The organism is Curtobacterium sp. MCLR17_034, from assembly GCF_003234485.1.
Lineage (GTDB): Bacteria > Actinomycetota > Actinomycetes > Actinomycetales > Microbacteriaceae > Curtobacterium > Curtobacterium flaccumfaciens.
The window spans coordinates 115343-163384 of record NZ_QKTH01000008.1; the positions used below are offsets into that span (position 1 = coordinate 115343).

At 71.9% G+C, this 48042-nt stretch carries 44 protein-coding genes (1 of these 44 running past the window's edge); 20 read left to right on the plus strand and 24 right to left on the minus strand.

Annotated features, from left to right (window positions below; translation table 11 throughout):
- Positions 1–627, minus strand: the 5' end (the start) of a protein-coding gene (locus DEI98_RS10330; RefSeq protein ID WP_110864002.1) for a LuxR family transcriptional regulator. The gene continues 2073 nt to the left of window position 1, outside the view; the window shows 627 of its 2700 coding nt (coding positions 1–627); it begins with the start codon at positions 625–627; the stop codon falls past the left edge of the window.
- A gap of 526 nt (positions 628–1153) precedes the next feature.
- Between DEI98_RS10330 and DEI98_RS10335 the strand changes: the two genes are divergently transcribed.
- The gene (locus DEI98_RS10335; protein WP_258370628.1) at positions 1154–2737 is read left to right on the plus strand and encodes an MFS transporter; all 1584 of its coding nucleotides are present in this window, start codon (positions 1154–1156) and stop codon (positions 2735–2737) included.
- Between the two features lie 18 nt (positions 2738–2755).
- Here the strand turns inward: DEI98_RS10335 and DEI98_RS10340 are convergent, their stop codons facing one another.
- The 4 genes from DEI98_RS10340 to aroA all read right to left on the minus strand — a co-directional run bounded on the left by DEI98_RS10340 (position 2756) and on the right by aroA (position 7527).
- Positions 2756–3544, minus strand: coding sequence for an inositol monophosphatase family protein (locus DEI98_RS10340; RefSeq protein ID WP_084741405.1), 789 nt, complete (start codon positions 3542–3544; stop codon positions 2756–2758).
- Between the two features lie 19 nt (positions 3545–3563).
- Positions 3564–4736: a hypothetical protein gene (locus DEI98_RS10345; RefSeq protein WP_146243490.1), complete on the minus strand. Its 1173-nt coding sequence runs from the start codon at positions 4734–4736 to the stop codon at positions 3564–3566.
- A gap of 355 nt (positions 4737–5091) precedes the next feature.
- A complete protein-coding gene (rsgA, locus tag DEI98_RS10350) occupies positions 5092–6138 on the minus strand; it encodes a ribosome small subunit-dependent GTPase A (RefSeq protein WP_111033366.1) in 1047 nt (348 codons plus the stop codon).
- A 3-nt stretch (positions 6139–6141) separates the two neighbouring features.
- Positions 6142–7527, minus strand: coding sequence for a 3-phosphoshikimate 1-carboxyvinyltransferase (gene aroA / locus DEI98_RS10355; RefSeq protein WP_111100684.1), 1386 nt, complete (start codon positions 7525–7527; stop codon positions 6142–6144).
- Positions 7528–7608: 81 nt separating this feature from the next.
- On the opposite strand from aroA, the gene DEI98_RS10360 reads away from it, so the two are divergent.
- Together DEI98_RS10360 and DEI98_RS10365 are read left to right on the plus strand one after the other, a co-directional pair.
- Complete coding sequence (locus DEI98_RS10360; protein ID WP_111024012.1) at positions 7609–8460, plus strand: sigma-70 family RNA polymerase sigma factor; 852 nt, start codon at positions 7609–7611, stop codon at positions 8458–8460.
- Complete coding sequence (locus DEI98_RS10365; protein WP_027465838.1) at positions 8457–8699, plus strand: zf-HC2 domain-containing protein; 243 nt, start codon at positions 8457–8459, stop codon at positions 8697–8699. The genes DEI98_RS10360 and DEI98_RS10365 overlap by 4 nt, the downstream gene beginning before the upstream one ends.
- 23 nt (positions 8700–8722) lie before the next feature.
- Here DEI98_RS10365 and DEI98_RS10370 read toward each other — a convergent pair whose 3' ends face one another.
- Positions 8723–10171: a LamG-like jellyroll fold domain-containing protein gene (locus DEI98_RS10370; protein WP_111100685.1), complete on the minus strand. Its 1449-nt coding sequence runs from the start codon at positions 10169–10171 to the stop codon at positions 8723–8725.
- Positions 10172–10213: 42 nt separating this feature from the next.
- Positions 10214–10795 (minus strand): hypothetical protein, encoded by a 582-nt coding sequence (locus DEI98_RS10375; protein ID WP_111100686.1) that lies wholly within the window; start codon positions 10793–10795, stop codon positions 10214–10216.
- A gap of 115 nt (positions 10796–10910) precedes the next feature.
- Here DEI98_RS10375 and DEI98_RS10380 point away from each other — a divergent pair, with 115 nt between their 5' ends.
- Positions 10911–11351 carry a GNAT family N-acetyltransferase gene (locus tag DEI98_RS10380; RefSeq protein ID WP_111100687.1) on the plus strand — a complete coding sequence of 147 codons (441 nt, stop codon included), beginning with the start codon at positions 10911–10913 and terminating at the stop codon, positions 11349–11351.
- A 79-nt stretch (positions 11352–11430) separates the two neighbouring features.
- Here the strand turns inward: DEI98_RS10380 and DEI98_RS10385 are convergent, their stop codons facing one another.
- Positions 11431–15189, minus strand: a complete 3759-nt coding sequence (locus DEI98_RS10385; RefSeq protein ID WP_181438010.1) for a multifunctional oxoglutarate decarboxylase/oxoglutarate dehydrogenase thiamine pyrophosphate-binding subunit/dihydrolipoyllysine-residue succinyltransferase subunit — start codon at positions 15187–15189, stop codon at positions 11431–11433.
- A 177-nt stretch (positions 15190–15366) separates the two neighbouring features.
- On the opposite strand from DEI98_RS10385, the gene DEI98_RS10390 reads away from it, so the two are divergent.
- Positions 15367–16806, plus strand: coding sequence for a GuaB1 family IMP dehydrogenase-related protein (locus DEI98_RS10390; protein ID WP_111100688.1), 1440 nt, complete (start codon positions 15367–15369; stop codon positions 16804–16806).
- 96 nt (positions 16807–16902) lie between these two features.
- Here DEI98_RS10390 and DEI98_RS10395 read toward each other — a convergent pair whose 3' ends face one another.
- The 4 genes from DEI98_RS10395 to DEI98_RS10410 all read right to left on the minus strand — a co-directional run bounded on the left by DEI98_RS10395 (position 16903) and on the right by DEI98_RS10410 (position 21277).
- Entirely contained in the window at positions 16903–17940 is a 1038-nt protein-coding gene (locus DEI98_RS10395; protein ID WP_027465832.1) for a hemolysin family protein, read from the minus strand.
- 55 nt (positions 17941–17995) lie between these two features.
- Positions 17996–19396, minus strand: coding sequence for a hemolysin family protein (locus DEI98_RS10400; protein WP_111087819.1), 1401 nt, complete (start codon positions 19394–19396; stop codon positions 17996–17998).
- Positions 19397–19552: 156 nt separating this feature from the next.
- The gene (locus DEI98_RS10405; RefSeq protein WP_027465830.1) at positions 19553–20635 is read right to left on the minus strand and encodes an NADH:flavin oxidoreductase/NADH oxidase; all 1083 of its coding nucleotides are present in this window, start codon (positions 20633–20635) and stop codon (positions 19553–19555) included.
- A 9-nt stretch (positions 20636–20644) separates the two neighbouring features.
- Positions 20645–21277 (minus strand): HAD family phosphatase, encoded by a 633-nt coding sequence (locus tag DEI98_RS10410; protein ID WP_146243491.1) that lies wholly within the window; start codon positions 21275–21277, stop codon positions 20645–20647.
- A gap of 24 nt (positions 21278–21301) precedes the next feature.
- Here DEI98_RS10410 and DEI98_RS10415 point away from each other — a divergent pair, with 24 nt between their 5' ends.
- The gene (locus DEI98_RS10415) at positions 21302–22162 is read left to right on the plus strand and encodes an ADP/ATP-dependent (S)-NAD(P)H-hydrate dehydratase (protein ID WP_111094602.1); all 861 of its coding nucleotides are present in this window, start codon (positions 21302–21304) and stop codon (positions 22160–22162) included.
- Positions 22163–22372: 210 nt separating this feature from the next.
- Here DEI98_RS10415 and DEI98_RS10420 read toward each other — a convergent pair whose 3' ends face one another.
- Entirely contained in the window at positions 22373–23083 is a 711-nt protein-coding gene (locus tag DEI98_RS10420; protein WP_111100690.1) for a YceI family protein, read from the minus strand.
- Positions 23084–23166: 83 nt separating this feature from the next.
- Between DEI98_RS10420 and DEI98_RS10425 the strand changes: the two genes are divergently transcribed.
- Positions 23167–24480 (plus strand): glycosyltransferase 87 family protein, encoded by a 1314-nt coding sequence (locus DEI98_RS10425; RefSeq protein ID WP_111100691.1) that lies wholly within the window; start codon positions 23167–23169, stop codon positions 24478–24480.
- Positions 24477–24785, plus strand: a complete 309-nt coding sequence (locus tag DEI98_RS10430) for a thiamine-binding protein (protein ID WP_111100692.1) — start codon at positions 24477–24479, stop codon at positions 24783–24785. Before DEI98_RS10425 ends, DEI98_RS10430 begins: the two co-directional genes overlap by 4 nt.
- 3 nt (positions 24786–24788) lie before the next feature.
- Here DEI98_RS10430 and DEI98_RS10435 read toward each other — a convergent pair whose 3' ends face one another.
- Entirely contained in the window at positions 24789–24977 is a 189-nt protein-coding gene (locus DEI98_RS10435; RefSeq protein WP_146243492.1) for a hypothetical protein, read from the minus strand.
- 128 nt (positions 24978–25105) lie between these two features.
- Between DEI98_RS10435 and DEI98_RS10440 the strand changes: the two genes are divergently transcribed.
- On the plus strand, positions 25106–25285 hold the full coding sequence (locus tag DEI98_RS10440; RefSeq protein WP_071404570.1) for a hypothetical protein: 180 nt from the start codon (positions 25106–25108) through the stop codon (positions 25283–25285).
- Positions 25286–25451: 166 nt separating this feature from the next.
- On the plus strand, positions 25452–26717 hold the full coding sequence (locus tag DEI98_RS10445; protein WP_111100694.1) for an MFS transporter: 1266 nt from the start codon (positions 25452–25454) through the stop codon (positions 26715–26717).
- 182 nt (positions 26718–26899) lie between these two features.
- Here DEI98_RS10445 and DEI98_RS10450 read toward each other — a convergent pair whose 3' ends face one another.
- The 6 genes from DEI98_RS10450 to DEI98_RS10475 form a co-directional block, all read right to left on the minus strand.
- On the minus strand, positions 26900–27571 hold the full coding sequence (locus DEI98_RS10450) for a response regulator transcription factor (protein WP_111100695.1): 672 nt from the start codon (positions 27569–27571) through the stop codon (positions 26900–26902).
- Positions 27572–27658: 87 nt separating this feature from the next.
- Complete coding sequence (locus DEI98_RS10455; RefSeq protein WP_111100696.1) at positions 27659–28981, minus strand: hypothetical protein; 1323 nt, start codon at positions 28979–28981, stop codon at positions 27659–27661.
- Positions 28978–30135, minus strand: coding sequence for a sensor histidine kinase (locus tag DEI98_RS10460; protein WP_111094605.1), 1158 nt, complete (start codon positions 30133–30135; stop codon positions 28978–28980). The genes DEI98_RS10455 and DEI98_RS10460 overlap by 4 nt, the downstream gene beginning before the upstream one ends.
- Positions 30136–30267: 132 nt before the next feature.
- On the minus strand, positions 30268–31470 hold the full coding sequence (locus DEI98_RS10465) for a homoserine O-acetyltransferase (protein ID WP_111100697.1): 1203 nt from the start codon (positions 31468–31470) through the stop codon (positions 30268–30270).
- Positions 31471–31724: 254 nt separating this feature from the next.
- Positions 31725–33056 (minus strand): bifunctional o-acetylhomoserine/o-acetylserine sulfhydrylase, encoded by a 1332-nt coding sequence (locus tag DEI98_RS10470; RefSeq protein WP_071404574.1) that lies wholly within the window; start codon positions 33054–33056, stop codon positions 31725–31727.
- A 301-nt stretch (positions 33057–33357) separates the two neighbouring features.
- Positions 33358–34449 (minus strand): acyltransferase family protein, encoded by a 1092-nt coding sequence (locus DEI98_RS10475; protein ID WP_111100698.1) that lies wholly within the window; start codon positions 34447–34449, stop codon positions 33358–33360.
- A gap of 123 nt (positions 34450–34572) precedes the next feature.
- On the opposite strand from DEI98_RS10475, the gene DEI98_RS10480 reads away from it, so the two are divergent.
- The 5 genes from DEI98_RS10480 (at position 34573) to DEI98_RS10500 (ending at position 37976) form a co-directional block, all read left to right on the plus strand.
- The gene (locus DEI98_RS10480) at positions 34573–35346 is read left to right on the plus strand and encodes an SDR family oxidoreductase (RefSeq protein WP_111100699.1); all 774 of its coding nucleotides are present in this window, start codon (positions 34573–34575) and stop codon (positions 35344–35346) included.
- Positions 35347–35428: 82 nt separating this feature from the next.
- Positions 35429–35956, plus strand: coding sequence for a phosphoribosyltransferase (locus tag DEI98_RS10485; RefSeq protein ID WP_051596753.1), 528 nt, complete (start codon positions 35429–35431; stop codon positions 35954–35956).
- The gene (locus DEI98_RS10490; protein WP_111087831.1) at positions 35953–36672 is read left to right on the plus strand and encodes a Type 1 glutamine amidotransferase-like domain-containing protein; all 720 of its coding nucleotides are present in this window, start codon (positions 35953–35955) and stop codon (positions 36670–36672) included. The genes DEI98_RS10485 and DEI98_RS10490 overlap by 4 nt, the downstream gene beginning before the upstream one ends.
- Before the next feature lie 5 nt (positions 36673–36677).
- The gene (locus DEI98_RS10495; RefSeq protein WP_111094607.1) at positions 36678–37361 is read left to right on the plus strand and encodes a uracil-DNA glycosylase; all 684 of its coding nucleotides are present in this window, start codon (positions 36678–36680) and stop codon (positions 37359–37361) included.
- Positions 37362–37370: 9 nt separating this feature from the next.
- Positions 37371–37976, plus strand: coding sequence for a GNAT family N-acetyltransferase (locus DEI98_RS10500; protein WP_027465815.1), 606 nt, complete (start codon positions 37371–37373; stop codon positions 37974–37976).
- A gap of 106 nt (positions 37977–38082) precedes the next feature.
- Here the strand turns inward: DEI98_RS10500 and DEI98_RS10505 are convergent, their stop codons facing one another.
- Positions 38083–38781: a FadR/GntR family transcriptional regulator gene (locus DEI98_RS10505; RefSeq protein WP_181438011.1), complete on the minus strand. Its 699-nt coding sequence runs from the start codon at positions 38779–38781 to the stop codon at positions 38083–38085.
- A 207-nt stretch (positions 38782–38988) separates the two neighbouring features.
- On the opposite strand from DEI98_RS10505, the gene DEI98_RS10510 reads away from it, so the two are divergent.
- Genes DEI98_RS10510 through DEI98_RS10520 form a run of 3 tightly spaced genes read left to right on the plus strand, consistent with a single transcriptional unit; the run spans position 38989 to position 42503 of the window.
- Positions 38989–40545: a GntP family permease gene (locus DEI98_RS10510; protein ID WP_071244816.1), complete on the plus strand. Its 1557-nt coding sequence runs from the start codon at positions 38989–38991 to the stop codon at positions 40543–40545.
- Positions 40542–41105, plus strand: a complete 564-nt coding sequence (locus DEI98_RS10515) for a gluconokinase (protein ID WP_110864025.1) — start codon at positions 40542–40544, stop codon at positions 41103–41105. Before DEI98_RS10510 ends, DEI98_RS10515 begins: the two co-directional genes overlap by 4 nt.
- A 27-nt stretch (positions 41106–41132) precedes the next feature.
- The gene (locus tag DEI98_RS10520; protein WP_111100700.1) at positions 41133–42503 is read left to right on the plus strand and encodes a cytochrome P450; all 1371 of its coding nucleotides are present in this window, start codon (positions 41133–41135) and stop codon (positions 42501–42503) included.
- A 22-nt stretch (positions 42504–42525) separates the two neighbouring features.
- On the opposite strand, the gene DEI98_RS10525 is transcribed toward DEI98_RS10520, so the two are convergent.
- Both DEI98_RS10525 and DEI98_RS10530 read right to left on the minus strand, forming a co-directional pair.
- Positions 42526–43443: a L,D-transpeptidase gene (locus DEI98_RS10525; RefSeq protein ID WP_111100701.1), complete on the minus strand. Its 918-nt coding sequence runs from the start codon at positions 43441–43443 to the stop codon at positions 42526–42528.
- 24 nt (positions 43444–43467) lie between these two features.
- Complete coding sequence (locus tag DEI98_RS10530; RefSeq protein WP_111100702.1) at positions 43468–45141, minus strand: ABC-F family ATP-binding cassette domain-containing protein; 1674 nt, start codon at positions 45139–45141, stop codon at positions 43468–43470.
- 52 nt (positions 45142–45193) lie between these two features.
- Between DEI98_RS10530 and DEI98_RS10535 the strand changes: the two genes are divergently transcribed.
- Positions 45194–45610 (plus strand): HIT family protein, encoded by a 417-nt coding sequence (locus DEI98_RS10535; protein WP_110864029.1) that lies wholly within the window; start codon positions 45194–45196, stop codon positions 45608–45610.
- Between the two features lie 36 nt (positions 45611–45646).
- Here the strand turns inward: DEI98_RS10535 and DEI98_RS10540 are convergent, their stop codons facing one another.
- The gene (locus DEI98_RS10540; RefSeq protein ID WP_110864030.1) at positions 45647–45946 is read right to left on the minus strand and encodes a hypothetical protein; all 300 of its coding nucleotides are present in this window, start codon (positions 45944–45946) and stop codon (positions 45647–45649) included.
- Positions 45947–45986: 40 nt separating this feature from the next.
- On the opposite strand from DEI98_RS10540, the gene DEI98_RS10545 reads away from it, so the two are divergent.
- On the plus strand, positions 45987–47432 hold the full coding sequence (locus DEI98_RS10545; protein ID WP_111100703.1) for an amidase: 1446 nt from the start codon (positions 45987–45989) through the stop codon (positions 47430–47432).
- Positions 47433–48042 lie beyond the last annotated feature (610 nt).

Genomic DNA, 48042 nt, shown 5'->3' on the forward strand with positions numbered 1-48042 from the left:
CGCGCCGGGGTTGCCACCGGTCTCCTCGGCGAGGACGGCGAGGACGCCGTCGTTCGCCTCGGCGGGTGCCATGGCCCGGGCGAGGACCAGGGCCTCGTCCGAGGGCAGTGGTTCGATGCGCAGGGTCGGCAGGGCCGCGAGCGGCCCGTCCGACGGCACCGAGCGGACCGTCGCCACGACACGCAGGGCGGTGCCCGCGAGTCGTCCGGCGAGGAACGCGATGAGTTCCTGGCTCTCCGAGTCCATCCGGTCGAGGTCGTCGATCAGGACGAGCGTCGGCGGGAGGGTCAGGGCGTGCACGGCGTCGAGGAAGTCGTGCGCCGCCGCCAGCCCGGCCGTCACGGCGGCCGCAGTCCCGCCTGCCTGCAGCAGGTGGGCGATGTGTGCGGTCGCTCGAGGGTCGTCGAGCGCGGTGAACAGGGAGGTCACCCCGGCCAGCGGCCAGCGGGATTCACTCCCGTTGACACCGACCCGGACGACGGGGAGGGAAACGCGGTTCGAGACCGCGTCGAGGACGCTGCTGCGTCCGGAACCAGGGTCGCCGACCACGACCATCGCGGACTCCCGTGGGAGCACTGCGAGGGTCGCGATCCGGTCGACCTCGAGACGTCGACCGGTGAGTGCCATGACTCACCGGCCTCCGGGTCCGGAGGCGGATGCTGCGAGGAGGGCGTCGGCGAACACGGGGGTCGCTGCGACGGGGCGCACGGAGGCGGACCGGACTGCTGCACGGCGGGTGACCGTGGCGGAGTGCGGACGAGCGGCGGCGACTGAGCGCGCGCCGGAACTGTCGTGGATTGGATGCGGTCGACGAGTGTGGGTGCACTCGGTTCCGCTCGGGAACGATGATGTCATCGTCTGTATCACCCCTCGGGTTAGGGTCTTCGGACGAACACGACCGGTCTGTTCCGCCGTCCGGATCTAGGGAATCCGAGAGCGTCACGTGACCTGCCGTCTGGAGCACGATAACTCAGGTACCGGCCCGCCGAGCGGACTCCGGCTCGCAGATGTCCAGAACGGTGCCCCCAGTACGGGGGGCCACGAGGGGGGGTGTGGCACCCGCCCTCTGCACCCCGATCCGGGTCCGTCTGACGGAACCGGGGTACAGCTCTGTCCGGACCTCGTTCGTCGTCGCAGGTGTAGCCAGGACGGGATGTCCAACGCTGAACCGACCGACGCCCGCCTCGATGACCGCACCCGGTGGCGCGCCTTCGCCGTGTGCGTCGCGGTGGCGGCCCTGACGATCCTCGACCTGTCCAAGGTGAACGTCGGGCTGCCCTCGATCGAGCAGTCCCTCGGAGCCACCAGCTCGTCGCTCCAGCTCATCGTGGCGGGGTACGCGCTGGCGTTCGGCCTCGCCCTGGTGCCCGCGGGTCGGCTCGGGGACCTGAAGAGCCGGCGCGTCATGTTCATCGTGGGGCTCAGTGCGTTCACCGGATCGAGCCTGCTGTGCGCCGTCGCACCGAACATCGAGGTCCTGATCGTCACGCGGATCCTGCAGGGCTTCGCCGCCGGGATCCAGATGCCCCAGGTCATCGGACTGGTGCAGCAGCTGTTCCGCGGACCGGAGCGGGGTCGCGCGTTCGGGCTGTTCGGGGCGATGATCGGCATCTCCACCGCCCTCGGGCCGACCATCGGCGGTGGCCTCATCGCGATCGGCGGCGAGGAGTCCGGCTGGCGGCTGCTGTTCTGGATGAACGTGCCCCTCGGGATCGCCGCACTGCTCTTCGCCGTCCGCCTGCTGCCGAAGGGTGCCCAGGGGAAAGCGCAGGACCGTGAACTGGACGTCGTCGGCATCCTGCTGCTCGGTGCGGCGATCATCACCCTGATGCTGCCGTTCGTGCTGACCAGCGGCGGCGGTGGTTCCGCCACCCGCTGGTTCTGGCTCGTCGGCTTCGCGGTGTTCCTCGTGCTGTTCGTGCTCTGGGAGCAGCGGTTCAAGCGGCAGGGCAAGTCGCCCGTGGTGCACTTCGAGCTCTTCCGGCTGTCGTCGTACCGCAACGGTCTGTCGATCGTGGCGGTCTACTTCGCGGCGCTGCCGGCGTCGTTCCTCATGGTGACGCTGTACCTGCAGGAGGGCCTCGGGCTCTCGCCCCTGTTCGCGGGCATGGTGAGCATCCCCTTCGCCGCGACGAGTGCCGTCGGCTCGTACATCGGCGGACGGATCGTCGACCGGGTCGGGCGGGCGCTGGTCGTCGCCGGGCTCGGGATGGTCGTCGTCGGCTTCCTGCTGCTCATGGTCGCCGCCGTCGCCACCCCGCCGGAGGTCACCCCGTGGGCGATGGCGGGCGCGTTCCTGGTGGGCGGACTCGGTGGCGGGTTCGTGGTGTCGCCGAACCAGACCCTGACCCTGGCCGAGATCCCCGTCGAGCAGTCCGGGGTGGCGGGGTCGATGCAGCAGCTCGGGCAGCGTGTCGGTACCGCGATCGGCACCGCGGTCGCGACGAGCATCTTCTACGGGATCGTGCGGAGCGAGGCGGCGGGGTCGGGATCTGGCGGGTCCGGAAGCCGTCTTGATGCGTACCACGACGCGTTCCGCAGCGGCACGACGTTCACGGTGTCGCTGATGGCGCTGGCGCTCGTGCTGGCCGGTGCGGACCTGGTGACGCGTCGGCGGGCGGCGCGGCGGTCGGACGGGGACTCCGAGCACGCTGGCGCGGCCGCGGGGTCCGAGCGCACCGGGGCGAACGGATCCGCCGAGCGGACCGAGGCGCCGGGGTCCACCGAGCGGGGCTGACCTGCCCGCCGACCGTGCCTAGGAGTCGCGGCGGATGACCTCGACCACGGCGTCGTGCACCAGGCCATTCGAGGCGAGCGCGCTGCCGTGCCACGGCCCGGGATCGCCGTCGAGCGAGGTGAAGCGGCCGCCGGCCTCTTCGACGATCGGGACGAGGGCCGCGATGTCCCACGGCTTCAGGTCCGGTTCGCCGGCGACGTCGAGGACGCCCTCGGCCACCATCATGTACGACCACATGTCGCCGTAGGCCCGGGTGCGCCAGACCCGGCGCGACAGGTCGACGAGCGGCTCGAGGCGGTCGTCGTCGTCCCACTGCTGGATGCTGTTGTAGCTCAGGCTCACATCGGCGAGCTCGGACACCCCGGAGACCCGGAGCGGTCCGTCCAGCGAGAACGCGCCGGAACCCTCGGCCGCCCACCAGCGCTTGCCGAGGGCGGGAGCGCTGACGACGCCGAGCACCGGGCGGCCGTCGACCGCGAGCGCGATGAGGGTCGCCCACACCGGCACGCCGCGCAGGTAGTTGGCGGTGCCGTCGATCGGGTCGACCACCCACTGGCGGTGTCCTTCGCTGACGGCCTCGGCCCCGGTGTCCGCCGTCGTCTCCTCACCGAGGAACGCGTCGTCCGGTCGCTCGGCGGCGAGTCGCTCGCGCAGGGCCCGTTCGACGGCCTGGTCCGCGTCGGTGACGTGCGTGCTGTCGGCCTTCTTCGTCACGTGCAGGTCGGCGGCACGGAAGCGCTCGAGGCTGATCGCGTCGGCGGTGTCGGCGAGGGAGCGGGCGAAGTCCAGGTCGGCGCTGAGGTCCACGTCGCCCAACCTACCGTCGCTACGCGGCGACGACCTCCTCTTCCTCGAGCCGGGTGACCTCGCGCTCCCGGGCGATGCGGGTCCGGCGGGCGACGAGCCCGTGCACGACGACGCAGAGCAGGAGCGCGGCGGCCAGCCAGAGGGCGAGCACGAGCGACGACCGGCCGAGCGACGCGTCCGGGAAGTACTGCAGGTCCTGAGCGGCCTGCAGCCACGCGGCACCGCTCCAGAAGGTGTGCAGGGCGGCGAAGAAGCCGGGCTGGAACGCCGGCTGGAAGATCCCGCCGGACGACGTGAAGTTCAGCATCACGAAGAGCATCGTGAGGATCGGGGTGGTCCACCGTCCGAGCACGGGGTGCAGCCCGACGCCGAGTGCGACGATGATCGAGTCGTAGAGCCAGGCGAACAGGAACACCTGCCAGTGGTGGGTGGTGATGACGCCGTAGATCGGTCCGGCGACGATCACGCCGATGCCGGCGACGACCCCCGCGGTGGCGAGCCCGATGACCGCGGTCCACACGGCACGGAGCTTCGTCGCGACCGAGGCCACGGCGATCGCGGACGCGTACCCGCCGACGCTCAGGGCCACGAGCAGGAAGAACAGCCCCTGGCCGGTGGTGTCCTGGTCGCCCGTGGGCACGACGTCGACGACCCGGAACGGCACGTGCTGGTCGTAGGCGATCGGCAGGAACACCTTCTGCGCGGCGCTCGCGGTGGTCTCCGACGCGGCGGTCGAGACGTAGAGCGTGGCACCCGTCGCCGTCGGCGCGTACACGGCGGCGAGGTCGCGGTCGCGCACCTGCTGCTCGGCCGCCTTCGTCGAGGCGACGACATGGGCCACGAGGGCGCCGTCGGACTGGTCGGTCACGGTCTGGGCGAACACCTGGGTGGCCGCGCCCTGGCCGACGATGCCGACGGGCAGTTCCTGCGGGGCCGGGGCGTGGAAGGCGCCGAGGTAGGCCAGGCCCATGCCGGCGGCCAGGAACAGCGGCACGAGGATGTGCGAGGCGAATGTCCGCAGCACGCGACCGAGGCCGGCGGGGCGCAGGACGCTGTCGGACCGCTGCGGCTTCGGGGCTCGTGGGGACTTGTGGGTGGGGGAGTGGTGCGCGTGCGACGTCGTCGTCGTGCTCGGGGACGGGGCGTCGACAGCGGGGGTCGGCGCAAAGTTGTACTTTGCAACTTCAGACACGTCCGCAACTGTACAACCCCGATGCGCGCTTGTCGATGCCGGCCCGGTGTCGAGGCGTCGTCCGGTGCGAGGTTGCCCACTCCGTGCGAGGCGAGCGAGCCCGCACGGAGTGCGCAACCTCGCACCGTTCGTGCGCCCCTCGCACGGTGCGAGGGGCGCACGAACGGTGCGAGGCCGGCACGGTGCGGAGGGGGCGCGGGAACCGGAGTGGTCACGACTCACCGCGCGCCGGCGCTCGAGTGGTCACGAACTGTCGGGTGCCGCGTCGCCAGTCGACAGTTCGTGACCGCTCGGCGCACACACCGCGGGGTGTTGTGACCAGCCGCCGACCCGCCGACCGGCACCGCCCGGCGCGTTACTCGGAACCGGGGTCGGACGCGCCCATGCCGGTCAGCAGCGCCCGGAACGAGTCGAGCCGCTCGACGCCGGTCGGCCCGAGCTCCCCGTCCTGCACCCGGTCGACGATCTCCCAGTCGTGCGCCTGCGCCAGCGGGATGCCGTCCCGCGCGGGCCGCACCGGCACGGCGTGCGAGGCGAACGCCCGGAAGACGTTCGCGGGGTCGACGTGCCCCAGGCCGAACGACCGCACACCCGGCGTGTCGATGATCCACCCGCCGTCACGGACCTGCAGCGCGATCGACGACGACGACGTGTGCCGCCCCCGACCGGTCACGGAGTTCACGACCCCGATCGCCCGCGTCGAGCCGGTCAGGGCGTTCACCAGCGTCGACTTGCCGACGCCGGAGTGCCCGACGGTCACGGTCACCTTGTCGTCGAGCAGCTCGTGCAGCGCCTCGAACGGGACGTCGTCCGATCGGCTCGTCACGATCCGCAGATCCAGGCACGCGAAGTGCGCCAGGAACGCAGCCGGGTCGGCGAGGTCGGTCTTCGTGATGCAGAGGATCGGGTCGAGGCCGGCGTCGAACGCGGCCACCAGGTACCGGTCGATCAGGCGGGTGCGCGGCTCGGGGTCGGCCGCGGCCACCACGATGAGCATCTGGTCGGCGTTCGCCACGATGACGCGCTCGACCTCGTCGGAGTCGTCGGCACTCCGTCGCAGCAGTGTGGTGCGCTCGGCGACCTTCACGATGCGCGCGAGCGAGCCGGGGTCGCCCGAGACGTCCCCGACGAGTGACACGTGGTCGCCCGTGACGACGGACTTCTTGCCGAGCTCGCGGGCCTTCGTCGCGGTGATGACGTGGTCGTCGATCAGCACGCCGAACCGCCCGCGGTCGACGTTCGTCACCCACCCGACGGGGGCGTCGTCGTACGTCGGACGGGTCTTCGTGCGCGGTCGGTTGCCCTTCGGGTTCGGGCGCACCCGGACGCTCGACTCGTCGTACTGCCCGTACGGCTCGTCCGCGTCGGAGTCGTCACCGTCGGCGTCGTCCCACCAGCTCATGCGTCAGTCCCCACTCACCGGTGCAGCGGTCACCGAGGACGCCACGAGCGCGGCCCACAGCTCCGGGAACTGCGGCAGCGTCTTCGCGGTCGACCCGATGTCGTCGACGGCGACGCCGTCGACGACGAGGCCCACGATCGCCCCCGCGGTCGCCATCCGGTGGTCGTCGTACGCGCCCCAGGCGCTGCCGTGGAGCGGCGCCGGCTCGATCCGCAGGCCGTCGTCGAGTTCGTGCACCGCGCCTCCAGACCGGTTGAGGTCCGCCGCCAGCGCGGCCAGGCGGTCCGTCTCGTGCCCCCGCAGGTGACCGATGCCGGTGATCTCGCTCGGGCCGTCCGCCAGCGCGGCCAGCGCGACGAGCGCCGGGGCGAGTTCGCCGCCGCGGCTCAGGTCGAGTTCGAGACCCGGCAAGGAGGCCCCACCCCGGATCCCGACGCCGCCGTCGACGACCAGGTCGTCACCGTCACGGGCCACGCGCGCCCCCCACAGGGGCAGGAGCGTCTCGAGGTCGGCGCCGACCTGCGTCGTCTCGGTCGGCCAGGTGCGGATGCGCACCGTGCCGCCGGCGACGAGCGCGGCGACCGCGAACGGCGCCGCGTTCGACAGGTCGGGCTCGATCACGACGTCACGCGCGCCGATCGGGCCGGGGTGCACGACCCACTCGCCGACCGAGGGCTCCTCGACCCGCACGCCGCGGGCACGGAGCGCTGCGACGGTCATCTCGATGTGCGGCATGCTCGGCAGTCGTTCTCCGACGTGGGTGAGGTGCAGGCCCTCGTCGAAGCGGGGCGCCGACAGCAGCAGCCCGGAGACGAACTGCGAGGACGCCGACGCGTCGATCGTCAGGGCCCCACCGCGGACCGAGCCGGTGCCGGTGAACGAGAACGGCATCGACCCGCCGCCGTCGTCCGTGACGTCGACACCGAGGTCCACGAGTCCCTGCACGATGGCGTGCATCGGCCGCTTGCGGGCGTAGGGGTCGCCGTCGACCGTGACGGGCCCGACGGCCAGGGCGGCGAGCGGCGGCAGGAAGCGCATCACGGTGCCGGCCAGCCCGCAGTCCAGGCGGACGTCGCCGTGCATCGGGGCGGGCGTGATCCGGAGGTCCGGACCGTAGGGGTTCGGGGCGGTGCCGGCCGCCGGCTCGAGCTCCTCGATGCCGACGCCGAGCGCACGGAGCCCCGCGATCATCAGCGCCGAGTCACGGGAGTGCAGCGGGAGCCGGATCGTCGAGGGGCCGTCCGCGAGGGCCGCGAGCACGAGCTCCCGGTTCGTCAGCGACTTCGACCCGGGCAGCGCGACGTCACCGCGAAGCGGACCCCCTGCGACCGGGGCGATCCAGGGGTCGGCGGGCTGGGCCCCGCTGTGGGAATGCGTCGTGTCTGCCATCGGTTCACCAGGGTACTGAACGCACCGGGAGGATCAGTGGCGACAGCAACACTCGCACGAGAGCGGACCGGCACGGCAACCGTGCTGACCGCGGTGCCGACGACGCTCGGCACGCTCGGCCTAGACTTGGCGGCGATGACGACCGACGAACCGCAGGCAGCTCCGCACCACCTGGTCGACGAGACCGAGGTGCAGCTCGACGCCGTCGAAGAGGAGCACGAAGCCCTCGACGACGCCGCAGACGAGCCGGTGGACGCGAAGACCGTCTCCGAGGCGGAGCTGCGGTCCCTGTTCGAGGACCAGGCCCTGCCCTTCATGGACCAGCTCTACGGTGCGGCCATGCGGATGACCCGCAACCCGGCCGACGCGTCGGACCTGGTGCAGGAGACGTTCGTCAAGGCCTTCGCCGCGTTCCGCCAGTTCAAGCAGGGCACGAACCTGAAGGCCTGGCTGTACCGGATCCTCACGAACACGTTCATCAACACGTACCGCAAGAACCAGCGGAACCCGTACCAGGGCACCATCGACGAGCTCGAGGACTGGCAGCTCGGCGGCGCGGAGAGCGTCACCCAGTCGATCTCCGCCCGGTCCGCCGAGGCCGACGCGATCGACCACCTGCCGTCCTCCGCCGTGAAGGACGCACTGCAGGCCATCCCGGAGGACTTCCGGATGGCCGTGTACTTCGCCGATGTCGAAGGCTTCTCGTACCAGGAGATCGCCGACATCATGAAGACCCCCGTGGGGACGGTCATGAGCCGCCTCCACCGTGGCCGCCGGCTCCTCCGTGGGCTCCTGGCGGACCACGCCCGTGAGACCGGCATCGTCCCGGACGCAGCGTCGACGGCGACGATGCGTGGACGGGGACGAGGCGCGGCACAGACGACGAAGGCAACCGCGGCCACGGGTCGCACCGGACGGAAGGACGCACGATGAGCGGCTGCGACTGCTCGAAGGCGAAGGCCGAGCTCGAGGAGTTCCTGCACGACGAGCTCCGCCACGAGGACGCCGCGGACATCCGCGAGCACATGGACGGCTGCGAGGACTGCCAGACCGAGCACCGCGTCGGCGTCGTGCTCATGGAGACGGTCCGCCGTGCCTGCAAGGAGACTGCTCCCGACCAGCTGCGCAGCGAGATCCTCGCGCGCATCCGGGTTGAGCAGGCCACGCACTGACCCAGGCCACGCACTGACCGGTGTCACCGGCCGGCGGCGAACCGGGTTGCGACGGTCTCGGCGTCGAGGACACGGTCGTAGACGGTTGCCGAGTCGATGTCGCCCGTGAACCCGAAGTTCCCCGAGTCCGGCCAGCCGACCAGGGTTCCGCGGCCGGTGCGCCAGTGTCCGTCGTACTGCCGAGCGGCGACGGCATCGGTTCGTCGCTCCTTGCGCTGGCCGTCGACGTAGAGGGTCATCGATCGTGACTCGAACGTCGCCACGGCGTGGTGCCACTCGCCGTCCGCGACGTCACCGCCGCCGACCGTGAAGTTGAAGAGGTTGCCGGCGCCCTGCACGCCGAAGCGCAGGCCGCCGCCGGAGTCGATGTACAGGTGCCGGTCGCGGTAGGTCGATGCGGGGGCGGTGTCGGACGTGAAGCCGAACACGCGGCCGCCCGCGGGGTCGGCGGACCGGAACCACACCTCGAGTGAGAAGACCTGCGGTCCGGTGGTGGGCCGGTCGGTGACGGCGTAGTCGTCGGTGCCCGCGCCCGGGTAGGTGCTCCACGGGTTCGCCGCGCAGCTTCCGTCGACACGTGACGCGTCGCCGACGAAGCGTCCGTCCGCGCCGTGTCCGCTGCTGTCCCGCACGATGTCGCCCTGTTTCTCGGCGAAGTCCCACGCCAGCTGGCTGCCGGCGGGAGCGGGTTCGTGGAAGCACGGGAACGTACCGGTGCCGAGGGTCGTGGCGGTCGCCGTGGTGCCGCTGAACCCCGCCCCTGCAGAGCCGGCGGCGAGTGCGATGGTCAGGACGGTGACCGCGGCGACGACGGACAGCGAAAGGCTCGCCGCGACGTCCGGAGCGCCGGTACCCCCTGCTCCGGACACGGGTGCTCCGGTGCCGGGCGTCAGGGCTGCCGTGCCGAGGTCCCAACGCGGCGTCCCACACCGTCGACAGGGTCGGCCGGCGGTGATGTCGCGATCGGCCCGTGCCGCCCGCACGAGCGCGAGCGCCGCCACGACGGCGATGCCGATCGGCACCCAGGACTGCTGCCGTGCCCACACGGTCGGGAGCCCGATGCCGGGGAAGCGCAGCACGCCGACGCCGAGGACGGCCTCGGGCATGACCGCCGTCCGGTCCGCGGTCGGGTTCGCGTCACCCCGGAGCCGCAGGCGGCCGTCCTGCTCGATGCGCTCCAGCCGGTGGAGCCGGAGCCGCTCGGCGTGATCGGGGTCGTCGACGAGCAGCACGCGACCGGGATTGACGGCATCGGGACCGGCGGGCATGGCGGCGACGACGTCACCGGTCCGGATGCCCGGGGCCATCGAATCCGAGACCACCGTCGTGACGTGCCAGCCGAGGGTTGCCGGCAGGGCGGCCCAGACGGCGAGCAGCAGCACGGACCACAGGACCGTGCGCGACGCGACCGCGAGGAGCAGCCGTGGTACGTCGCCGGTGCACCGGACGTGTCGGTGGGTGGCGGTGGACATCGGCTGCTCCTCGGTTCGGTCGGGTCGGTCGGGTGGACGAGGTCAGTCGCTCTGCGCTTCCCACACGAAGGTGGTGCCCGACTCGGAGGACTGCACGGTGTTCGGCGCGTCCGCGTCGAGGTCGTAGCTGAAGCGGTAGGTCGTGCTCGTCGTCCCCGTGGTGGGCTGCCACGCATCGACCCCGGTGCCGAACGACTCGAGTTCCATCAGGCCGGCGAGGGTGCCGTCGTGCACGGTCGTCCCCGTGGTGAAGGTGCTGCAGTCTCCGGCGGTGGCGAGGCTGCCACGTTCGACGGTCAGCCCGACGTGTTCGGCGAGTGCGTCGTCGTCGGCCTGGTCGGCGGTGAAGAGCTTCACGGTCGAGGCGTTCGTGGTGTTCGCCGTGACGGTGATGCAGTTGGAGCCGACGGACCCGGGCACCAGGTCGTCGACGTCGAACATCGCGACGCCCTGGTCGTCGTCGGTGAGCGAGACGGCACCGGTGCGCCAGCTGTTCGCGGCGTTGTCGGTGCTGCTCGAGAAGGCGGCGTACGAGGCCGTGGCGATGAGTGCGCCGCTGGCGACGACGGCGAGCGGGAACGCGATCCAGGCTGCGGTGCGGCCGTGGCGGGAGGTGATGTGCATGGCTGTCCTGTCGGTCGGGATCACCCGGCGGGTGATATGCAAACAGGGTATATGAATATCAGTTGCAACGGAACCCCGTCGCAACACGACCGAACGCACGGGTAGGTTGGCCGACATGACCCTCTCCGTCGAGTCGACCTCCACCTGGTCCGACACGGACGTCGCCGACGTCGCCGCCCTCGTCCGTCTGCTCGGTCACGACGTCGACGATGCGTCGATGCGTGCGCGCCTCGCTCGACTCACACCCGAAGCCGGCCACCGGACCTGGGTGGTGCGGGGTGACGACGGTCGCGTGGTCGCCGTCGCCGGTGCCCAGGTCACCTGGGCGTACGCGAGCGATGAGCCGACGGCCCAGCTGCTGCTGCTGGTCGTCGACGACGCGGCCAGGAGGCTCGGCACCGGTTCCGCGCTCATCGGCACGTTCGAGGCATGGGCGGTCGAGCAGGGCGCGCGTCGCCTCAGCGCCGTCAGCGCGGCGGCGACGGACAGCGCGCACCGGTTCTACCAGAAGCGCGGGTACCACGACGCCGGGGTCCGCTACACGAAGATCGCGTAGCGCCGCCGCTTCCCTCGCGAACGTCGAAGCGCCCCGTGCGGGAGTCCCTCGGACTCCTGCACGGGGCGCTTCCTCGTGGCTAGGCCGACGCGCTCAACGCCGTGTTGATGACGTCGGCGGCCTCTTGCGCGGAGCGCTTCGAGGAACCCGTGGCCGGTGCGGCACTCGCTGCTCGGGCCGCCACGGACAACGGGCGACCGCCCAGGTGCGGCGACAGGTTCATGCAGACGAACGGCCAGGCGCCCTGGTTCTCCGGCTCCTCCTGCGCCCACACGACGTCGGCGTCCGGGTAGCCCGCCAGGACCTCGAGGATGCGGTCGAGGGGGAGCGGGGCGAGCTGCTCGAGGCGGACGAGTGCGACGTCGGTGATGCCGCGCTTGTCGACCTCGGCACGCAGGTCGTGGTGCACCTTGCCGGAGTGCAGCACGACGCGGCGCACGGCGCTCTTGTCGGTGATCCGCGCATCGTCCAGCACGGGCTCGAACGTTCCGGTCGTGAAGTCCTCGACCGCGCTCGTCGCCTGGCGGAGCCGGAGCATCGCCTTCGGCGAGAACACGACGAGCGGCTTCTGCGGACGGGCCCAGGCCTGTCGGCGGAGCAGGTGGAAGTACGACGCCGGGGTCGACGGGCGCGCGACGATCATGTTGTCCTCGGCGCACAGCTGCAGGTAGCGCTCGATGCGTGCCGACGAGTGGTCCGGCCCCTGGCCCTCGTACCCGTGCGGCAGCAGCAGGACGAGGCCGGAGCGCTGTCCCCACTTCTGCTCGGCGGACGAGATGAACTCGTCGATGACGATCTGGGCGCCGTTCGCGAAGTCGCCGAACTGTGCCTCCCAGAGCACGAGGGACTCGGGGCGCTCCACCGAGTAGCCGTACTCGAACGCCATCGCCGCGTACTCGCTCAGCAGCGAGTCGTACACGTAGAACCGGGCCTGGTCCTCGGTGAGGTTCGACAGCGGCAGCCATTCCTGGCCGTTCACCCGGTCGTGGAACACCGACTGGCGCTGGACGAACGTGCCGCGTCGGGCGTCCTGTCCGGCGAGGCGGACGGGCTTGCCCTCGACCAGGATCGACCCGATCGCCATGAGCTCGGCCATCGCCCAGTCGATGCCGCCGTTGCGCGTCATCTCGGTGCGCTTGGTGAGCAGCTGCTGCAGCTTCGGGTGGATGGAGAACCCGGCGGGCGGGTTGCTGTGCGCGTCACCGATCGCCCGGACGAGCTCTTCCGACACGGCGGTCTCGTGCACCTCGACTTCGGAGTCGTCGCGCTGCGCGGCCGGGCGTTCGAGCCCCTGCACCGCACCGTCGTCGTCGACCTCGATGACCGGGATGGTGCCGGTCTGTGCCTCGTGCGTCTCGGCGAAGGCGCGTTCCAGGCGGTCCTGGAAGTCGCGGTGCGCCTCGTCGTACTCCTCTTGCGTGATGTCACCGCGGCCGACGAGGGCCTCGGTGTACAGCGTGCGGACGGAGCGCTTCGCCTCGATGAGGTTGTACATCAGCGGCTGCGTCATCGAGGGGTCGTCGCCCTCGTTGTGCCCACGACGGCGGTAGCAGATCAGGTCGATCACGACGTCGCGGTGGAACTCCTCGCGGTAGGCGAAGGCGAGTTCGGCGACGCGGGCGACGGCCTCGGGGTCGTCGCCGTTCACGTGGAAGATCGGTGCCTGGATCGTCTTCGCGACGTCGGTGGAGTACACCGAGCTGCGCGCCGACTCGGGCGGGGTGGTGAACCCGACCTGGTTGTTGATGACGAGGTGGACCGTGCCGCCGGTGCGGTAGCCGCGGAGCTGCGACATCTGCAGCGTCTCGACGACCACACCCTGACCGGCCATCGCTGCGTCGCCGTGCACGAGCACGGGGAGCACGCCGAAGCTGCCGGGTGCCTCGCGGTCCTGCTTGGCGCGGACGATGCCCTCGAGTACGCCGTCGACGGCTTCGAGGTGGGACGGGTTCGCGGCGATCGTCACCGGGATGCTCGAGCCGTCGGACGTGCGGAACACGCCCTCGGTGCCGACGTGGTACTTCACGTCGCCGGAGCCCTGACCGGACACCGTGCCCGGCAGCGAGGACCCCTCGAACTCACGGAAGATCTGCCCGTAGGTCTTGCCGGCGATGTTCGTCAGCACGTTCAGGCGGCCGCGGTGGGCCATGCCGATCGCGACCTCGGCCAGCCCGGCTCCGGCGGCGTGCTGGATCAGGGTGTCGAGGAAGGCGATGGTGGACTCGCCGCCCTCGAGTGAGAAGCGCTTCTGGCCGACGTACTTGGTCTGCAGGAAGGTCTCGAACGCCTCGGCCTCGTTGAGCTTGCCGAGGACGCGGAGCTGTTCTTCCTTCGAGGGCTTCGAGTACGGCACCTCGATGCGTTCCTGCACCCAGCGACGCTGTTCCGGGTCCTGGATGTGCATGTACTCGATGCCGACCGTGCGGCAGTAGGCGTCGCGCAGGATCCCGAGGACGTCGCGCAGCGGTGCCGAGGTGGTGCCGGCGAGCCCGCCGGTGACGAACTCGCGGTCGAGGTCCCAGAAGGTCAGCCCGTGGCTCTCGATCTCGAGGTCGGGGTGCGTGCGCTGGCGGTACTCGAGCGGGTCGATGTCGGCCATCAGGTGCCCACGGACGCGGAAGCTGTTGATGAGCTCCTGCACGCGCGCGGTCTTGTTCACCCGGTGCGCCAGGTCGACGTTGATGTCGTTCGCCCACTGGATCGGCTTGTAGGGGATCCGGAGCGCGGCGAAGATGCCGTCGTAGAAGCCGTGCTCGCCGATGAGGCGCTCGTGCACGTGCTTGAGGTACTCACCCGAACCGGCGCCCTGGATGACGCGGTGGTCGTAGGTGCTCGTCAGGGTGATGGTCTTGCCGATGCCGAGCTCGACCAGGGTCTTCGACGCCGAGCCCTGGAACTGCGCCGGGTACTCGAGGGCGCCGGCGCCGATGATCGAGCCCTGCCCCTTCGTCAGACGGGGGACCGAGTGCACGGTGCCGATGCCACCCGGGTTGGTGAGCGAGATCGTCGTGCCCTGGAAGTCCGCCGGGGTGAGCTTGTTGTCACGAGCACGCTTGACGAGGTCCTCGTAGGCGGAGAGGAACTGGCCGAACGTGAGGGTCTCCGCGCGCTTGATGCTCGGCACCAGGAGCGAGCGGGTGCCGTCCTTCTTCGGGACGTCGATCGCGATGCCGAGGTTCACGTGCGCCGGGGCGACGACGAACGGCTTGCCGTCGCGCTCCTCGTAGTAGACGTTCTGGCTCGGGAAGTCCTTGAGCGCCTGCACCATCGCCCACCCGATCAGGTGCGTGAAGGAGATCTTGCCGCCGCGGGCACGTCGCAGGTGGTTGTTGATGACGATCCGGTTGTCGATCATCAGCTTCGCCGGGATCGTCCGGACGCTCGTGGCGGTCGGGACGGTCAGCGAGGCGTCCATGTTCGACGCCAGCGTCTTCGCCATGCCCCGGAGCGGGGTCGCCACGTCCTCGTGGGTCTCCTCGTGGTCGTCGGCGGCGTCGTTCGCCTCGGCCGGGATCGGCTGCGGTGCCGGCTGACGCGAGGTGGTCTTCGCCTGGATCGGGCCCGACTTCGCCTCGCCCGGGGTGTCGCCGGTGGCGGGCTGCTGCGTTGACGACTGCTGCTGCTGGGTCGGGACCTGCTGGGCGGGGGACCCCGTCGGAGTTGCGGGAGCCGGCGCGTCACCGACCTGCGTGCGGTGGTAGCTCTCGAGGACCGGCCACCAGGACTTGTCGACCGACTCCTTGTTCGCGACGAACTGCTCGTAGAGCTCGTCGACGAGCCACTCGTTCGCCCCGAATTCGCCCGCGGTCTCGTCCGTTCCGGTCAGATGGCTCGACACAGCCGATCGCCCACTCTCCGTCGATAGATGCTCGTGTGTGTCGTGCGGAGCAACCCTGCGCCGCACAGGTGCCAAGCCTAGCCGCTCCGACATGTCCGTTCCGTGTCAGCCGCGGCGCGAGTCGGCAGCCCCCGAGCGCCCGGTCGGGGCCCTGACGGGAGCCGTACAGTGGAGCGCATGAGGTTCTACGAGACGCGGCCGACGCACGACCTGACCTACTCCGACGTCTTCCTCGTCCCGAGCCGTTCCGGCGTGACGAGCCGCTTCGACGTCGACCTCGCGGCGAACGACGGCAGCGGTGCCACGATCCCGATCGTCAGCGCCAACATGAACTCCGTCACCGGCCCCCGGCTCGCCGCCACCCTGGCCCGCCGCGGTGGTCTGGGCGTGCTGCCGCAGGACATGCACCTGCAGGACCTCGACGCCGCGATCCGCTGGGTGAAGGACCAGCCGGTCGACTTCGACACCGCCTACGACATGGGTGCGCAGACCACCGTCGCCGAGGCCCTCGAGCAGCTCCTGCCGGTGGCCGGCCGTGGTGTGGTCGTCCGCGACGCCGACGGCGAGTACCTCGGCTGCGTGCCCGCGACCCGCCTCGGCACCGCCGGCCCCGACGCCGTCGTCGGTGACCTGCTGCACGGCGCCTCGACCGCGATCGACGCCGAGGACGCCGGCACACCCCGCCACGTGTACGACGTGCTCTCGGCCGCCGAGGTCGACTTCGCGCCGGTGATGCGGCACGGCCGGGTCGTCGGGACCACGAGCCAGACGAGCGCGATCCGCTCCGACATCTACACGCCCGCCGTCGACGGTTCCGGCCGGCTCCGGGTCGCCGCCGCACTCGGCATCAACGGCGACGTCGCCGCCAAGGCCAAGGCGCTGGCCGCCGCGGGCGTGGACGTCCTGGTCCTCGACACCGCGCACGGCCACCAGGACGGCATGCTCCGCGCACTCCGCACGGTCGCGTCGCTGCAGCTCGGCATCCCGCTCGTGGCCGGCAACGTCGTCACCGCCGACGCCGTCGCGCACCTGGTCGGGGCCGGAGCGGACATCATCAAGGTCGGCGTCGGACCGGGCGCCATGTGCACCACCCGCATGATGACGGCCGTCGGTCGCCCGCAGTTCTCCGCCGTGCTCGAGACCGCCGCGGCGGCCCGCTCGCTCGGTGCGCACGTCTGGGCGGACGGCGGGGTGCGCTACCCGCGCGACGTCGCCCTCGCGCTGGCAGCCGGCGCGTCCGCCGTCATGATCGGCTCGTGGTTCGCCGGCACGCTCGAGGCCCCCGGTGTCCTGCGCCGTGACGCCGCGGGCAAGGCGTACAAGGAGAGCTGGGGCATGGCCTCGGCGAAGGCCGTGCGCGAGCGGTTCGAGCGGCTCGACCCGTACGAGCGGGCCCGCAAGGCGCTCTTCGCCGAGGGGATCTCGTCGTCGACGATCTACCTCGACCCGGAGCGTCCGAGCGTGGAGGACCTGCTCGACATGATCACCACGGGCGTCCGCAGCTCCGCCACCTACGCGGGCGCGTCGTCACTCGCCGAGTTCTCCGAGCGCGCGCTGGTCGGCATCCAGTCCGCCGCCGGGTACGAGGAGGGCAAGCCCCTGCCCGTCAGCTGGTAGCGCGGCCGGGGCGCGCGTCGCCCTGGTCTCGACCACGGACGGACGGGAGGCGCGGTGCAAGCTGGCACCGCGCCTCCCGTCCGCTTGTCTGTACGTCTACCGGCGCCGGGTCGCGTCCTCGACCTCGCCCACCAGTTCTTCGAGGATGTCCTCGAGGAACAGCACGCCGATCGTGCGGCCGTCCGCGTCGAAGGCGCGGGCCACGTGGCGCCCGGCGGCCCGCATGGTCGCGAGCGCGTCCTCGAGGTCCATCTCGGTGTACAGCGAGATGAGCTGGCGGATGCGCTTCGGCGGCACCGGGTCGTCGAACTCGTCCGGCCGCAGGTCGATGACGTCCTTCACGTGCACGTAGCCGGTGGGGGAGCCGTCCTCGCCGACGAGCACGTAGCGGGAGAACCCGCGCTGTGCAACGGCGTGCTCGACGTCGGCCGGGGTGGCGTCGTCGGGCAGCGTGACGAGCTCGGCCATCGGCACGGCGACGTCACGGACCTTCTTCTCGGTGAACTCGAACGCCAGGGCGAGCTTGCCGTCGTCGGTCAGGGTGCCCTCGCGTCGGGACTGCTCCACGATGGTCTGCACCTCTTCCACCGTGAAGGCGCTCACCGCTTCGTCCTTGGGCTCGACGCGGAACAGCCGCAGCACGGCGTTCGCGACCTCGTTCAGGCCGACGATGACCCAGTGCAGGCCGTGACCGATGTACCAGAGCGTCGGGACCAGCAGCAGCGCGGCGCGGTCCGGCATCGAGAACGAGATGTTCTTCGGCACCATCTCGCCGAACACCACGTGCAGGAACGAGACGAGCAGCAGCGTGAACACGAAGGCCACGGTGCCGATCACCTCGGCGCTCCAGCCCGTCAGGTGCAGCGGGACCTCGAGCAGGTGGTGGATCGCCGGCTCGGACACGTTCAGGATGAGCAGCGAGCAGACCGTGATGCCGAGCTGGGTCGTGGCGAGCATGCGGGTGGCGTGCTCCATCGCCCAGAGCGTCATCTGCGCGGCCTTCGAGCCCTCCTCCGCGCGGGGCTCGATCTGCGAGCGGCGTGCGGAGATGACCGCGAACTCCGCCGCGACGAAGTACGCGTTGCCCATCAACAGGACGACGAGCCAGAAGATGCCCCACCAATCGGAACTCATCGCAGTCCCTCCCTGCAGCCAGAAGATCCCGCTGCGCCCATCATCGAGTCGGAGCTCATCGGGTGCTGCCCTTCGTCGTGGTGGCCGCGGCCTTCGTGGTGGTCGGGGTGCTCTTGGTGGACGGGATGATGATCGCGGTCGCCGCCGTGTCGGTCGACGGGCGCGTCGGGGTCCAGCGGATGCGGTCGATCCGACGGCCGTCCAGCCGCTCGACCCGGAACACCCCGCCGTCCAGGGGCACCTCGTCGCCGACGACGGGCAGGCGGCCCAGCGTCGACATGACGAACCCGCCGACGGTCTCGTACGGGCCCTCCTCGGGCACCTTCACGCCGGCGCGGTCCTCGAGCTCGTCGGGACGCAGCAGACCGGGGAAGGTCAGCCAGTCACGGGAGCGCACCACGTCGATGCGGGCGCGGTCGTGCTCGTCGGAGACCTCGCCGACGATCTCCTCGATCAGGTCCTCGAGCGTGACGACCCCGGCGGTGCCGCCGTACTCGTCGACGACGATGACCATCTGGTAGCCGCGACCGCGGACCTCGGCGAGCAGGGTGTCGCCGGGCATGGTCTCCGGCACGCGTTCGGCGTCGGTCATGAGTGCCCCGACGGGGACCTCCGGACGCTTCTCGCGCGGCACGGCAACGGCCTGCTTGACGTGCACGATGCCGACGACGTCGTCCGCGTCCTCCTCGATGACGGGGAAGCGGCTGAAGCCGGTCTTGCGGGCGAGGGCGATGACGTCCTCGGCGGACTCGGACACGCGGATGGTGGAGAGCCTTGGGCGCGGTGTCATCACGTCGCTGGCGCTCAGCTCGGAGAACGAGATGGTGCGCTCGAGGAGCGTCGCGGTGTCCTGTTCGAGCGAGCCCTCCGACGCCGAGCGGCGCAGCAGCGAGGTGAGTTCCTCGGCGCTGCGGGCACCGGAGAGTTCCTCCTGCGGCTCGATGCCCAGCGACCGGAGCACGGCGTTCGCGGTGCCGTTCAGCAGTGCGACGGCGGGCTTGAAGACCGTCGTGAACGCGATCTGCAGCGGCACCACGAGCCTGGCGGTCTGCAGGGGCAGCGCGAGCGCGAAGTTCTTCGGCACGAGCTCGCCGAGGATCATCGACAGCAGGGTCGCGATGACGAGCGCCACGATCGAGCCGACGGTCTCGACGATGCCCTCCGGCAGGTTCATCGCCAGGAACGGCGCCTCGAGCAGCTTCGCGATCGAGGGTTCGAGCAGGTAGCCGGTCAGCAGCGTGGTCAGCGTGATGCCGAGCTGTGCGCTGGACAGGTGCGTCGAGGTGACCTTCAGCGCGCCGATGACCGGTGCGAGGCCGGCTTCACCGCGGTCGCGCCGCGCTTCGACGTCGGCGCGGTCGAGGTTGACCAGCGCGAACTCGGACGCGACGAAGACACCCGTGCCGAGGGTCAGCAGGATGCCGCCGATCAGCATGACGATGTCGATCGGACTCATGATTCACCCCCGTTCGCGCACAGGGATGACGTGCAGCTCACCGAGTGAGCGGCGGATGAGTGAGGCGAAGAACTATTCGGGGGATCGTCCACAGTGCTGCCAATCGTACTGCCTGCGCGGTCGCTGAACCGTGAATCCGTACAGAACCGACCGCGCCTAGGCCGTGATCCGCGCGCGGTGGTACTGCTGCGGCTCGTAGTCGACCGGCACGCGGAGTTCGACGGCGGCACGGAGCGCGAACGACGGGTCGCGGAGCATCTCGCGACCGATCATCACGACGTCGGCCAGGCCGGTCGCGACGATCTGCTCGGCCTGGAACGCCTCGGAGATCATGCCCACGGCGATCGTCGGGATGCCGGCGTCGCGCTTGATCGCCGCCGCGTGCGGCACCTGGTAGCCGGGGCCGACCGGGATTGGCGCGCTCGCGACGTTGCCGCCGGTCGACACGTCGGCCAGGTCGGCACCGTGCTCCGCGGCCCAGCGGGCGACGACGGTGGTCTCGTCGAGCGTGAGCCCGCCGTCGACCCAGTCGGTGGCCGAGAACCGGACGACGATCGGGAAGCCCTCGCCGACCTCGGCGCGCACGGCGTCGACGACCTCGAGCAGCGCGCGGGCACGGTTCTCGAGCGAGCCGCCGTACTGGTCGGTGCGCTGGTTGCTCAGCGGCGAGAGGAACTGGTGCAGCAGGTAGCCGTGGGCCGCGTGGATCTCGACCAGGTCGAACCCGGCCTCCACCGCGCGGCGGGCGGACTGCGCGAAGGCGAGGGCGACGACGCGGATGTCCTCGACCGCGAGCTCGCGCGGGACGTCGTAGCCGTCGAAGGCCACGGCCGACGGCGCGACCGTGGTCCAGCCGCCCTGGTCGGCGGGGACGGTGCCGTGCGTGGTGTCCCAGGGGCGGTAGGTCGACGCCTTGCGCCCGGCGTGCGCGAGCTGGATGCCCGCCGCGGCCCCCTGCTCGTGCAGGAAGTCGACGATCGGCTTGAACGCGTCGCGCTGCTGGTCGTTCCACAGCCCGAGGTCCTGCGGGGTGATCCGTCCCTCGGGCACGACGCCCGTCGCCTCGACCACGACCGCGCCGGCGCCACCCTTGGCGAACCCGCCCAGGTGCACGAGGTGCCACGGCGTCGGGACACCGTCCTGTTGGTCCACCGAGTACTGGCACATCGGGGAGACCCAGATGCGGTTGCGGACGGTCAGGTCACGGACGGTGATCGGGTCGAACAGGGCGTGCGTCACGCGGGCTCCTCAGAGGACGGGTGCCGGCGCCTCGGCCAGTTCCGTCAGGAACGACCGCAGTGACGCCGGCGACGTGTAGTGGTGGCCGACCGCCCCGATCGCTTCCGCACCGGTGGCGTTCTCGGCCCTGTTGTCCACGAACACCATCTGACCCGGCTCGATTCCCAAGCGCGCACAGGTGTCGCGGTAGATGGATGCCGCGGGCTTGAGGACGTGCTCCTCGGCGCTCACCACCACGGTCTCGAAGAGCGAGCCCATCGGGGAGCGGCGGTACGGGTCTCCGAAGTCGAAGCCCGCGTTCGACAGCAGGGCCACACGGGTGCCGGCGTCGTGCAGCTCCTCGACGATCTCGAGGGTCTCCGGCTCGACCTCGAACCACCCGGTGAAGTCGATCGCCCAGAACCGGTGGATCTCGGAGATGCTCCAGGTCCGTCCGGTCCGTTCCGCGATGGCACGCCAGTACGCCACGACCGACAGGTCGCCGCGGTCCAGGTCGTGCCGGAGCTCCTGGTACACCGGGAACAGCTCGTCGGCCGGGACCCCGGTGGCGGCCACGAGGGCGTCCCGCGAGGCGTGCGGCGTCCGGCTGATCACCTCGCCGTAGTCGAAGACCACCACGCGACCAGGCAGGAACAGGCTCATGTGCTCCACCGTAACGTGGGGCCGGTGAACGACTTCGTGCTCGTCCGACCGTCCGATGCCGCCGCGTGGGTCACCGCGCCGACGGGGGAGTCCACCAAGTACCGCCGCGGGGTCCTCGGCATCGCGACCGGGTCCGACCAGTACCCCGGCGCCGCGGTGCTGGGGGTCGACTCCGCCGTGCACACCGGCGTCGGCATGGTCCGGTACGTCGGACCGTCACGCGCCACCGACCACGTGCTCACCCGCCGCCCCGAGGTCGTCTCCGGCGTCGGCCGCGTGCAGGCCTGGCTCGTCGGCTCCGGGATCTCGGCGCCGACGCTCGGTGACCTGGACGCGACGACGGCGTCGGGCTTCTCGCACGCCTCCGACGACGGCGTCCCGGTCGTCGTCGACGCCGGGGCGATCCCGCTCGTCGACCTCGGGCCGCTCGCCGTGCTCACCCCGCACGCCGGTGAACTCGCTTCGTTCCTCGGAGCCGATCGCGCCGAGATCGAGCAGGACCCGGCCGCCGCAGCGCTCCGTGCGGCGGAGCAGACCGGCAGCGTCGTGCTGCTCAAGGGGGAGCGGACCCACGTGGTCACCCCGGACGGGTCGGTGCGGCTCGTGGCGTCCTCGGCGACGCCGTGGCTCGCGGCGGCCGGTGCCGGGGACGTGCTGGGCGGGGTGCTCGGAGCGCTCGTCGCCGCGCGGCAGGGCTCTGTCGAGACGGCCGGATCGTCGCTCACCCCGTCGGACCTCGCGCACCTGGCTGCGTCGGCCGCGGTGGTGCACGGGCTCGCGGCGCGGCGGGCGTCCGGCGGCGGACCGTTCCCGATGACGACGCTCATCGCCGAGCTGCCGGCGGTCGTGCGGGACCTGGTCGTCGACGGGGACGCGCGCGGGTAGCGGTCGGTGCGCGTGCACCTTCCGACGATCCACGAGGGGATCGACGCGTGTTCTGTCGAAGGATGCGCACGCAATGGATTCGTGCGCATGTTCCGACGGGACACCACGGGTTCGACAGGTGCAAGGTCGCAACATGCGCACGCATCAGCCAGCGGGTGCGGCTCCAGGCCGTCGGCGGGCACGTCACGGGCGTGACGTGCGTCGCGGACGTCAGCTCGCGGGGGTCGCGTGCACCAGGAACTCGACGGAACCCGCGTCGTCGACCTTGACGAACCCCAGGCTCGGGGCCTGCACGCCGTAGTCCGAGAAGGTGATCGGGACCGAGCCGGAGATGTCGACGCCGTCGCCGTTCAGGCCGACCTGCAGCTTCGCGGTGACGTCCTTCGTGACGCCGTGCAGGGTGAGCTTCCCCGGGGCCGTCACGGTCGTCGTGTCGGAGCCGCTCGGGACCGCGTCGGCGATCGGTCCGGTGAGTTCGAAGGTGGCCTCGGGGAAGGCCGCGGCGTCCATCGCGGAGTCGCGGAAGTAGGCGTCGCGCTGGTCGGAGTCGGTGGTGATGTCGGCGACCTGCACCGCGATCTTGGCGGCGGTGATGCTCGTTCCGTCGACGGTCGCGGTGCCGGAGACGCTGTCGGTGCGGCCGGTGACGGTGACGTCGGAGCCGTTCAGGACCTCGTGGACGCGGTACCCGGCCTCGGAGTCGCCGCCGACCGTCCACTCGCCGGACAGGTCCGTGTCGTCGAGGGTGGAGGCCTCACGGGTGGCGGCGACGGACGGCGCGGCCGAGGCCTTCGCGTTCTCGTTGCTCGTGTAGACGTTCGTGAAGACCACCGCGCCCACGACGCCGAGGACGACGACGGCGGCGATGACGGAGATCCAGATGACGGCCTTGCGGCGCTTGCGCGGGGTGTCGGAGGTCACGAGCAGAACGGTGACACGTCATGCTCGGGAGACCCTGAGTCCGTGGCAGCGATCGCCCTCGGTCCGGCCGCTACGCTCGTCCGGTGCAGAGGACCTCGACCCGGTGGCTCGAACTCGCCGGCTTCGTCCTGGCGTTCGTCGCCGTGCACGGGTTCCTGTGGTGGCTGACCCTCGTGTCGGCGAACCTGCCGCTCGGTGACGTGACCATCACCTACAGCCGCTGGATCGAGACCGGGCGGACCGCGGACTTCTGGGTCGGCATCGACGGCGCCTGGGTGTACCCGATCCTGGCGATCGTGCCGATGGCGGCAGCGGCCCTCGGGGGAGTCGCATCGATCGGCTCCGGCTGGTTGCTGCTGATGGTGCTGCTCGACGCCGTGGCGTGCGCGTTCCTGTGGCGGTTTCGGGCGCGCGTGGGGTCGTCCGACCGCTTCGACGTGCACGGCGTGCGGGTCGTCTGGTGGTGGCTGCTGTTCCTGCTCGCGCTCGGGCCGATCGCGCTCGGTCGGATCGACACCGTCGCGACGGCGTTCGCGCTGGTGGGCGTGGCGTTCGTGGCCTCGAGGCCAGCCGTCGCGTCCGCGCTCTTCACCGCCGGCGCGTGGACGAAGGTGTGGCCCGCGGCGCTCGTCGCGGTGCTGCTGCTCCTGCGTCGCGGACACCGCCGGGGTGTGCTCGCCGGGGCGCTGGTGCTGAGCGCCCTCATCGTGCTCGTCGACGTGCTGTGGGGCGGTGCGCCGTACCTGCTGTCCTTCGTCGGTGAGCAGACCGGCCGTGCGCTGCAGATCGAGTCACCGCTCGCGACGCCCTTCATGTGGGCCGCAGCCTTCGGCGTCCCGGGTGCAGCGGTGTTCTACGACCAGGAGATCCTGACCTTCGAGGTGTCCGGTGCCGGTACGTCCGCCGCCGCGGCCGTGTCGACGCCGCTGATGGCCGTCGTGGTGGTGGCCGGGGTCGTGCTCGCGCTCTGGGCCGCGCGCCGGGGTGCCCGTCGGGCCGAGCTCGCGCCGGTGCTCGCGCTGCTGTTCGTCGCGGCGCTCATCGCGACGAACAAGGTGGGGTCGCCGCAGTACATCGGCTGGTTCGCGGTGCCGATCGTCTGGGGCCTCGCGGCCGGCACCCCGAGTGCGCGCCGGTTCGTGCCGATCGCGGTGCTCGCGCTGCCGATGGCCCTGCTCACGCAGCTGGTCTACCCGGGCTACTACGACCAGTTGCTCGGCGTGCAGCCGTGGATCCTCGTGGTGCTCACGCTGCGGAACCTGCTCGAGGTGGCGATCCTGGTGTGGAGCATCGTCGTGCTGGTGCGGATGGGGCGTCGCGCGGGGTCCGGACGGGTGGCGGCGCGCTCGTCGTCGTCCGTGCGCGACCAGCCCGAGCCGGGCAGGATGGACGCATGATCGTCGCCTTCTCCGTCGCTCCGTCCGGTGGTCCCGCTGCAACGTCCGACGGGTCCGTGCACGACGCCGTCGCGGCCGCCGTGCGCGTGGTGCGCGAGAGCGGGCTGCCGAACCGCACCTCGTCGATGTTCACCGAGATCGAGGGGGAGTGGGACGAGGTCATGGACGTCATCAAGCGAGCCACCGAGGCCGTCGGTGCGTACGGCACGCGGGTGTCGCTCGTGCTGAAGGCCGACATCCGACCCGGGCACACCGGCGAGATCGACGGCAAGCTCGAACGGCTCGAGGCCGCGCTCGGCGAGTAGTGGTCAGCGGCGCCGACGCGGACGCCTGCGGCGACGGGGGTCGGTGCCGAGGACCGCGGCGACCGTCAGCAGGACGAGGCCGGCGACCGCGAACACCACGACGACGACGATCCCGAGTGGGTCGGTGACGTCCTCGCAGTTCGCGGGCGCGCCGGCGGCGCAGGAGGCCAGGACGGTCGTGACGGTGGGCACGTCGTCATCCTGCACCGCAGCGTCGACCGACACGCCGGAGCGGTCCCTCGGATGTCGGTGGCCGGGTGTCTCATGGTCTGCATCGAGCCACTTCCGGTGGCCTGCGAGACGACGATGAGGAGCGCGTGATGATGCACGACGGCTGGTGCCCCGACTGCGACCTGCGAACGGTCGTCATCGACACGGACGAACAGGGCGAGAACGCCTGGGCGACCTGCGCGGAGTGCGGCACCGGATGGGTGCACCGCGACGAGCTGCCCGAGCAGGCCCCCGCACGGACCCGCACCCCGGAGCGCCAGGCGGCCTGAGCCGACGGCCCGAGCGCTGATGGTCTGAACGCTCCGAGCTGAGCACCACCGGGCTTTCGTTGGTCCGTTGGAGCGGTCTACACTCGACGGACCAGGACATCACGGCCGCCCCGTCCGGTGGGGTGCTGCACCGTCGTCCCGCTCCGCCCGCACGAGAACAGGCCCCATGTCACAGCTCACGCCTGCGCGTCGCACCCTCGCGCTCATCTCGCTCGCCCTCGGCGGGTTCGCCATCGGCTCGACCGAGTTCGTCGCGATGGGGCTGCTGCCGAACATCGCGCAGGCCCTGCTCCCCGAGCAGTACGGCATCGACCCCGACGCGGGGATCGCCCACGCCGGCTGGCTCGTCAGCGCCTACGCCCTCGGGGTGGTGGTCGGTGCGCCGACCATCGCGGCGATGTCCGCCCTGTTCCCGCGCAAGGGCCTGATCCTCGTGCTGCTCGTCGGGTTCGTCGTCGCGACGATCGCGAGCGCGCTGCTGCCCTCGTTCGGTCTGGTGCTCGTCGCCCGCTTCGTCGCCGGTCTGCCGCACGGCGCCTACTTCGGCATCGCGTCGATCGTGGCCGGCGACATGATGGGCCCGGGCAAGCGCGGCAAGGGCATCGCCATGGTGCTGCTCGGCCTGTCGGTCGCGAACGTCGTCGGGGTCCCGGCGATCACGTGGGTCGGGCAGGTGGCCGGGTGGCGGGTCGCCTACGGCGTCGTCGCCGCGCTGTTCGCCCTGACGTTCCTGGCCGTCGCGGCCTTCGTGCCGAAGAGCGCCCGCGACGAGCACGCCACGATCGGCCGTGAGCTCCGGGCGTTCCGCGTGCCGCAGGTCTGGATCGTGATGGGCCTCGGCGCCGTCGGGTTCGGCGGGTTCTTCGCGGTGTACTCGTACATCTCCCCGCTCGTGCAGAACGTCACCGGGATGCCCGAGTCGTTCGTGCCGATCGTGCTCGTCGTCGTGGGCATCGGCATGGTCGTCGGCGGGGTGCTCGGCGGACACCTGGCCGACCACAGCGTGAAGCGCACGATCTACGTCGGCATGTTCGCGCTCATCGGCGCCCTGCTCGTCACCGTCCTGACGGCGCAGTGGCTCTGGGGCATGCTGCTCGGCGCGTTCCTGCTCGGTGCGACCTCGTCGGCGATCCCGCCGGCGGTGCAGTCGCGCCTGATGGACGTCGCCGGGGATGCCCGCACGATCGCGGCGGCGCTGAACCACTCGGCGTTCAACATCGGCAACTCGATCGGTGCGGCCCTGGGCGGCGCGGTCATCGCGGCCGGCTTCGGGTTCCTCGCACCGGGCTGGCTCGGCATCGGCCTCGCGCTGCTCGGCGTCCTGGTGACGATGGTCAGCTACGCGGTCGAGCGGCGGAGCACGCGTCGTGCCGCGGTCCGCTCCTCGTCACCGTCCACCGGTCCGATCACCGCACCGGTCCCGACGGCCTGACACGCGGGGTGCGCGCACGCACCCACCGGACGGGAGGCCCGTGGCGACGCCGCCACGGGCCTCCCGTCCGTCACGTGGTGCGGCCACCGCACGTGGTGAGCAGCAATGGTCGGGTCCCGTGACGGGACCCGACCATTGCTGCTCACGAAGCGCAACGCGCGAAGCGCGAAGCGCTCCGCGCGCTACAGGCCCACGGGGCTGCCGTCCTGCACGATGATGCCGTCGGTGATCGCACGCTTCCGCAGCGCGACCTTCGTACCCACGTCGAAGCCGGCGACGCGGTACTTCTCGCGGATGCGCTTGAGGTAGCTCTTCGCGGTCTCCTCGGAGATGCCGAGCTGGTAGGCGACGCTCTTGACGGGCTCGCCACCGCCGTACAGGGCCATCACGCGACGCTCCTGGGCGCTGAGCTTCGGCACACCGCCGACGTCACCGCTGTTGATGGCGAGGTCGAGCTCGGCCGAGACGTACTGCTCGCCGCGCTGGGCGGAGCGGATCGCCTCGACGATCATGTCGGCGTCCTCGCTCTTGACGAGGTACCCGAGGGCGCCGGCACCGAGGGCCTCGCGCACGACGTTCGGCTCCGAGTACGTGCTCATCACGACGGTCTTGACGCCCGCGGTCTTGAGCGTCGAGATCTTCAGCGACACCGGGATGGAGTCCTTGAGGTCCAGGTCCAGCAGCACCACGTCGACCGGGAACGCCGGGCTCGTCAGGAGCTCGGGCCAGGTCGTGACGGCGGCCACCAGGGTGATGTCGTCGGCCGCGTTCCGGATCCACTCCGTGAGCGCGCCGAGGAGCATCCTGTGGTCGTCGACCAGTGCGAGTCGGATCGGTTCCTCTGGAGTCGCCATGCTGGCGTCCTTTCTCGGTGCGGATTGCTCGGCCGATCCTAGGAGGATGCGGGCCGGAAGTCGGTCAGGCGTGCGGGTATCCGGCAGCTACATCGACGGATGTCGGTTCACGACGCAGTGCGCGACGATGTGCAGCGCGCCGTCGCGGACGGTCTCGGTGTACGGGCCGATGCGCTGCAGGGCGCTCCACGCCGTCGGGCCGAGGCTGCGACGGGGCACCCCGCGGGACTCGATGACGACGGGGACGTCCATCGTGTCGTCGCTGACCGGGTGACCGTCGGAGCCGATCGGACCGAGGGTGACGGAGACGACGGGCATGCCGGGCTGCGCGGTGCGGCCGTCGCCGACCATCTGCCAGATCGCCTGCAGCAGCCCGTCGCGCTGGGTGGGGGAGAGGTGCCCCGCCAGGGCGGTCGGGTCGGCGACGCTCACCGAGCGACCGAGGTGGTCGGACTCGGTGATCGCGTGGTAGAGCCAGGTCTCGCGACGGCCCTCGATCAGGTGCAGGCGGAGCTCGGTGGCGAGCGACGCGGCGACGGAGCTCGAGGCGTCGGACAGCGGCAGCGGGTCGGTGCCGTTGGCGACGGCGTCGAGCAGCTTCTCGGCGGCCAGGTCGAGCCGGGCGAGCTCGTCCGAGGCGAGCATGCCGACGGCGAACTGCGGCGCCTGCACGTTGCTCTGCACGAGCACCCGGTCGAGTTCGCGCTGCACGAGCTGGCGGAACCGCTGCACGACGTACAGCGCGAGCGCCGGCGGCACGACGACGAGCGACAGCAGGGACACGAGGCCGGGCATGGTGTCGTGCGTGATCGGCGTCGACGCGACGGCCATCACGATGAACGCGATGCCGAGCGCACCGATGGCGACGGCGACCTCGCGGGCGGGTCGGAGCGTGGCGATCGGCAACAGGGCGAACCCGGCGGCCATGGACGCGGTCGCGGTGTGCGCGATGTCGTGCTCGGGCCAGATACCGATGAAGTCGAGCGTGACCACGCAGGCCAGCACGACGCAGATCAGCGCGAAGGCCGGACCCGTCAGCCGTTCGCCGTAGGTCAGGACGCTGAGTCCGACCCCGACGGCGGCGACGACGTAGAGCCCCCAGGCGACCGCGGGCAACCACGGGTCGGAGTACTCGTTCCAGCGCACCAGGAAGAACGCGATGCCGGCGACGGCCTCGATCGCGGTGAGGACCGCGGCGCCGAGGCCGAGGTACCCGGCACCGAGCGAGGCGCCGGGCTTGGCGGCCTGGCGCAGCGACCGGGCGCCGGTCGACGTGGACGGGAGCCCTCGGGCCTGGCGACGTTCGCTCGTCCGGTACCGCTCGCGCGCCTCGCGGCGCGTACGGGGTGCTGGCGGAGCGGTCTCGCCGGGCAGGCTGCGGCCGATGGTGTCCTCGGGGACCCGGGTCATCGCGGTGCCTCCAGGACGACGGTGGTGCCGGAGCCCGGCGCGGAGAAGAGCTTCGCGTCGCCGCCGACCTCGCGCAGGCGGTTCACGACGCTCTCCTTGAAGCCGAGTCGCTCGGCACTGACGGTGGTGAGGTCGAAGCCGACGCCGGAGTCGGTGACCATCGCACGGACGACCTCGTTGTCGTGGACGATCGTGACGTGCGCCTCGCCGACGCCGGCGTGCCGACGGACGTTCTCGAGGCACTCGCCGAGCGCGAGGAGGAACGCGTCGAGCACGTTCGACGGCAGCAGGACCTGCCCGGTGCCGTGCCAGCTGACCTCGAGCCCCATCCGACCGAAGCGCTGCTTGACGGACTCCAGGGTCTGCCCGAGGGGCGATTCCTCTTCGCGGGTGAGCGAGTAGTCACCGGACTGCGAGGGCTGCGGGGTCGCACCGAGGCGCAGGTGCCGCAGCAGTCGGGCGTCCTCGGCGGCCTGCTCGCGCATGGCCTGCTCGGAGACGCCGACGCCGGAGTGCGCCAGCAGCGTCAGGGTCGCGAGCACCGTGTCGTGCAGCAGGCGGGCACCCTGGCGGCGCTGGGCCTCGGTCTCGCTGGCCTGCCGTTCGGCGCGGTGGGCGGTGCCGATGCTGTAGATGCGGCGGGCGACGCGGGGGATGCTGCGCGAGATCCAGATCGCCACGACGGCCATCAGGATCCACCCGAGCAGTGCGCCGCTGACCGGGGTCGACAGGAGCGAGCCCGATCCCCACACCATGAGCACCACCACGGCGCCGCCCCCGGCGATGGTGATGGCGAGACCGACCGGGTGCCCGCGCTGGGCCATCAGCGGTGCCGAGAGCCCGCCGGCGGCCAGGGGCATGACGGCGCTGGCGACGAGGGGCCGCGCCGAGTCGGGGACTCCGGTGAAGAGCAGCACCATCGTGGCGAGTCCGGCGACGACGATGGCGGCGGTCCACCACACTTCGCCGCCGCGAGCGAAGCACACGAGCGCGGTGATCATCGCGGCGATGCAGAGGAGTGCGCCGATGAGGGGCAGCGTGGGCACGGCGGCGGCGGAGAGGATGCCCACGACGCTGACGAGCGCGCAGACGATGCCCACGACACGGGTCGCCGACCGCAGCAAGCGGTCGCGTTCCTGTGCGATGAAGTCCATCGATGTCCTGGTTGGTGACGATCTGGCGGTGCGGGAAACCGAGCGTCGGTCAGTGCCGAGCTCCACGCCATCATTCCACGCGCGCCACCCGTTGGGGGGTCTTCGGCGCGCCGTGGTGGCAGGCAGGCCCGCTCAGGAGTCGAGCAGCCGCCGCAGGTGCGCCCCGACCTGCTCGTGCTCGATGAGGAACCCGTCGTGTCCGAACTCGCTCTCGATCACCGCTGCGGTGTCCCCGTCGAGCGCGTCCGGCACGCCCGCGGCGATCCGGTGCTGGTCCTCGACGGGGAACAGCCGGTCGCTCGAGATCCCCACGACCAGGGTCCGTGCGGTCACCAGCCCGAGTGCCGCCGAGACCCCGCCGCGCCCGGCGCCGACGTCGTGCGAGTCCATCGCGTACGTCAGCGTCACGTAGCTCGAGGCGTCGAACCGCCGGGTGAACTTGTTGCCGTGGAAGTCGAGGTAGCTCTCCACCGAGAACCGGCCGTCGTCGCCGAGCGGGGAGACGTCGCTCTGCCAGGACCGCGCAAAACGGCTGTTCAGCTCGTCGGAGGCCCGGTACGTCATCAACGCCATCCGTCGGGCCAGCGACAGTCCGCGGTGCGGGCCCTCGCCGGCGTCGGCCTCGTAGTAGTCGCCGCCGGCGAAGGCTGGGTCCATCTGGATCGCGGCGCGCTGCAGCGAGTTCGCGGCGATCTGGTCGGCGGTGGTCTGCGCGGTGGACGCGAGGACCGCCAGCCGCTGCACGCGCGCGGGGTGCGAGACCGCGAACTCGAGGGCGTGCATACCGCCCATCGACCCGCCGACGACGGCCGCGAAGGTCTCGATGCCGAGCCGGTCGGCGAGCTGCGCCTGCACCTCGACCTGGTCGCGCACCGTCACGAACGGGAACCGCGAGCCCCACTCCGCGCCCGTCGGCGACACCGACGACGGCCCGGTGGTGCCCTGGCAGCCGCCGAGCATGTTCGGCGCGATGACGAACCACCGGTCGGTGTCGATCGCCCGGCCGGGGCCGACGACGTCGCCCCACCAGCCGGCGGTGCGGTGGCCCGGGCCGGCGGCACCGGTCACGTGCGAGTCCCCGGTCAGGGCGTGCAGGACGAGCACCGCGTTGTCGCGGGCGGCGTTGAGCGTGCCCCACGTCTCGTAGGCCACGCGCACGGACGGCAGGCGGCCGCCGCGCACCCACTGCTCGCCGAGGGACTCGAAGTGGCGTGCACCCGGGTGGTCACCGGGACGCCAGGCACCGGTCACGGGCGGCTTGCCGAGGGTGCCGAGTTCGGTGCCGGGCACCAGGGTGGACGGCACGGAGTCCTCGGGGGTCGTCTGCCAGTCCATCGTGCGTCCAGTCTGCCGGGAGGCGCGGGTCGCCGCCGCCGTGTTACGTCACGCCCGGCGCGTGGCCGGGCTTCAGGCCGCGCTCGCCGTTCCGTGCGCGCGCATGTTCCGACATCGTGCGCGTCGTTCGACTCGTGGATCGTCGCACCATGCGCACGTACCGGATGCGTGTGCAACGAGCGACGTCCCACGCGTCGAACGACACGTGGGACGTCGCAACATGCACCCGCATCGACAGGCAGCGCCCGCGGGCCCTACGCGCGCTGGCTCTCCTGCGCGATCGCCCGGGCCGCGGCGAGCCCGGCCTCGAGGTCGGCCTTCAGGTCGGCGATGTTCTCGATGCCGACCGACAGGCGCACCAGGCCGGGCGTGACCCCGGTGGTGAGCTGCTGCTCGGGGGTCAACTGCGAGTGCGTGGTCGATGCCGGGTGGATCACGAGCGAGCGGACGTCACCGATGTTCGCCAGGTGCGAGAAGAGCTGCAGGTTGTCGACGAACGCCTTGCCCGCGGTGACCCCGCCCTTGAGTTCGAACGACAGCACGGCACCGACGCCCTTCGGCGCGTACCGGTTCGCGGCCGCGTACCAGGGCGACGTCGGCAGCCCGGCGTAGGCGACCGTGGCGACGTCGGGGTGCTGGTCGAGCCACTCCGCGATCTCCTGCGCGTTGGACACGTGCCGCTCGATGCGGAGCGACAGGGTCTCGATGCCCTGCAGCAGCGCGAACGCCGTGTCCGCCGAGTTCGACGCACCGAGGTCGCGGAGCAGCTGCACCCGGGCCTTCACGATGTAGGCGAGCTCGTTGCCGACCGCCTCGGCGAAGACCGCGCCGTGGTACGACGGGTCGGGCGTGTTGAACTCCGGGAACCGGTCGGCGTGCTGCGACCAGGCGAACTTCCCGCCGTCGACGATGATCCCGCCGATGACCGTGCCGTGGCCGCCGAGGAACTTCGTGGCCGAGTGCACCACGATGTCGGCACCGTGCTCGAACGGACGGATCAGGTACGGCGTCGCGATCGTGTTGTCGACGATCAGCGGGACACCGGACTCGTGGGCGACGTCGCTGACGCCCGTGATGTCGAGGACGTTGATCTTCGGGTTGCCGATGGTCTCGGCGAAGAACAGCTTCGTGTTCGGGCGGACGGCGCGGCGCCACTCCTCGAGGTCGTCCTGGTCCTCGACGAACGTCGTCTCGATGCCGAGCTTCGCCAGCGTGTACTTGAACAGGTTGTACGTGCCGCCGTAGATCGACGACGACGACACGATGTGGTCACCCGCCCCCGCGATGTTCAGGACCGCGTAGGTCTCGGCCGCCTGGCCGGACGCGACGAGCAGGGCCCCGGACCCGCCCTCGAGCGCGGCGATCCGCTGCTCGACGACGTCGTTCGTCGGGTTCATGATCCGGGAGTAGATGTTGCCCGGCTTGGCGAGCGCGAACAGGTCGCGCGCTTCGTCCGAGTTCGCGAAGACGTACGAGGTCGTCTTGTAGATCGGCGTCGCTCGGGCCCCGGTGGTCGGGTCCGGCTGTGCGCCGGCGTGGACCTGGGTGGTCTCGAACTGCCACTGCGCGGCGTCGTGCTCGGTCATCTTGGTGCTCCTGTCCGGTGCGGCTGGTCGTCGGGTCGCCCTGCGCTCGGCCTGGAGGCGCGGCGCGGCTGTGCGTCGGGTGTCACGGTACGCAGGTGGCCGGGCCCGCACCACCGCACCCGCCTCGGGACGTAACGCACCCGCCGGGCCCGCCCCGGGCCTCCCGGCCGTCCGTCCGCCCGCACCGTGCTGTCACCGTCGGACGGTGCGAGGTCGGTGGTTCGGTGCGGCGCTGCCGCGCCGCACGGAACGGGCAAGCTCGCACCGGCCGGAGGAACGCGCACGGTGCGAGGTGGCACCGCTACGCCTTGTCGCGGCGGAACAGCCAGTCGACCTTCGGCTCGAGCAGCCACCGCATCCCGCGCCGCACGAAGGGCTGCGCCAGGAACAGGCTCACGACGCAGGCGATGACGACCATGAGGAGCACGAACGGCCAGGCCGAGTGCTCACCGGCCAGGACGCCGGACTCCCGGATCGGGTAGAGGACGAACGTGTGGAGCAGGTAGACGTACATCGTGGCGGCACCGAACTGCGTGATCCAGACGTTCCGGCGGGGGATGAGCACCAGGAACGACGCCGTCAGCAGGGTCGCGAGCAGCATCAGGCCGAAGCGCACCGCCCCCGCCCACCAGGCGTCCTCGCCGAGCCCCGAGTAGGAGTCGTCGTAGAAGAACCAGTGGTGCAGGTCGAACTCCTTGAACTGCGGGATCCAGACCGCGCACGACACCGCCCACGCGGCGAACACCACGACGGCGGCGATCCGCACCCGGACGACCGTGCGACGGGACGCCTCGTACCAGCGGTCGAAGACGCCCCACTGCTTGACCTGCCAGCCGAGCAGGAAGAACGGCAGCAGGCTGATCGCGCGGGACAGCGAGAGCGTGGAGTCGACGTTGTCGAAGTAGCCGACGCCGATGCTGAACACGACCGCCCAGAACAGCGGCCACCGCAGCTGCGCCAGGTAGGGCAGGATCAGCTTGAAGATGCCCAGGGCCAGCAGGAACCACAGGGTCCACGTCGGCTGCGTCGGGTTGAAGTCCTTGCCGCCCTCGACGATGCCCTGCACCACGGTCCAGATCGTCTGCATGATGATGTACGGCACGACGATGTCCGTGATCGTCCGGCGCATCCGCTTCGCCGCCGGGGTGTCCGCCGACGAGAAGTAGCCGCTGATCACACCGAACGCCGGCATGTGGAACGCGTAGATGAACGTGTAGAGCGCCAGGGCGTGTTCGCTCGCCGGCGTCTGCCGCTGGATCGCGTGGCCGATGACCACGAGCGTGACCGCGACGAACCGCGCGGTGTCCCACATCGGGATCCGGCGCGGGGCTCGACCGGGCTCGAGCTGCGTCGCCGGGGCCGAGGGGGCGGGAGGGGCGGCATCCGTCGTCATCGCCGGTCACGTTACCGGATCGTGACCTGGACGGCCCGGTGCGGTGCCGGAACCGTCCCGCTCGGTACGGTGGTCGGACCGGGCCACCACGCGCCCCGGTCACCGACGCAGGAGGCAGATCACATGGCAGCACGGCGCGCAGTCGTCACCGGAGCGAGCTCGGGCATCGGGGCGGCCACCGTCCGGCTGTTCCGGTCGCGGGGCTGGGACGTGCTCGCCGTGGCCCGCCGCGCCGCGAAGCTCGAGGCGCTCGCCGCGGAGACCGGGGCCGACACCCTGGTCGCCGACATCACGCACGCCGACGACGTGGCGGCGCTCGCCGCGCGGGTCGCGGACCTCGGCGGTGCCGACGTGCTCGTGAACAACGCGGGTGGGGCGTTCGGTTCGGCGAGCGTCGAGGAGTCCGACGTCGACGACTGGCGCGCCATGTTCGAGGTCAACGTGATCGGCACGAAGCGTGTCGTCTCCGCGCTGCTGCCGCACCTGCGCGACCGCGCTCGCGCGTCCGGGGGAGCGGACATCGTCACGGTGACCAGCACCGCCGGGTTCGTCGCGTACGAGAACGGTGGCGGCTACAACGCCGCGAAGTTCGCCGAGCACGCCCTGGTCGGCGCGCTCCGGCTCGAGCTGAACGGCGAGCCGATCCGGGTCGTCGAGATCGCGCCGGGCATGGTGAAGACCGACGAGTTCGCGCTCACCCGGTTCCGCGGGGACGAGCAGAAGGCCGCCGCGGTGTACGACGACGTGCCGGAGCCGCTCGTGGCCGACGACGTCGCCGAGGCGATCGTGCACGCGGTGGAGCTGCCGGCACACGTGAACCTCGACCTCGTGACGATCCGGCCGGTGGCGCAGTCGGCGCAGCACAAGCTGGCGCGCGGCCCGCTGACGCCCCGCTGAGCCGACCCGCGCCGGACCCGCGCAGCGCCCGGGCTGCTGCCGCGGGTCGCGGGCGCGGGCTCCCTGCCGGTACCGTGGTCGGATGCCGATCAGCAGCGAACCCGAGCCCGCGGCTCCGTCCACCGTGACCGTGACGAGCGGGCCCGAGGTACTCGGCTGGCTGGAGTTCGGTGACGCCGCACGCCTGCTCGCCAAGGACGTCCTGTCCAGCGGCTTCGAGCCCGAGGTCGTCGTCGCCGTCGCCCGCGGCGGACTGATCATCGCCGGCGCCGTGGCGTACGCCCTCGGCACCAAGGAGTGCGGCTCGATCAACGTCGAGTTCTACACCGACGTCGAGCAGCGGCTGGAGGAGCCGGTCGTGCTCGCCCCCGCCCTCGACGCCCCGAGCCTGGCCGGCAAGCGGGTCCTCGTCGTCGACGACGTGTCGGACTCCGGCCGCACCCTGCGCCTGGTGGTCGACATCATCCGGAACGCCGGTGCCGACGTCCGGAGCGCCTGCCTGTACTCGAAGCCCGGCACCGTCCTCGAGCCCGACCACGTGTGGCGCCGGGTCGACGGCTGGATCACGTTCCCGTGGAGCGCCCTCGCCCCCGTGACGGCCGAGTCGTGAGCATCCACCTGGTCGGCGGCGGTCTGTTCGCCGCCTCGGACGCCGCAGCACCGTTCCTCGCCGAGGCGACCGCCCGTTCGGCAGCGGTCGGCCGGAGCATCCCGCGCATCGCCCTGCTCTCCGTGGCGGGCCCGGACGGCGGCAGCCCGTCGTCGACGGCCGACATCGCCGAGGTCCTCGGCGGCCCGCGCACGGCCGAGGTGCTCGTCACCGAGGTCGCGGCCGGTCAGGTCTTCGACACCACCGTCCTGAGCGACGTCGACGCCCTGGTGGTCGGCGGCGGCGTCACCCCCGACTACCTGGCGGCGATCGCCCCGCTCGTCGACCAGCTCCGGCTGCTCGTCTCCGACGGCCTTCCCTACCTCGGCTACTCGGCCGGTGCGATGATCGCCGCCGACCGTGCCCTGGTGGGCGGCTGGCGCATCGGCGGCGTCGAGATCTGCCCCGAGGCGGCGTCCGAGGGGCTGGACGAGGTCGAGCTCCGCGAGGGCCTCGGCCTGGTCGACCTGACCATCGACGTGCACGCGGTGCAGGCCGGCACGCTCGCGCGGCTCATCGCCAGCGCCGAGGCCGAGTTCGTCACCGCCGGACTCGCGATCGACGAGGACACCACGCTCGTCGTCGGCGAGGGCGCGCTCGAGGTCCGCGGGACCGGCAGCGTCTGGCGTGTGATGGCCGGCGAGGAGTCGGTGGCCGTCGCCACCATGGGCGCGTAGCCGACGTGGAACCACGGCCACTCGCCGACCTGGTCGACCCCGGCTGGGCCGATGCCCTCGCACCCGTCGAACCCGACGTACACAGGATCGGCGAGTGGCTCCGCGACGAGACCGCAGCCGGTCGCCACTACCTGCCCGCCGGCGGCGACGTGCTCCGCGCGTTCACGAGCCCGTTCGACGCCGTCAAGGTGCTGGTCGTCGGGCAGGACCCGTACCCGACGCCCGGCCACCCGATCGGTCTGTCCTTCGCTGTCGACCCGGCCGTCCGTCCGGTGCCGCGCAGCCTGGCGAACATCTACCGCGAGCTCGCCGACGACCTCGGCGTGACGCCCCCACCGCACGGTGACCTGCGGGCGTGGTCCGACCAGGGCGTCCTGCTGCTCAACCGGGTGCTCACCGTGCAGGCGGGCGAGGCCGGCAGCCACCGCGGCAAGGGCTGGGAGTCGGTGACGGACCAGGCCGTCCGCGCGCTGGTCGCCCGTGGCACCCCGCTCGTCGCCGTGCTCTGGGGTGCCCAGGCCGGTTCGGTGCGACCGCTCCTCGGCGACACCCCGGTCGTCGCGTCGGCCCACCCGAGCCCGCTCAGTGCGTCGCGCGGGTTCTTCGGCAGCCGCCCGTTCTCGCAGGTGAACGCGCTGCTCGAGTCGCAGGGCGCACCGCCCGTCGACTGGACGCTGCCCGCTCAGTAGGCTCGGCACGTGCTCGAGGAGGAATACCAGCGACGGCGGGTCCTGCCGCGACACCTGCGTGCCCCGGCGGCGACCGAGACGGCCTTCGAGTACCGCATCCGTGCGGCCGAGGTGGGGGACCTGCCCCACGTGCGCGAGATTCACACGCACTACGTCCGCAACTCGTCGGTGACCTTCGACCCGGCGGCGTTCACGTACGCCGCGTGGAAGAAGCGCTACGACGACATCCGGAAGCGCCGCCTGCCGTTCCTGGTGGCGGAGAACCCCGCCGGGCAGATCCTCGGGTACGCCCTGGTCGACGCGTGGAACCCGCGGGACCGCTCGAACCACGTCGTCGAGGACTCGATCTACCTCGGCGCCGCGTCCGGTGGCAAGGGGCTCGGCCGCGCGCTGATGGAGGCGCTGCTCGACGAGTGCCGATCGGCCGGCGTGCGCGAGGTCGTCGCCGTCATCGCGGACCGCCAGGCCGAGGCGTCGATCCGGCTGCACGAGCGGCTCGGCTTCGAGGAAGTGGGCCGGATGGGCAAGGTCGGCTACAAGTACGACCGCTGGCTCGGCACCGTCACGATGCGGCTCCGCCTGCGCGGCCCGCGGCTGTTCGCGCGACGACGCTGACGGAGCCGACGCGGTCGACGCGCGTCACGCTCGAGACGCGGCCACAGGGCGGACGGGAGGCCCGTGGCGGCCCCGGCACGCGCCTCCAGGCCGTCGCCCGGTCGCGTCAGCCTGCCGGCGCCTCGGTGATGAACTCGTCGCGCGTCACGCGGAGCAGCGCGGTGGCCGCCGCCGCCGCGGCGTCCGCGTCACCGTCGACCGCTGCGCGCCCGACGGCATGGTGCCGGAGCGCCGCCTCGCGCGTCCAGCGCGTGATGGGGTCGCGCGACTCCGACGTGCGGGTGCGGAGCAGCGCCTCGACCGTGCCGGCGAAGTGCGCGAACACGGCGTTCCCCGACCCGGTGAGCAGGGCACGGTGGAAGCGGACGTCGGCCTCCAGGTAGGCGCGACTGTCCTCGCGTCCGCAGGCGTCGAGCATGTCCTCGGCGGCGGCGAGCACGGCGTCAGCACCATCGGAGCCGGCGGTCAAGGACGCCGCGACCGGTTCGACGCCGAGCCGGAGCTCGACGAGCTCGCGCTGCTGCACGAAGTACGCCGGTGAGGTACCGCGCCACCGGATCACGGTGGGGGCGAGCAGCTCCCACGCGGTGATGTCGCGGACGAGCGTGCCGACCCGCTGCCGGGGCTCGACCAGGCCGAGGGACTGCAGGACGCGCAGGGCCTCGCGGACGACCGAGCGGGACACCCCGAACTCGTCGGCGACCAGTTCGGGTCGCACGACGGAACCCGTGGCCAGGTCGCCGTCGACGATCCGCTGGCCCAGGGTGTCGAGCACGTGGGCGTGCAGTCCGCGTGCGGTGGGCATCGTTTCCTCCGTGCAGTACGGGTCACGCGGTCGCCGTGACGCCGGTCCCATCGAAGCGGCAGACTCCGGGGACGGGCGGTTGGCGCGCGGGACGACGGCGTATAGTCTGATTAATCAGATTATTGAGGGTCGGCGTTCGTCGCGCCAGTCCACCCTCGACACGAAGGCGACGGAGCCGCGCAGCAGCGACTCCAGGAAGGGGCGCTGATGCCTCACGCTCTCCCGGACCACCTGCTCGCCGCGGGTGGCACCACCGAGACGGTCGACCCGTCCGGTTCGATCCCGCAGCTGATCATCGCGGCGCTCGTCGGCATCGTGGTGATCATCGCGCTCATCACCTGGCTCAAGGTGCACCCGTTCATCGCGCTCACGATCGGCGCGCTCGGCGTCGGCATCGGCGCGGGCCTGGCGCCGGACAAGGCGGTCACCAGCTTCGGTGACGGCTTCGGCGCGACCATGACGAGCGTCGGCATCCTCGTCGGGCTCGGGGCGATGTTCGGCAAGATGCTCGTCGACTCCGGCGCAGCGGACCGCGTCGTGGACACCCTGGTGCGGAAGTCGTCGAAGGCGGCGCTGCCGTGGACGATGGCCCTGATCGGCGCGCTCATCGGGCTGCCCATGTTCTTCGAGGTCGGCCTCGTCCTGCTCATCCCGATCATCGTGCTGGTCGCCAAGCGGAGCGAGGTGCCGATCATGAAGATCGCCGTCCCCGCCCTGGTCGGCCTGTCGACGATGCACGCGTTCGTCCCGCCGCACCCCGGCCCGCTCGTCGCGATCTCCACCGTCGGTGCGAACCTCGGCACCACGCTCGCCTTCGGCATCGTGCTGGCGATCCCGGTGATCATCCTGGCCGGGCCGCTCTTCGCCCGCTTCGCGGCCCGCTGGGTCGACATCCCCGTCCCCGACATGTTCGGGTCGCGTGGGGCGGTCGCCACCGCCGGCCCGGGTTCGGGGTCGGGTTCCGGGTCCGCCTCCTTCGCCGACGACCCGGCACACCCCGGACGGGAGGCCCGGCGCGGCCCCGCCACGCAGGACACCGCGTCCCTGCCCAACGGCAAGAGCGACTTCACGCGCGTCATCAGCGAGCCGCGCAGCCCGTCGTTCACCGTCGCCCTGATCGGCATCCTGTTGCCGGTCGTGCTCATGCTCGCCCAGGCGATCCGTGAGGCCACCGCCCCCGACGCCGCCGGCTCGTGGGTGAGCCTGCTCGACTTCCTCGGTTCGCCGATGATCGCCATCGGCATCGCCGCCGTCTACGCGATGGTCTTCTTCGCGATCGGCGGCGGGATGGACCGCTCGGCCGTGTCGAAGTCGCTCGAGAGCGCGCTGCCCCCGATCGCCGGCGTGCTGCTCATCGTCGGCGCCGGCGGTGGGTTCAAGCAGGTGCTCATCGACACCGGCATCGGCGGCGTGATCGCCGACGCCGTCAAGGACTCCGGCGTCTCGGTGCTGCTCGTCGCCTGGGTCGTCTCGGCCCTGGTCCGCGTGGCGACCGGGTCGGCCACGGTCGCCACCGTGACCGCCGCCGGCATCATGGCGCCGATCGCCGCCGACCTGTCGACGCCGATGACCTCCCTGCTCGTGCTCGCGATCGGTGCCGGCTCGGTGTTCCTGTCGCACGTGAACGACGCCGGGTTCTGGCTGGTGAAGGGGTACCTCGGCACCACGGTGGGGCAGACGTTCAAGACGTGGACGGTGCTCGAGTGCCTCATCTCGGTGTTCGGTCTGCTGGGGGTCCTGCTGGCCGGGGTGTTCATCCGATGAGCGGCGCAGGAGGAGTTGCTGCTGCCGGTGCGGCCGACGCCGGGCTGGACGCCCGCGTCCTGGTCGTGATGGGGGTCTCCGGGTCCGGCAAGTCGACCGTCGCCGCCATGGTGGCGGAGCAGGTCGGGTGGGAGTTCGCCGAGGGCGACGCGATGCACCCGCCGGCGAACGTCGACAAGATGCACGCCGGCACCCCGCTCACCGACGAGGACCGCTGGCCGTGGCTCGACGTCGTCGCCGGATGGATCCGCGGACACCTGGACGCCGGCACGAACGGCGTCGTGACCTGCTCGGCCCTGAAACGCTCGTACCGCGACGTGCTGCGGGCCCCCGGGGTGGTGTTCGTGCACGTGGCCGGTGACGGTGCCCTCATCGAGGAGCGGATGTCGCAGCGTTCCGGGCACTTCATGCCGACGTCGCTGCTGCAGTCGCAGCTCGCCACGCTCGAGCCGCCGCAGTCCGACGAGGCCCACCTGACGATCGCCGCCGACCGCACCCCGGAAGAGGAGAGCGCCGAGGTCGTGGCGCGGCTCGGGCTGGTCCGGATCCCGAGAGCCTGATCGGGCGGCGCTCGGCAGCATGGCCGCATGGCGATCGACGACTCCCTCTCGCTCCTGACCCGCGGCTACGGGTTCGGTGCCCACCTGTGGCGCCGGACCCGTCCGGGGGCGCGGGCGGTGGGCTTCCGACTGCTCGGACGTCCGGCGCTGCTCGTGCGTGGTGCCGAGGGCGTCGGGCTGTTCTACGACGGCGACCGCACGGCACGCCACGGCGCGATGCCGGCGATCGTGCAGCGGACGCTCTTCGGCGTCGGCTCGGTGCACAGTCTCGACGGGGCGGAGCACCACCACCGCAAGGCGACGTTCGTCGACGTCGCGTACGAGGACGAGCAGGTCCGGCGCCTCGCACCCCTGCTGACCCACGAGTGGGCGACCGAACGCGACGCGTGGCTGACCGGTGGCACCCGGTCGGCGTACGACGCGGCCGTCGGTGCGATCGGCCGCGCCGTCATGCGGTGGGCCGGGCTACCGGGGACGCCGGCGGCGAAGACCCGCTGGGCGGCGCGGCTCGCCCAGGTCGTCGACGGCTTCGGGGTGCCCTACTCACCGGAGTACCTGCAGGCCGTCCTGAACCGGCACTGGTCGGACCGGCACGCCCGGCGGCTGGTCGAGGCCGTGCGCGGTGGCCGGTTGACCCCCGAGCCGCACACCGCCCTGCACGAGTGGGCATGGCACCGGGACCCCTCCGGCGCGCTGCTGCCGGCGCGGCTGGCCGGCATCGAACTGCAGAACAGCATCCGGCCGGCCATCGCGGTGGCCCGGTTCGTGGCGTTCGCGGCGAAGGAGTTGCACGACCGGCCGGAGTGGCGGGAACGGATCGCCGCCGAGAGCGCGGCGGCCGACACCGCTGACGGGCCGCGCGTCGACGGCCCGCGCGTCGACGGCCCGCTCGCCGTCGGTCCGCGCGTCGACGGCCCGCTCGCCGACGGCCCGCTCGCCGTCGGTCCGCGCGTCGACGGCCCGCTCGCCGTCGCCTTCGCGCAGGAGATCCGCCGGACCGCGCCGTTCGTGCCGATGCTGCCAGCCTGGGCCACCACGGACGTCGAACTGGACGGCCAGCACCTGCCCGCCGGCGGGCGCGTGGTGCTCGACATCACCGGGACCGACACCGACGAGCGCTCGTGGGACCGTGCGGGCGAGTTCGACCCGTCGCGGTTCCTCGGCGTGGACGATTTCGAGTCCATCACGACGTTCGTCCCGCACGGCGGTGCCGACGTCGCCACGGGGCACCGGTGCCCCGGCGAGAAGGTCGCGATCGCCGCACTCGCGGCCGCGGTCTCGGTGCTGAGCGACCCGCGGCTGACGATCCTCGACGACGGGCTCCAGGTCGACCGCCGCCGACTGCCGACGAAGCCGGCATCGGGCGGCGAGGTCCGGGGCCGCTGCCCCTTCCACTGACCCGGTCTCAGCTGACCCGGGCTCAGCTGAACCGGATCGGGGTGCCGACGGGCAGCGCCGCGAGCGTCTTCGTCATCTCCGCCGAGATCCGGACGCATCCGTGCGAGCTGCCGGTCGGGTCCGGGTAGTAGTGCAACGCGGTCAGTGCAGCGTTGCCGCCGTACGACGGGATCCGGGACGAGTGCGCCCCGGTCAGGATGATCGGGTTGCCCTGCGTGTACGCGACGCGGGTGTCGACGTACGCCGCCTCGACGTAGGTGGCGGTGTCGGCCGGTGTGGGGTCCTGCGGGGTGCCGAGCCGCGCGGCCTCGGTCGCGGTGACCTTCCCCTTCCGGGTGACGACGGACACGGTGCTCGCCGCGACGTCGACCGTGATCATCCGGTCGGTGCGCGTCACGGTGAAGTCGGCGGCCCGGGCCCAGGCGAACGTCGCGCTCGGGGCGTCCGGGTCGCCGCCGTCACCGGGGGTGCGGTTGCGGGACGGCGTCGACACCAGGAGCATCCCGCCGTCCCGGCCGGGGGAGCGACCCCACACGGCGGTCGCCGCGGGCCGGTTGATCGTCGACACCAGGTGGGACAGGGTCGCCACCGGCCGGGCGCGGCTGGACGGGCTCGCGTACAGGGCGACGAGCGGCGTGCGCGGGGTCGCGATCTGCCACGTGTCCTCGGGCTCGACGTCCCCGCCGTCGAGCAACTGCGGCACGACGGCGTCGTGGAACGCCAACGGCAGCGCGGCCAGGGTCGCGTCGGACGGTGCAGCGGGGACGGCCGCGAGCGTCGGCTTCGGTTTCGGCGTGGCGCTCGGGGTCGGTGTCGTCGTGGCCCGGGCCGCGCGGGTCGGCTCCGGTGCTGGCGACCCAACGGTCACCCCCACCACGACGGCAGCGACGGCGAGCACCACCACCCCGGCAGTCGTCGCGATCCAGGTGTTGCGTCGCATGGTGCTTCCCCCTCGGTCGATCCGTCAGCGTTCGGTGACGGTGCCGCCCTCGACCCGCCACTGCCGGTCGAGTCGGACGGTCTCCAGCATGCGCCGGTCGTGTGTGACGAGCAGCAGGGTCCCGTCGTAGGACTCCAGTGCCTGCTCGAGCTGCTCGATCGCGGTGAGGTCCAGGTGGTTGGTCGGTTCGTCGAGGACGAGCACGTTCACCCCGCGGGCCTGCAGCAGCGCGAGTCCGGCCCGGGTGCGCTCGCCGGGGGAGAGCGCCGAGGCCGGTCGGCCGACGTGGTCCGCCTTCAGCCCGAACTTCGCGAGCAGCGTCCGGACGTCGGCGGTCGTGTACTCGGGGACGATCGCCTCGAACGCTGCTGCCAGGGGCTGGTCACCGGTGAACGCCGCACGCGCCTGGTCGACCTCGCCGACCGCGACGCTGGACCCGAGCGAGGCCGTGCCCGTCGTCGGCGCCTGCTTGCCGAGCAGCGCCCGCAGCAGGGTGGACTTGCCGGCGCCGTTCGGGCCGGTGATGCCGATCCGGTCACCGCCGTCGACCTGCAGCGAGACCGGGCCGAGGGTGAAGTCACCCTGGGTGAACGTGGCGTCCGACAACGTCGCGACGACGGCCGACGACCGGGGTGCGCTGCCGATCGTGAACTCCAGCTGCCACTCCTTGCGCGGCTCCTCGACCTCGTCGAGCCGGGCGATGCGGGACTCCATCTGCCGGACCTTCTGCGCCTGCTTCTCGCTCGACTCCGAGGCCGCACGGCGGCGGATCTTGTCGTTGTCCGGGCTCTTCTTCATGGCGTTCCGGACACCCTGGCTCGACCACTCGCGCTGCGTCCGTGCCCGCGAGACCAGGTCGGCCTTCGTCGACGCGAACTCGTCGTACGCGTCACGCTTGTGCTGCCGGGCGATCTCGCGCTCCTCGAGGAACGAGTCGTACCCGCCGCCGAACAACCGGTTCGACGACTGCGCCAGGTCGAGCTCGAGCACCGAGGTCACCGAGCGCGCCAGGAACTCACGGTCGTGGCTGACGAGCACCACCCCGCCGCGCAGCCCGCGCACGAACGCCTCGAGCCGGTCGAGGCCGTCCAGGTCGAGGTCGTTGGTCGGCTCGTCGAGCAGGACGATGTCGAACCGCGACAGCAGCAGCGCGGCGAGCCCGACGCGGGCGACCTGCCCACCGGACAGCGCGGTCATCAGGGAGTCCGGGCCGACGCCGTCCGCACCGGAGTCGCCGGTGCCGGGTTCGAGGCCGAGGTCGGCGAGCACCGCCGGGATCCGGTCCTCCAGGTCGGCGGCCCCCGCGGCGAGCCAGAGGTCGAGCGCCGCCGAGTACCGGTCGGCCGCTGTGTCGCCGGCATCGGGGTGCCCGAGCGCCGCCGCCGCTGTGTCCATCGTCGCCGTCGCCTCGGTGCAGCCGGTCCGCCGCCCGAGGTACGCCGCGACGGTCTCGCCCGCGATGCGCTCGTGCTCCTGGGGGAGCCACCCCACGAACGCGTCCGTCGGTGCCAGGGACACCGTGCCGGCCAGCGGCTCGTCGACCCCGGCCAACAGCCGGAGCAGCGTGGACTTGCCGGCACCGTTCACACCGACGACGCCGATCACGTCACCCGGCGCCACCGTCAGGTCGAGGGAGTCGAACAGCGTGCGAGCGGCGTACCCGCCGGACAGGCCCTTGGCGACGAGCGTGGCGGTCATGCGCCCATCGTCCCACGCGGGAGCGGCACCCCACGTGCAGCAGACTGGGCCGATGGACTCCTGCGTCTTCTGTGCCGTGATCGCCGGTGACGAACCCGCCGTGTGGGTCGAGCGCGAGGAGCACGCCGTCGCCTTCGCACCCCTGCCCGACTCGGCGCTCGCTCCGGGCCACACCCTGGTCGTGCCGGTCGAGCACACCGCCGACCTGCTCAGTGCAGGACCCACGGCACTCGCCGCCACCACGGCACTGGCGCAGCGCGTCGCCCGTGCGATGAAGGGGGCGCTCGGCGCGACCGGGACCGTCGTGCTGCAGGCATCGGGCGCGGACGCCGGCCAGAGCGTGCCGCACCTGCACCTCCACGTCGTGCCGTGCTGGCCGGACGACGCCACGACGCACTGGCCGGAGCGACGATCGGCGCACGTGGTCGACGGTGACCCGCACGCGCTCCTCGCCGAGATGTTCGAGTAGTCGCCCGAGCAGACCCTGCCCGGCCCGGCGCGGCCCTCAGCCCCGCGGCACCAACCGACCCGCACCCACCGGCAGCAGCCCGCCCCGGTACTCGAGCGCCGTCGCGCCGCCGACCGACACCGAGGCCGCCCCGAACCGCCACGCTCGGTTGAACAGGTACACACCGATCACCGTGTCGCCGTCGTCCGGCACCGCCCACGTGCCGGTGCCCCACTGCGCCGGGTGCCCCACCCCGTCGACGGTGACGGTCGGCCGGGCGAACCAGGCGAACAGGGGCCGGACGAGCCGGAGTTCGATCCGGCGCTTCGTCGTGCCGGAGGGGAGAGTGGTGTCCACCGTCGAAGGATACGGGCCACCGCCGCCTAGGCTCGGAGCCGTGTTCGAACTCCACCACCTCTCCGCACAGGAACTCTGGGACTGGATCCGCCGGGGCGAGGCGACCGCCCTCGAGGTCACCGAGCACTACCTGTCCCGCGTGGAACGCCTGGACGCCGGACTCGGTGCCTTCGTGACGGTCACCGCGGACGCTGCCCGGGCCCGAGCCGATCGCCTCGGCCACCTGGTGCCGACGTCGAGACCGTTGTGGGGCCTCCCGTCCGCCGACAAGGACCTGTACGACCGCGCCGGCGTCCCCACGCGGAACGGCACCGCGAGCCTGCCGGAGCGGCCCGCGTCGGCCGACCACCCGCTCGTCGCCGCGCTCGACGCGGCCGGTACCGTCAGCATCGGCAAGACCGCGTCACCGGAGTTCGGCATGTCCTCGTCGTCGGAGACCCGGCTCGGCGTGACGCGGAACCCCTACGACACCACGCGCGCGCCGGGCGGGTCGTCGAGCGGTGCGGCCGTCGCCGTCGCCGCCGGACTCGTGCCCGCCGCGGTCGGGTCGGACGGCGGCGGATCGGTGCGGATCCCCGCCGCGGCGACCGGGCTCGTCGGCCTGAAGCCGAGCCGCGGCCGCGTGCCGTCGATGCCCGGCCGCTCCGGCGTCGGCGGCCTGTCCGTCGCCGGGCCGCTCACCCGGTCCGTCGCCGATGCGGGCATGCTCCTCGACGCGCTGGTCGCGCCGACCGGGCTGCCGGAGGCCTCGCCCTACGCGCTCGTCACCCCCGACGTCGGCGAGGGGCCGTTCACCGCGGCGGCCGTCCGCGGCGAGGGCCGGTTCGTCGTCGGGGTGCTCGAGGGTTCGCCGTGGGACGACACCGTCGACGTGGTCGTCGACCCCGCGGCCCGGGGCGCCGTGGAGACCGCCGTGCGGGTGCTCGGCGAGGTCGGGCACGGCGTCGAGGACGTCCGGATGCCCCGCGTGCCGTACGCCGACGCGTTCCGGGTGGCGTGGGAGAGCTCGGCCGCCCGACTGCCGCAGGTGCCCGGGATCGACCTGTCGGCGCTGACCCCGCTCGTGGCGTGGCTCGTGGCGCGCGGACAGGCGCTGTCCGGCACGCAGGTCCTCGACGCGATGTCGACGCTCGACACCTTCTCGACGACGCTCATCGGCGCGTTCGACCGGTTCGACGCGGTGCTCACGCCGACCCTCGCGATGACGCCGCGGCCCCTCGGCTGGTACGGCGACGACCCGGACGAGGACTTCCGCCGGCAGTGCGTGTACTCGCCGTGGACGTCGATGGCGAACGTGTCCGGGCTCCCCGCGATCACCCTGCCGGTCGGCGTGACCGAGGACGACCACGCCGACGGTGGCGGGCTCCCGATGGGCGTGCAGCTGATCGGGCGCCCCGGCGGCGAGCGCGTCCTGCTCGCGATCGGCGCGCAGCTCGAGCGCCGGTTGCGCTGGCAGCGGCGGCACCCGGCAGCCTGGACCGCCTGACGGGAGGCCCGGGGACGCGCCGGTGCGCGGGCGCGCGGCGCACCGTGCGGCGTTGTCAGGCTGGTGCGGGGTTGCTTGCTCGATGCGGCCTCGTAGGCCGGCTCCGTGCGGGCAAGCCCGCACGGAGTGGCGGGGTGCGCACGGTGCGGTGGACTCGTGTGCGTCTGGTCTGGAGGCGCGGGGCGGGCTGGTGCCGTGCCTCCTGTCTGGCGCACGGTGCGGTTTCGTGCGTGTGGTGTGGCGTTGCTTGTTCGGTGCGGCCTTGTAGGCCGGCTCTGTGCGGGCAAGCCCGCACGGAGTGGCGGGGTGCGCACGGTGCGGTTTCGTGCGTATGGTGCGGCGTTGCTTGTTCGGTGCGGCCTTGTAGGCCGGCTCCGTGCGGGCAAGCCCGCACGGAGTGGCGGGGTGCGCACGGTGCGGTGGACTCCTGTGCGTCTGGTCTGGAGGCGCGGGGCGGGCTGGTGTCGTGCCTCCTGTCTGGCGCACGGTGCGGTTTCGTGCATGTGGTGTGGCGTTGCTTGTTCGGCGCGGCCTTGTAGGCCGGCTCTGTGCGGGCAAGCTCGCACCGAGTAGCGGGGCGCGCACGGTGCGAGCTTGCCCGCACAGAGCC

What these genes read in the sequence shown, in the direction of transcription:
- DEI98_RS10335 (WP_258370628.1), top strand. Translation starts at nt 1,154, where the DNA reads ATGTCCAACGCTGAACCGACCGACGCCCGCCTCGATGACCGCACCCGG.
- rsgA (WP_111033366.1), bottom strand. Translation starts at nt 6,138, where the DNA reads ATGAGCTGGTGGGACGACGCCGACGGTGACGACTCCGACGCGGACGAG.
- aroA (WP_111100684.1), bottom strand. Translation starts at nt 7,527, where the DNA reads ATGGCAGACACGACGCATTCCCACAGCGGGGCCCAGCCCGCCGACCCC.
- DEI98_RS10365 (WP_027465838.1), top strand. Translation starts at nt 8,457, where the DNA reads ATGAGCGGCTGCGACTGCTCGAAGGCGAAGGCCGAGCTCGAGGAGTTC.
- DEI98_RS10370 (WP_111100685.1), bottom strand. Translation starts at nt 10,171, where the DNA reads ATGTCCACCGCCACCCACCGACACGTCCGGTGCACCGGCGACGTACCA.
- DEI98_RS10375 (WP_111100686.1), bottom strand. Translation starts at nt 10,795, where the DNA reads ATGCACATCACCTCCCGCCACGGCCGCACCGCAGCCTGGATCGCGTTC.
- DEI98_RS10380 (WP_111100687.1), top strand. Translation starts at nt 10,911, where the DNA reads ATGACCCTCTCCGTCGAGTCGACCTCCACCTGGTCCGACACGGACGTC.
- DEI98_RS10390 (WP_111100688.1), top strand. Translation starts at nt 15,367, where the DNA reads ATGAGGTTCTACGAGACGCGGCCGACGCACGACCTGACCTACTCCGAC.
- DEI98_RS10395 (WP_027465832.1), bottom strand. Translation starts at nt 17,940, where the DNA reads ATGAGTTCCGATTGGTGGGGCATCTTCTGGCTCGTCGTCCTGTTGATG.
- DEI98_RS10400 (WP_111087819.1), bottom strand. Translation starts at nt 19,396, where the DNA reads ATGAGTCCGATCGACATCGTCATGCTGATCGGCGGCATCCTGCTGACC.
- DEI98_RS10410 (WP_146243491.1), bottom strand. Translation starts at nt 21,277, where the DNA reads ATGAGCCTGTTCCTGCCTGGTCGCGTGGTGGTCTTCGACTACGGCGAG.
- DEI98_RS10430 (WP_111100692.1), top strand. Translation starts at nt 24,477, where the DNA reads ATGATCGTCGCCTTCTCCGTCGCTCCGTCCGGTGGTCCCGCTGCAACG.
- DEI98_RS10440 (WP_071404570.1), top strand. Translation starts at nt 25,106, where the DNA reads ATGATGCACGACGGCTGGTGCCCCGACTGCGACCTGCGAACGGTCGTC.
- DEI98_RS10445 (WP_111100694.1), top strand. Translation starts at nt 25,452, where the DNA reads ATGTCACAGCTCACGCCTGCGCGTCGCACCCTCGCGCTCATCTCGCTC.
- DEI98_RS10450 (WP_111100695.1), bottom strand. Translation starts at nt 27,571, where the DNA reads ATGGCGACTCCAGAGGAACCGATCCGACTCGCACTGGTCGACGACCAC.
- DEI98_RS10455 (WP_111100696.1), bottom strand. Translation starts at nt 28,981, where the DNA reads ATGACCCGGGTCCCCGAGGACACCATCGGCCGCAGCCTGCCCGGCGAG.
- DEI98_RS10460 (WP_111094605.1), bottom strand. Translation starts at nt 30,135, where the DNA reads ATGGACTTCATCGCACAGGAACGCGACCGCTTGCTGCGGTCGGCGACC.
- DEI98_RS10465 (WP_111100697.1), bottom strand. Translation starts at nt 31,470, where the DNA reads ATGGACTGGCAGACGACCCCCGAGGACTCCGTGCCGTCCACCCTGGTG.
- DEI98_RS10470 (WP_071404574.1), bottom strand. Translation starts at nt 33,056, where the DNA reads ATGACCGAGCACGACGCCGCGCAGTGGCAGTTCGAGACCACCCAGGTC.
- DEI98_RS10475 (WP_111100698.1), bottom strand. Translation starts at nt 34,449, where the DNA reads ATGACGACGGATGCCGCCCCTCCCGCCCCCTCGGCCCCGGCGACGCAG.
- DEI98_RS10480 (WP_111100699.1), top strand. Translation starts at nt 34,573, where the DNA reads ATGGCAGCACGGCGCGCAGTCGTCACCGGAGCGAGCTCGGGCATCGGG.
- DEI98_RS10485 (WP_051596753.1), top strand. Translation starts at nt 35,429, where the DNA reads ATGCCGATCAGCAGCGAACCCGAGCCCGCGGCTCCGTCCACCGTGACC.
- DEI98_RS10505 (WP_181438011.1), bottom strand. Translation starts at nt 38,781, where the DNA reads ATGCCCACCGCACGCGGACTGCACGCCCACGTGCTCGACACCCTGGGC.
- DEI98_RS10510 (WP_071244816.1), top strand. Translation starts at nt 38,989, where the DNA reads ATGCCTCACGCTCTCCCGGACCACCTGCTCGCCGCGGGTGGCACCACC.
- DEI98_RS10515 (WP_110864025.1), top strand. Translation starts at nt 40,542, where the DNA reads ATGAGCGGCGCAGGAGGAGTTGCTGCTGCCGGTGCGGCCGACGCCGGG.
- DEI98_RS10520 (WP_111100700.1), top strand. Translation starts at nt 41,133, where the DNA reads ATGGCGATCGACGACTCCCTCTCGCTCCTGACCCGCGGCTACGGGTTC.
- DEI98_RS10525 (WP_111100701.1), bottom strand. Translation starts at nt 43,443, where the DNA reads ATGCGACGCAACACCTGGATCGCGACGACTGCCGGGGTGGTGGTGCTC.
- DEI98_RS10530 (WP_111100702.1), bottom strand. Translation starts at nt 45,141, where the DNA reads ATGACCGCCACGCTCGTCGCCAAGGGCCTGTCCGGCGGGTACGCCGCT.
- DEI98_RS10535 (WP_110864029.1), top strand. Translation starts at nt 45,194, where the DNA reads ATGGACTCCTGCGTCTTCTGTGCCGTGATCGCCGGTGACGAACCCGCC.